Source organism: Saccharothrix sp. NRRL B-16348 (assembly GCF_001280085.1).
Classification (GTDB): domain Bacteria; phylum Actinomycetota; class Actinomycetes; order Mycobacteriales; family Pseudonocardiaceae; genus Actinosynnema.
Map to the genome: position 1 here is coordinate 54,164 of NZ_LGED01000219.1, position 57,671 is coordinate 111,834.

The 57,671-nt window shown below is 71.3% G+C and carries 52 protein-coding genes, 1 tRNA gene and 1 riboswitch (1 of these 54 cut by a window edge); of the genes, 27 read left to right on the top strand and 26 right to left on the bottom strand.

The annotated features are described in order from the left end of the window. Positions 1–126: 126 nt before the first annotated feature. From aceE to ADK67_RS30625, 3 genes are all read left to right on the top strand, one after another. Complete coding sequence (gene aceE, locus ADK67_RS30615; protein ID WP_053720014.1) at positions 127–2,877, top strand: pyruvate dehydrogenase (acetyl-transferring), homodimeric type; 2,751 nt, start codon at positions 127–129, stop codon at positions 2,875–2,877. 161 nt (positions 2,878–3,038) lie between these two features. Continuing rightward, positions 3,039–5,048: a substrate-binding domain-containing protein gene (locus ADK67_RS30620; protein WP_053720015.1), complete on the top strand. Its 2,010-nt coding sequence runs from the start codon at positions 3,039–3,041 to the stop codon at positions 5,046–5,048. A gap of 1 nt (position 5,049) precedes the next feature. Beyond that, entirely contained in the window at positions 5,050–6,276 is a 1,227-nt protein-coding gene (locus ADK67_RS30625; protein WP_053720016.1) for an extracellular solute-binding protein, read from the top strand. Between the two features lie 149 nt (positions 6,277–6,425). Here the strand turns inward: ADK67_RS30625 and pnuC are convergent, their stop codons facing one another. Beyond that, positions 6,426–7,058, bottom strand: coding sequence for a nicotinamide riboside transporter PnuC (gene pnuC, locus ADK67_RS30630; RefSeq protein ID WP_157620944.1), 633 nt, complete (start codon positions 7,056–7,058; stop codon positions 6,426–6,428). Between the two features lie 49 nt (positions 7,059–7,107). Beyond that, positions 7,108–7,231: riboswitch (FMN riboswitch) on the bottom strand. A gap of 143 nt (positions 7,232–7,374) precedes the next feature. Here pnuC and ADK67_RS30635 point away from each other — a divergent pair. Further along, positions 7,375–8,622, top strand: a complete 1,248-nt coding sequence (locus tag ADK67_RS30635; protein WP_082404056.1) for a phytase — start codon at positions 7,375–7,377, stop codon at positions 8,620–8,622. 114 nt (positions 8,623–8,736) lie between these two features. Here the strand turns inward: ADK67_RS30635 and ADK67_RS30640 are convergent, their stop codons facing one another. Next, positions 8,737–9,555, bottom strand: a complete 819-nt coding sequence (locus tag ADK67_RS30640) for a mechanosensitive ion channel family protein (protein WP_053720019.1) — start codon at positions 9,553–9,555, stop codon at positions 8,737–8,739. A 212-nt stretch (positions 9,556–9,767) separates the two neighbouring features. Next, on the bottom strand, positions 9,768–11,279 hold the full coding sequence (locus tag ADK67_RS30645) for an alpha/beta fold hydrolase (protein WP_082404058.1): 1,512 nt from the start codon (positions 11,277–11,279) through the stop codon (positions 9,768–9,770). Between the two features lie 116 nt (positions 11,280–11,395). On the opposite strand from ADK67_RS30645, the gene ADK67_RS30650 reads away from it, so the two are divergent. The 6 genes from ADK67_RS30650 to ADK67_RS30675 all read left to right on the top strand — a co-directional run bounded on the left by ADK67_RS30650 (position 11,396) and on the right by ADK67_RS30675 (position 17,669). Next, entirely contained in the window at positions 11,396–12,571 is a 1,176-nt protein-coding gene (locus ADK67_RS30650; RefSeq protein WP_053720021.1) for a PucR family transcriptional regulator, read from the top strand. 172 nt (positions 12,572–12,743) lie between these two features. Next, positions 12,744–13,694 carry an ACP S-malonyltransferase gene (locus ADK67_RS30655; RefSeq protein ID WP_053720022.1) on the top strand — a complete coding sequence of 317 codons (951 nt, stop codon included), beginning with the start codon at positions 12,744–12,746 and terminating at the stop codon, positions 13,692–13,694. Positions 13,695–13,705: 11 nt separating this feature from the next. Beyond that, the gene (locus ADK67_RS30660) at positions 13,706–14,668 is read left to right on the top strand and encodes a beta-ketoacyl-ACP synthase III (protein ID WP_053720063.1); all 963 of its coding nucleotides are present in this window, start codon (positions 13,706–13,708) and stop codon (positions 14,666–14,668) included. A gap of 64 nt (positions 14,669–14,732) precedes the next feature. Then, positions 14,733–14,972 carry an acyl carrier protein gene (locus ADK67_RS30665; protein ID WP_053720023.1) on the top strand — a complete coding sequence of 80 codons (240 nt, stop codon included), beginning with the start codon at positions 14,733–14,735 and terminating at the stop codon, positions 14,970–14,972. After that, positions 14,969–16,204 (top strand): beta-ketoacyl-[acyl-carrier-protein] synthase family protein, encoded by a 1,236-nt coding sequence (locus ADK67_RS30670; protein ID WP_053720024.1) that lies wholly within the window; start codon positions 14,969–14,971, stop codon positions 16,202–16,204. The genes ADK67_RS30665 and ADK67_RS30670 overlap by 4 nt, the downstream gene beginning before the upstream one ends. 37 nt (positions 16,205–16,241) lie before the next feature. Then, positions 16,242–17,669, top strand: coding sequence for an acyl-CoA carboxylase subunit beta (locus ADK67_RS30675; protein ID WP_053720025.1), 1,428 nt, complete (start codon positions 16,242–16,244; stop codon positions 17,667–17,669). A 164-nt stretch (positions 17,670–17,833) separates the two neighbouring features. On the opposite strand, the gene ADK67_RS30680 is transcribed toward ADK67_RS30675, so the two are convergent. Beyond that, the gene (locus tag ADK67_RS30680) at positions 17,834–18,412 is read right to left on the bottom strand and encodes a hypothetical protein (RefSeq protein ID WP_053720026.1); all 579 of its coding nucleotides are present in this window, start codon (positions 18,410–18,412) and stop codon (positions 17,834–17,836) included. A gap of 499 nt (positions 18,413–18,911) precedes the next feature. On the opposite strand from ADK67_RS30680, the gene lanKC reads away from it, so the two are divergent. From lanKC to ADK67_RS30695, 4 genes are all read left to right on the top strand, one after another. Continuing rightward, positions 18,912–21,446 (top strand): class III lanthionine synthetase LanKC, encoded by a 2,535-nt coding sequence (lanKC, locus tag ADK67_RS30685; protein ID WP_053720027.1) that lies wholly within the window; start codon positions 18,912–18,914, stop codon positions 21,444–21,446. Between the two features lie 41 nt (positions 21,447–21,487). Then, positions 21,488–21,652 (top strand): SapB/AmfS family lanthipeptide, encoded by a 165-nt coding sequence (locus ADK67_RS51375; RefSeq protein WP_123743503.1) that lies wholly within the window; start codon positions 21,488–21,490, stop codon positions 21,650–21,652. 146 nt (positions 21,653–21,798) lie between these two features. Further along, positions 21,799–23,391, top strand: a complete 1,593-nt coding sequence (locus tag ADK67_RS30690) for an ABC transporter ATP-binding protein (protein WP_053720028.1) — start codon at positions 21,799–21,801, stop codon at positions 23,389–23,391. Then, entirely contained in the window at positions 23,391–25,118 is a 1,728-nt protein-coding gene (locus ADK67_RS30695) for an ABC transporter ATP-binding protein (RefSeq protein ID WP_053720029.1), read from the top strand. Before ADK67_RS30690 ends, ADK67_RS30695 begins: the two co-directional genes overlap by 1 nt. Before the next feature lie 215 nt (positions 25,119–25,333). On the opposite strand, the gene ADK67_RS30700 is transcribed toward ADK67_RS30695, so the two are convergent. Further along, the gene (locus tag ADK67_RS30700; protein ID WP_123743506.1) at positions 25,334–25,837 is read right to left on the bottom strand and encodes a DUF3145 domain-containing protein; all 504 of its coding nucleotides are present in this window, start codon (positions 25,835–25,837) and stop codon (positions 25,334–25,336) included. Positions 25,838–26,093: 256 nt separating this feature from the next. After that, complete coding sequence (locus tag ADK67_RS30705) at positions 26,094–27,551, bottom strand: S8 family peptidase (RefSeq protein ID WP_053720064.1); 1,458 nt, start codon at positions 27,549–27,551, stop codon at positions 26,094–26,096. 233 nt (positions 27,552–27,784) lie between these two features. Between ADK67_RS30705 and ADK67_RS30710 the strand changes: the two genes are divergently transcribed. Further along, the gene (locus ADK67_RS30710) at positions 27,785–29,032 is read left to right on the top strand and encodes a hypothetical protein (RefSeq protein WP_053720031.1); all 1,248 of its coding nucleotides are present in this window, start codon (positions 27,785–27,787) and stop codon (positions 29,030–29,032) included. A 53-nt stretch (positions 29,033–29,085) separates the two neighbouring features. On the opposite strand, the gene ADK67_RS30715 is transcribed toward ADK67_RS30710, so the two are convergent. The 4 genes from ADK67_RS30715 to ADK67_RS30730 all read right to left on the bottom strand — a co-directional run bounded on the left by ADK67_RS30715 (position 29,086) and on the right by ADK67_RS30730 (position 32,501). Further along, positions 29,086–29,457, bottom strand: coding sequence for a hypothetical protein (locus ADK67_RS30715; RefSeq protein ID WP_053720032.1), 372 nt, complete (start codon positions 29,455–29,457; stop codon positions 29,086–29,088). Positions 29,458–29,575: 118 nt separating this feature from the next. Then, the gene (locus ADK67_RS30720; RefSeq protein WP_082404060.1) at positions 29,576–30,988 is read right to left on the bottom strand and encodes a dihydrolipoyl dehydrogenase family protein; all 1,413 of its coding nucleotides are present in this window, start codon (positions 30,986–30,988) and stop codon (positions 29,576–29,578) included. Positions 30,989–31,024: 36 nt separating this feature from the next. Then, a complete protein-coding gene (locus tag ADK67_RS30725) occupies positions 31,025–31,705 on the bottom strand; it encodes a TetR/AcrR family transcriptional regulator (protein WP_231648423.1) in 681 nt (226 codons plus the stop codon). Positions 31,706–31,814: 109 nt separating this feature from the next. Continuing rightward, positions 31,815–32,501, bottom strand: coding sequence for a hypothetical protein (locus tag ADK67_RS30730; protein WP_157620945.1), 687 nt, complete (start codon positions 32,499–32,501; stop codon positions 31,815–31,817). Positions 32,502–32,781: 280 nt separating this feature from the next. Between ADK67_RS30730 and ADK67_RS30735 the strand changes: the two genes are divergently transcribed. From ADK67_RS30735 to ADK67_RS30745, 3 genes are all read left to right on the top strand, one after another. Further along, entirely contained in the window at positions 32,782–33,636 is an 855-nt protein-coding gene (locus tag ADK67_RS30735; RefSeq protein ID WP_231648424.1) for an SGNH/GDSL hydrolase family protein, read from the top strand. Between the two features lie 252 nt (positions 33,637–33,888). Continuing rightward, positions 33,889–36,141 (top strand): HelD family protein, encoded by a 2,253-nt coding sequence (locus ADK67_RS30740; protein WP_053720035.1) that lies wholly within the window; start codon positions 33,889–33,891, stop codon positions 36,139–36,141. Between the two features lie 62 nt (positions 36,142–36,203). Further along, positions 36,204–36,461 (top strand): hypothetical protein, encoded by a 258-nt coding sequence (locus ADK67_RS30745; protein ID WP_053720036.1) that lies wholly within the window; start codon positions 36,204–36,206, stop codon positions 36,459–36,461. Between the two features lie 15 nt (positions 36,462–36,476). Here ADK67_RS30745 and crcB read toward each other — a convergent pair whose 3' ends face one another. The 3 genes from crcB to ADK67_RS30760 are packed head-to-tail and all read right to left on the bottom strand — an operon-like array spanning position 36,477 to position 37,586. After that, positions 36,477–36,809, bottom strand: a complete 333-nt coding sequence (crcB, locus tag ADK67_RS30750) for a fluoride efflux transporter CrcB (protein ID WP_053720037.1) — start codon at positions 36,807–36,809, stop codon at positions 36,477–36,479. Continuing rightward, positions 36,806–37,159 carry a fluoride efflux transporter FluC gene (locus ADK67_RS30755; RefSeq protein ID WP_053720038.1) on the bottom strand — a complete coding sequence of 118 codons (354 nt, stop codon included), beginning with the start codon at positions 37,157–37,159 and terminating at the stop codon, positions 36,806–36,808. Before ADK67_RS30755 ends, crcB begins: the two co-directional genes overlap by 4 nt. Beyond that, positions 37,149–37,586, bottom strand: coding sequence for a MarR family winged helix-turn-helix transcriptional regulator (locus tag ADK67_RS30760; protein ID WP_053720039.1), 438 nt, complete (start codon positions 37,584–37,586; stop codon positions 37,149–37,151). Before ADK67_RS30760 ends, ADK67_RS30755 begins: the two co-directional genes overlap by 11 nt. 53 nt (positions 37,587–37,639) lie before the next feature. Between ADK67_RS30760 and ADK67_RS30765 the strand changes: the two genes are divergently transcribed. From ADK67_RS30765 to ADK67_RS30775, 3 genes are read left to right on the top strand one after another with little or no spacing between them, the layout of a single operon-like run. Continuing rightward, the gene (locus tag ADK67_RS30765; protein WP_063797770.1) at positions 37,640–38,920 is read left to right on the top strand and encodes an MFS transporter; all 1,281 of its coding nucleotides are present in this window, start codon (positions 37,640–37,642) and stop codon (positions 38,918–38,920) included. A gap of 54 nt (positions 38,921–38,974) precedes the next feature. Continuing rightward, complete coding sequence (locus tag ADK67_RS30770) at positions 38,975–39,781, top strand: SAM-dependent methyltransferase (protein ID WP_053720040.1); 807 nt, start codon at positions 38,975–38,977, stop codon at positions 39,779–39,781. Positions 39,782–39,787: 6 nt separating this feature from the next. Next, positions 39,788–41,830, top strand: coding sequence for an EAL domain-containing protein (locus ADK67_RS30775; protein WP_053720041.1), 2,043 nt, complete (start codon positions 39,788–39,790; stop codon positions 41,828–41,830). Here ADK67_RS30775 and ADK67_RS30780 read toward each other — a convergent pair. The 5 genes from ADK67_RS30780 to ADK67_RS30800 form a co-directional block, all read right to left on the bottom strand. Continuing rightward, positions 41,827–43,194 carry an NAD(P)(+) transhydrogenase (Re/Si-specific) subunit beta gene (locus tag ADK67_RS30780; protein ID WP_053720042.1) on the bottom strand — a complete coding sequence of 456 codons (1,368 nt, stop codon included), beginning with the start codon at positions 43,192–43,194 and terminating at the stop codon, positions 41,827–41,829. The two genes, ADK67_RS30775 and ADK67_RS30780, sit on opposite strands and share 4 nt — an antisense overlap. Further along, positions 43,191–43,514 (bottom strand): NAD(P) transhydrogenase subunit alpha, encoded by a 324-nt coding sequence (locus ADK67_RS30785; protein ID WP_442974208.1) that lies wholly within the window; start codon positions 43,512–43,514, stop codon positions 43,191–43,193. The genes ADK67_RS30780 and ADK67_RS30785 overlap by 4 nt, the downstream gene beginning before the upstream one ends. Next, positions 43,511–44,608, bottom strand: a complete 1,098-nt coding sequence (locus ADK67_RS30790; RefSeq protein ID WP_053720043.1) for a Re/Si-specific NAD(P)(+) transhydrogenase subunit alpha — start codon at positions 44,606–44,608, stop codon at positions 43,511–43,513. Before ADK67_RS30790 ends, ADK67_RS30785 begins: the two co-directional genes overlap by 4 nt. A gap of 95 nt (positions 44,609–44,703) precedes the next feature. After that, positions 44,704–45,873, bottom strand: a complete 1,170-nt coding sequence (locus tag ADK67_RS30795) for a nitric oxide synthase oxygenase (protein WP_053720044.1) — start codon at positions 45,871–45,873, stop codon at positions 44,704–44,706. Between the two features lie 201 nt (positions 45,874–46,074). Then, positions 46,075–47,178, bottom strand: a complete 1,104-nt coding sequence (locus ADK67_RS30800) for an FAD-dependent monooxygenase (protein ID WP_053720045.1) — start codon at positions 47,176–47,178, stop codon at positions 46,075–46,077. Positions 47,179–47,238: 60 nt separating this feature from the next. Here ADK67_RS30800 and ADK67_RS30805 point away from each other — a divergent pair, with 60 nt between their 5' ends. Together ADK67_RS30805 and ADK67_RS30810 are read left to right on the top strand one after the other, a co-directional pair. Continuing rightward, positions 47,239–47,823, top strand: a complete 585-nt coding sequence (locus tag ADK67_RS30805) for a TetR/AcrR family transcriptional regulator (protein ID WP_063797771.1) — start codon at positions 47,239–47,241, stop codon at positions 47,821–47,823. 122 nt (positions 47,824–47,945) lie between these two features. Next, complete coding sequence (locus ADK67_RS30810; protein WP_442974210.1) at positions 47,946–49,118, top strand: macrolide family glycosyltransferase; 1,173 nt, start codon at positions 47,946–47,948, stop codon at positions 49,116–49,118. A gap of 39 nt (positions 49,119–49,157) precedes the next feature. Here ADK67_RS30810 and ADK67_RS30815 read toward each other — a convergent pair whose 3' ends face one another. From ADK67_RS30815 to ADK67_RS30825, 3 genes are read right to left on the bottom strand one after another with little or no spacing between them, the layout of a single operon-like run. Further along, positions 49,158–49,397 carry a helix-turn-helix transcriptional regulator gene (locus ADK67_RS30815; protein WP_053720047.1) on the bottom strand — a complete coding sequence of 80 codons (240 nt, stop codon included), beginning with the start codon at positions 49,395–49,397 and terminating at the stop codon, positions 49,158–49,160. Beyond that, the gene (locus ADK67_RS30820; RefSeq protein WP_053720048.1) at positions 49,394–50,245 is read right to left on the bottom strand and encodes an ABC transporter permease; all 852 of its coding nucleotides are present in this window, start codon (positions 50,243–50,245) and stop codon (positions 49,394–49,396) included. The genes ADK67_RS30815 and ADK67_RS30820 overlap by 4 nt, the downstream gene beginning before the upstream one ends. Next, on the bottom strand, positions 50,242–51,114 hold the full coding sequence (locus ADK67_RS30825; protein ID WP_082404072.1) for an ABC transporter ATP-binding protein: 873 nt from the start codon (positions 51,112–51,114) through the stop codon (positions 50,242–50,244). Before ADK67_RS30825 ends, ADK67_RS30820 begins: the two co-directional genes overlap by 4 nt. Positions 51,115–51,301: 187 nt before the next feature. Between ADK67_RS30825 and ADK67_RS30830 the strand changes: the two genes are divergently transcribed. After that, complete coding sequence (locus ADK67_RS30830) at positions 51,302–52,501, top strand: cytochrome P450 (protein ID WP_053720049.1); 1,200 nt, start codon at positions 51,302–51,304, stop codon at positions 52,499–52,501. Continuing rightward, positions 52,498–52,692, top strand: a complete 195-nt coding sequence (locus tag ADK67_RS30835; RefSeq protein WP_053720050.1) for a ferredoxin — start codon at positions 52,498–52,500, stop codon at positions 52,690–52,692. The genes ADK67_RS30830 and ADK67_RS30835 overlap by 4 nt, the downstream gene beginning before the upstream one ends. A gap of 77 nt (positions 52,693–52,769) precedes the next feature. Here the strand turns inward: ADK67_RS30835 and ADK67_RS30840 are convergent, their stop codons facing one another. From ADK67_RS30840 to ADK67_RS51380, 5 genes are all read right to left on the bottom strand, one after another. After that, positions 52,770–53,117, bottom strand: coding sequence for a type II toxin-antitoxin system PemK/MazF family toxin (locus ADK67_RS30840; protein ID WP_053720051.1), 348 nt, complete (start codon positions 53,115–53,117; stop codon positions 52,770–52,772). After that, positions 53,104–53,334 carry a ribbon-helix-helix domain-containing protein gene (locus ADK67_RS30845; RefSeq protein WP_053720052.1) on the bottom strand — a complete coding sequence of 77 codons (231 nt, stop codon included), beginning with the start codon at positions 53,332–53,334 and terminating at the stop codon, positions 53,104–53,106. The genes ADK67_RS30840 and ADK67_RS30845 overlap by 14 nt, the downstream gene beginning before the upstream one ends. 10 nt (positions 53,335–53,344) lie before the next feature. Continuing rightward, on the bottom strand, positions 53,345–54,781 hold the full coding sequence (locus ADK67_RS30850) for an MFS transporter (RefSeq protein WP_063797772.1): 1,437 nt from the start codon (positions 54,779–54,781) through the stop codon (positions 53,345–53,347). A gap of 73 nt (positions 54,782–54,854) precedes the next feature. After that, the gene (locus ADK67_RS30855) at positions 54,855–55,937 is read right to left on the bottom strand and encodes a sigma-70 family RNA polymerase sigma factor (RefSeq protein ID WP_082404066.1); all 1,083 of its coding nucleotides are present in this window, start codon (positions 55,935–55,937) and stop codon (positions 54,855–54,857) included. Between the two features lie 211 nt (positions 55,938–56,148). After that, positions 56,149–56,234, bottom strand: a tRNA-Val gene (locus ADK67_RS51380). A 277-nt stretch (positions 56,235–56,511) separates the two neighbouring features. Between ADK67_RS51380 and ADK67_RS30860 the strand changes: the two genes are divergently transcribed. Further along, positions 56,512–56,976: a hypothetical protein gene (locus ADK67_RS30860; RefSeq protein ID WP_157620946.1), complete on the top strand. Its 465-nt coding sequence runs from the start codon at positions 56,512–56,514 to the stop codon at positions 56,974–56,976. Beyond that, on the top strand, positions 56,973–57,671 hold the 5' portion of the coding sequence (locus tag ADK67_RS30865; protein WP_053720056.1) for a DNA sulfur modification protein DndB. It continues 633 nt past the right edge of the window; 699 of the gene's 1,332 nt are visible here — the first part of the coding sequence; it begins with the start codon at positions 56,973–56,975; its stop codon lies off the right edge, out of view. The genes ADK67_RS30860 and ADK67_RS30865 overlap by 4 nt, the downstream gene beginning before the upstream one ends.

Consider the following 57,671-nt stretch of genomic DNA (forward strand, 5'->3'; position numbering starts at 1 on the left):
ACGCTCTACACACCTCCTATTCGCGCGCGCGAGGAAACGATCCAGAGTTACTCACCGGTAGAGGTGACGGGACCGTGCCTGGCGGGTGACGATGGAGCTGAGAAGACCCCGGAACGAGGAGATCCCTTGGCCCCGCAGAACACCCCCGAGCGGGTACGCGTCATCCGTGACGGTCTGGCCGCCCACCTCCCCGACATCGACCCGGAGGAGACCGCGGAGTGGCTGGAGTCGTTCGACGCCGCGCTCAAGGGCGGCGGGCAGCAGCGCGCCCGCTACCTGATGCTGCGGCTGCTCGAGCGGGCCAGGGAGAGCCACGTCGGCGTCCCGTCGCTGACCAGCACGGATTACGTGAACACCATTCCCACCGAGCGTGAGCCGTGGTTCCCCGGCGACGAGGAGGTGGAGCGCCGCTACCGGGCCTGGATCCGGTGGAACGCGGCGATGACCGTGCACCGCGCGCAGCGCCCCGGCGTCGGCGTCGGCGGCCACATCTCGACCTACGCGTCGTCGGCGAGCCTCTACGAGGTCGGCTTCAACCACTTCTTCCGGGGCAAGGACCACCCCGGCGGGGGCGACCACGTCTTCATGCAGGGCCACGCATCTCCCGGCGTGTACGCCCGCGCGTTCCTCGAAGGCCGGCTGTCCGCCGAGCAGCTCGACGGCTTCCGCCAGGAGTTCTCGCACGCGGGACCGGGCGGCGGCCTGCCGTCGTACCCGCACCCGCGGCTGATGCCGGACTTCTGGGAGTTCCCCACCGTGTCCATGGGCCTCGGCCCGATGAACGCGATCTACCAGGCGCGGTTCAACCGCTACCTGCGCGACCGCGGCATCAAGGACACGTCCGACCAGCACGTCTGGGCGTTCCTCGGCGACGGCGAGATGGACGAGCCCGAGTCGCGCGGCCTGCTCCAGGTCGCGGCGAACGAGCAGCTGGACAACCTGACCTTCGTGGTGAACTGCAACCTGCAGCGCCTCGACGGCCCGGTCCGCGGCAACGGCAAGATCATCCAGGAGCTGGAGGCGTTCTTCCGCGGCGCGGGCTGGAACGTCATCAAGGTCATCTGGGGCCGCGAGTGGGACTCGCTGCTGCACGCCGACCGCGACGGCGCGCTGGTCAACCTGATGAACACGACGCCGGACGGCGACTACCAGACGTACAAGGCCAACGACGGCGCCTATGTCAAGGAGCACTTCTTCGGACGCGACCCGCGCACGAAGGAGCTGGTCGCGCCGATGTCCGACGACGAGGTGTGGAACCTCAAGCGCGGCGGCCACGACTACCGCAAGGTCTACGCGGCGTACAAGGCGGCGGTGGAGCACCACGGCCAGCCGACGGTCATCCTCGCCAAGACCATCAAGGGCTACGGCCTGGGCCCGCACTTCGCGGCGCGCAACGCCACGCACCAGATGAAGAAGATGACCCACGAGGACCTGAAGCTCTTCCGGGACAGCCTGCGCATCCCGATCGAGGACAAGGACCTGGACCCGTACCTGCCGCCGTACTACCACCCCGGCAAGGACTCCCCGGAGATCCAGTACCTGCTGGAGCGGCGCAAGCAGCTCGGCGGGTTCGTGCCGGAGCGGCGGACCAAGTCCAAGGCGCTGGTGCTGCCGGGCGACAAGGTCTACGACGTGATCAAGCGGGGCTCGGGCAAGCAGGAGGTCGCCACCACGATGGCGTTCGTCCGGCTGGTCCGCGACCTGGCCAAGGACCCGGAGATCGGCGGCCGGATCGTGCCGATCATCCCGGACGAGGCGCGCACGTTCGGCATGGACTCGATGTTCCCGGCGCAGAAGATCTACAACCCGAACGGGCAGATGTACACCTCCGTGGACGCCCAGCTGATGCTGGCGTACAAGGAGAGCGAGCAGGGCCAGATCCTGCACGAGGGCATCAACGAGGCCGGTTCGACCGCGTCGTTCACCGCGGCGGGCACGTCCTACGCCACGCACGGCGAGCCGATGATCCCGATCTACATCTTCTACTCGATGTTCGGGTTCCAGCGCACCGGCGACGGCCTGTGGGCGGCGGCGGACCAGATGGCGCGCGGTTTCGTGCTCGGCGCGACGGCCGGCCGCACCACGCTGACCGGTGAGGGCCTCCAGCACGCCGACGGGCACTCGTTGCTGCTGGCGCACACCAACCCGGCCGTGGTGGCGTACGACCCGGCGTGGTCGTTCGAGGTGGCGCACATCGTCAAGGACGGTCTGCGGCGGATGTACGGCGAGAACGCCGAGAACATCTTCTACTACATGACCGTCTACAACGAGCCGTACCAGCAGCCGGCCGAGCCCGAGGGCTTGGACGTGGACGGCCTGCTCAAGGGCCTGTACCGGTACAAGGTGGCGCCGGCGCAGAGCGGTCCGCGGGCGCAGCTGCTGGCGTCGGGCGTGGCGATGCCGTGGGCGGTCAAGGCGCAGCGGATGCTGGCCGAGGAGTGGGGCGTGCAGGCCGACGTGTGGTCGGCGACGTCGTACTCGGAGCTGCGGCGCGAGGCGGTCGAGGTCGACCGGCACAACCTGCTGCACCCCGACCAGGAGCCGCGCGTGCCGTACGTCACGCAGGCGCTGGCGGACGCGGCCGGCCCGGTGGTCGCGGTGTCCGACTGGATGCGCGCAGTGCCGGACCTGATCCGGCCGTACGTGCCGACGGACATGACGACGCTGGGCACCGACGGATTCGGGTTCTCCGACACCCGGCCCGCGGCGCGGCGGCACTTCCTGGTCGACGCCGAGTCGGTCGTGGTGGCCACGCTGGCGGCGTTGGCCAAGCGCGGCGAGATCCAGCAGTCGCTGGTCGTGCAGGCGGCCCGGAAGTACAAGATCGACGACGTGAGCGCGGCGGGCCCGTCCACCTCGGACGCCGGCCTGGCGTGATCGGCTGAACGGTGAGGGGGCGGTCGCGTTCGTCGCGGCCGCCCCTTCGTCGTCTCCGCACTTGTGCGGCCGACCAGCGGAAATCTCCGGCTTCCCGCTGCGAGATGTGATCCACCCCATAGACTTGGCGCACACACCGGCGTGCCGACGAGGGGTCTGGGGTGGGGACGCAGCCGCAGCACGCGTTGCACCGCACGGTCGTCGTCGTGGACGTGTCCGCGTTCGGCGGGCGGTTGCGCGTTCCCCAGGAGGAGATCCGGCGCGGGCTGTACGCGGCGCTGGAGGCGGCGTTCGACGACAGCGGGCTGGACTGGGCGGCCAGCCGCCACGAGGACCGCGGCGACGGCGTGCTGGTGCTCGTGCCGCCCGACGTGCCCAAGAGCCGGGTGGTCGACGGCCTGCCGCACGCGCTGCTCGGCGAGTTGCGCCGCTACAACGCGACCCGCAACGAGGACGCCCGCATCCGGCTGCGGATGGCGATCACGGCGGGCGAGGTGCAGCACGACGAGCACGGCGTGGTCGGCGACGAGGTGACGCTGGCGTTCCGGCTGCTCGACTCCAGGCCGCTGCGGGACGCGCTGGCCCGGTCGACCGCGTTGTTCGCGCTGATCGTCTCCGACCGGTTCTACGCCGACGTGGTCCGGCCGGACCCGGCCCTGGCGCCGGACTCGTTCCGCCCGGTCGACGTGGAGGTCAAGGAGGTGCACGGCCGGGCCTGGCTGCACGTGCCGAACGGCGTGCCGGCGATCAACCCGCGGCCGCCCCGGCACCGCCGCAAGCGCGGCAAGCCCCGCCTGGCGCCGGTCCTGCTGGTGGCGCCGCTGCTGTTCGTCGGCGCCACGAACGCCGCCGGGTCCGCGCCGCCCGCCGTGCCGCCGTGCCCTCCCCCGGTGCAGCTCAACGTCCTGGTGTCGGCCGAGAAGGAGGAGATCGTCCGCTCGCTCGCGCTGGAGCTGGAGAACGACTCCGGCCGGCACAACGAGCTGGGCTGCAAGGAGTTCAACGCGCTGGTGTTCGGGGGCAAGTCCGGCAAGGCGGCGGCCGAGGCGCTGGGCCGGGGCTGGCAGCCGGGCGACCTGACCGAGGTGGGCGCCGAGCCGCACGTGTGGCTGCCGGACACCACCGCGGAGGTCCGGGCCGTCGAGGCGGCGTTGCTCGAACGCGCCGACGTGCGGCTGCACCGCCGCCAGGGCGTGGCGATCTCGCCGGTGGTGCTGGGCGCGTCGGAGGAGTTGGCGAGGCAGATCGCGACGCCGGACGGCGACTTCCGGTGGCGGGACGTGACGCGGCCGGCGGCGGTGGACACGTCGTCGGGCGCCGGGCTGGCCGCGGCCACCGCCTTGGCGCACGGCGAGCTGGGCGGGCTGTACCTGGAGTCGCTGGACGTGCCGCGCAAGCTGCACGAGCTCACCAGCCGCACGACCACCGACGAGCCGTGCGTCGGCGACGTGGCCCTGATCGGGTCGGAGCAGGCGGTCGCCGACACCGACGGCTGCCGGGTGCTCTACCCCGAGGGCGGCGCGCTGGTGTTGGACCACCCGTTCGTGGAGGTGGAGCGGCCGGCCCGGCCGAACCAGCGGCGGCTGCTGATCGTGAACCGGTTCCTGGAGTTCCTGCTCTCGCCCTACGCCCAGGAGGAGTTCAAGCGGGCGGGTTTCCGCGACGTGGCCTGGAACGTCGGTCCGCAGCGCGGCTCGGGCGTGCGGCCGGACCGGCCCCGGACGCTGGCGGTCGCGCCGGACGCGAGGGCGGTGCGGGAGGCGTGGGAGGCCGCGAGCCGACCGCGCGTGATCGCCGTGGCCGGTGACGGCTCGTCCGACGCGAACCTGTTCGGGAGCCGGGTGGCGGGGCTGGCCGGGCCGCGTGACCGGGTGATCGTGCTGCCCCTGACCGGGGGCGTGGTCCAGGCGGGCGTCGAAGCGGGCGCCAACGTCGTGGTGCTGGTGTCGGCGGCGCAGGCGCCTGCGGTCGCCAAGGCCGTCAGCGGTCCCGTGCAGGTGGTGGCCGTCGGGTTCACGGAGGGGGCGTGCGCGGCCTCAACGCCCCTCTACGAGGCCGCGCACGACCACGGGGGGCAATGCGTCGAAATCGTCACCGCTAACGGTTCCGGGGCCACTCAGCGCCAGCAGGACGCTCTGGACGCCGTGGCGCGCGCCGCGTGGGGAGGATGACGTGATCCGCGTTCTCGTGCCGCTGGTGGTGCTCCTGGCGGCCTGCACGACCCCGGTCCGGGACGACTCCCGGGACGGCACCGGGCCGATCACCTTCGTGGACGGCCGCGACACCACCGCGGGCAGCCAGGTGCGCAAGCTGGTCCAGCTGTGGAACGAGCGGGCCAGCAGGCGCGAGCAGGTGGCGTTCGTGGAGATGCCGACGTCCACCGACGCCCACCGCGCCCAGCTGACCGCCCGCGCCCAGGACCTGGAGGGCGTGGCCGACAGCCCGGAGTGCTACGACGTGATGGCCGTGGACATGGTGTGGACGGAGCCGTTCGCCGCGGCCGGGCACCTGGAGCCGCTCGACTCGGCCGAGTTCGGCGTGGACCGGATGCTGGAGGAGGCGGTGGAGGCGGCCAAGTCCCGCGACGGCAGCAGGCTGTGGGCGGTCCCGTGGCGCAGCGACGCCGGGTTGCTCTACTACCGCAAGGACGTGCTCGAAGCGGAAGGTCTGGCCCCGCCGACCTCGTGGCAGGAGCTGAGGGAGCAGGCGAGCACCGTCGCGCCGCGCTACAACCTGCACGGCTACGTCGGCCAGTTCCGGCGCTACGAGGGCCTGGTGGTGAACACGGCCGAGGCGGTCTGGGCGCACGGCGGCGACCTGGAGCGCCTGGACGCGCCCGAGACGAAGGCGGGCGTGCGGGCGCTCGCGGACGGCTTCGCGGAGGGCTGGATCCCCCGCGAAGCCCGCGACTACGACGAGAACGCCTCGCTGACGGCGTTCCAGTCCGGCCAGGCGTTGTTCATGCGCAACTGGCCGTACGCCGGGCCGGTGCTGGACACGCCCGGCTCGCCGGTGAAGGGCAAGTGGGGCAGGGTCGCGCTGCCGTGGCCGAGCGCGTTGGGCGGCTGGAACCTGGCCGTGTCGCGGTGCTCGGCGAACCAGCGGACCGCGCGCGAGTTCATCAAGTTCGTCACCTCCGACGCCAACCAGCGGCGGATGGGCGAACTCGCCGGGTTCGGGCCCACCTCCCAGGCGCTGTACGAGGAGCCGGACCTGGTGCCGCCCGAGCTGCGGGACAGCCTGCTGAACGCCCGGATCCGGCGCCCGTCGCCGCACTACGACGAGCTGACCAGCGTGATGCAGGAGAGCCTGCACCACGTGCTGGAGAAACCGGATTCGGTCGACCAGTCGCTGGACCAGCTGGCGGACGACCTGGCCGAGGCCGCCGAGGGGCGCTAGGGCGTGTATCGAAGTCCGCGATCGCGACAGCCGGGGCCGGTGCGGCCCCTGACGCCACCGCCGGAACACCCGAGGACAACCAGTCCGAGGGCGCCCCGGCGGCGGCGCCAGGAACCACACCAACCCTACCGCGGACTTCGACACACGCCCTAGGCGGTGGCCGCCTTGACGCGCGTGGTGGTCTGCTTCGCGGCGCGGTTCCAGTCGATCCAGCCGCGGATCACCAGGACGGCGAAGACGGTGTAGACCGCGGCGCTGAACCACAGCCCGGACTGGAGCTGCAGCGGCACGCCGATCGCGTCCACCACCAGCCACACCAGCCAGAACTCGACCAGGCCCAACCCCTGGAGGGTGAAGGCGAGCACGGTGCCGACGAAGATCGCGGCGTCCGGCCACGGCGCCCACGAGGCGTCCAGCGCGTCCAGCAGCAGCGCGAACCCGACCGTGCCGAGCACGAAGGCGACCGCCACGGCGAGGCGTTCCTTCGCGGTGCCCTTGCGGACGACCACGCCGAACACCGGGTCACGCCGGCGCGTCCACGCCCACCAGCCGTAGAGCGTGATCAGCGCGATCACCACCTGGCGCGCGGCCGTGCCGCCGAGCTGCGCGGACATGTACACCACGAACAGCAGCGTGACCGAGACCAACTGCACGGGCCACGTCCAGAGCGAGCGTTTCTGCGCCAGGTACACCACCACCAGCGCGAAGACCTGGCCGATGAACTCCGCCCAGGAGACCTTCTGCCCGAACACCGTGAAGCCCTGCTCCATCAAGACGTGCACCGCGTCCTCCATCCCCGACAGGCGTCTCCGGGGCAGGGCAGGTCAACGGCACGCGCGCCTCCCATCCGGACTTTCACCGTCGGCCTCGGAATTCCACCGAGTCAACCGCCCTGGTGGGCGGGTCGCGGGCTGTGACCGCCGGTTCGGATTTCCACCGAGCCCCGGAGCGCATGTCTCTCATCGCGTCGGAACATCATCGCGCGCGAAACTGTTCCTGGGGTGATCGACGGCACAGTGCGCAAGATCCGAGAACGCACCCACTCGTGGCCACCTCGACTTCAGCCCCGGTACACCGGCGGCCAGTAGCTTCCGCCGAATGCGAATCCTGCTCATGGCCGCGGTGGTGCCGCTGCTCATCGCCTCCTCACCCGGGCCGGACGTGGTCGTGCCGGTCACCCAGACCCGCGCGTTCGTCGACGACGCGTCCGGGCAGCCGGCCGACGCCGACGCCGACGACCCGGCGATCTGGGTGCACCCCCGCTCGGCGGGGCGCAGCGTCGTGCTCGGCACGCTGAAGGAGGGCGGGCTGGCCGCGTTCGACCTGGCCGGCCGGACCCTGGGCACCTACCCGGCGCCGCTGCCGCCGACGCCGGACGCCAAGCCGGGCCGGTACAACAACGTCGACGTGCTCAGCGGGGTGCCGGTCGACGGGCGGGCGCGGAACCTCGCGTTCGTCAGCGACCGCGGCCGGGACCGGATCCGGGTCTACGAGATCGACGGTCGCGGCGCGGCGGCGGGTGCGGCGGTCGTGCGGGACGTGACCGATCCGGGCGCGCGGCCGGTGTTCTCCTCGTCGGAGGAGGAAGTGGACGACCAGCACACCGCCTACGGCCTGGCGACCGGGTTCGTCGGCCGCACGCCGGTGGTCGTGACGAACCGGCGCAACGAGACCAGGGTCGCCCTGCTGCGCGTGACGGCGGGCCCGGTCGGCTCGGTCGGCACCGCGGTGGTGTCCACGCTGGACCTGCCGTCGTCGTTCCCGCTGCCCGACGGCACGACCTGGAGGCCGTGCGGCGAGCCCGGTGAAGGGCCCCAGCTGGAGGGCATGGTGGTCGACTCCGAGCACGGCGTGCTGTACGCGGCGCAGGAGGACGTCGGCATCTGGCGCGTGCCGCTGCGGGCGACCGGGTTCGGCACGCCCGTGCTGATCGACAAGGTTCGCTCGTTCGGGGTACCGCAGACCTACGACCCGGAGACCGAGGAGTGCTCGGTGTCGGGCGCGGACCCCGGTTTCGGTGGCAGGCACCTGGCCGCCGACGCCGAGGGGCTGACCGTCGGCGACGACTACCTGATCGCGTCCAGCCAGGGCGACTCGCGGTTCGTGGCCTACGAGCGGGACGGCCGCAACTCCTACGTCGGCGACTTCGTGGTCGGCGCGGGTCGGGGCAACGACTCGGTCGAGCACTCCGACGGAGCGCACCTGGTGACCGCCGACCTCGGCCCGGACTACCCGGAGGGCCTGCTCGTCGTGCACGACGGCGAGCGCACCCCGGCCGCGGGCGACCTGGCGACCACCGGCTTCGCGTACGTGAGCTGGGAGGACGTGCTGGACGAGCTGGACTGACCCCGGACGCCGACAGGCCCCCGCCCGCGTTGCCGGGTGGGGGCCTGTCGGCGTGGTGCGATGTGTGTCGTCGTGGGGTCAACGCTTGGACGTGCGCGCGTGCCAGGGCGGGGGTCAACGCCCTTCGGGGCGTGGCGGCAGCTGCATGCCCGCGGGCGGGGTCGGCGGGTCGGTCTGCGCCGGCCTGGCCGGGCGGGCGGCGGCCGTCACGGGCTCCTGCGCGCGGCCCGTCACGGCGTCGTCCGAGCGGCGCGGCGCGGGCGCGATGTTCGCCGACTCCTCCTGGATGCGGTTGAGCCAGCCCTCCCAGCGCTGCTGCATCGGGCGGATCAGGCCGCCGCCGACGCCGATCACGATCACGCCGGCGACCGTGGCCAGCACCGTGATCAGGACCGGCATGGTGACCGCGACGGCGATGCCGAGCTGGTTGAGCGCGGCGATGACGCCGAGCGCGACGATGAAGCCGTACGTGATGTTGCCCAGGATCCTCGTGTACGGGCGGTTGCCCAGCGCGCCGGTCACCAGGCCCTTCAGCGCCTTGCCGATCGCGGCGGCGACGAGCACCAGGACGATGGCCACGATGATGCGCGGCAGGTACGCGATGACGTCGTTGAGCAGGGCGCTCACCGCGTTGCCGGTGCCGAACACGCCGAACGCGAGCTGGAGGGCGATCAGCAGCACGAAGTAGTAGACCAGCTTCACGATCAGGCCGGAGGCGTCGATCGGGGACCTCGACATCGCGCCGCCCAGGCCGGAGCGCTCGACCAGCCGGTCGAAGCCGACCCGCTTGAGCAGGAACCCGACGGCCTTGGCCAGCGCCTTGGCGATCAGCCAACCGATGAACAGCACGACTAGGAAGCCGAGGAGTTTCGGCACGAACGTGGCCACCATCGTCCACGCCTGCCCGAGTCCTTCGGTGATCTGGGTACCCACGACGACCCTCCTTCGCATTTCGCTTGTGGTGGAGATCGTTTCTCAGTGCGCATCACCCGGCAACCTGAAGTGGTGGCACGAAAGGGTGACTGACGTGGCGGTTCTCGCGTCGGCAGTCCAGAGTGGAATCACCGGTGGGGACCGGGGAGAGGGAAACGCCCGGCGCGGAGGTTTTCGCGCCGGGCGTTTTCGCGTGGGTGGCCGATCGCGGTTCAGAACAGGGCGGACAGGCCCCGGCCGGCCAGGTAGGCCCGCACGTGCTGCGCCGAGGTCGCCTGGTTCACGTCCGGCCTCGGGTCGCCGGGGCAGTTCGAGCTGCTGGGTGGCAGCACGCCGTCGATAAAATACCGGTTGACGAGCCGGTCCACGCACGGGTTTCCGCTGCCGTAGAGGCCGTGCTTGCCCTCGTCCTGCACGGTGACCAGGTTGTGCCCGAGCCGTTCCGCCAGGGCCGGTCCGCTTTCGTACTGGGTCTGGGTGTCGCCCTCCGCCTGCACGATCACGCCCACGGGGTAGCCGTCCCGCTTGAGCGCCACGGCCGGTTCCGGCGGCGTGAAGCTGCGGAACGCGCACGTCGTCGGCGCCGCGCGCAGGACGCCGAAGCCGTACGGGTAGCGGTCGCGGAAGATCCTCATGTCCTCGTAGTACGTCTCGAGTTCGGTCGGCCAGTCGACCTCGCACGTGACCGTGTGGAACACGCCGGAGACCAGCTCTTCACGCGCCTCGCCGGCCATCAGCACGCCCGACTCGGACGGCGAGCCCGCCTTCAGCTCGGCCACCAGCACCGCGAGTTCAGACCACAGTGGACGGTAGCGCGCGCCGACGCCGACGGCGGCGTCGAAGCGGGTCCGGTCCTGCTCGCCGACCGGCTGCTGCGCGAGGGCGGTCGCGACCACCTCGACGGTGGCCACCACCTCTTCGGGCGTCGCGCCGAGGGCGAACCGGTCGTGGTGCTCGGCGACCCAGGCCGCCCACGCGTCGACGTTGCGCCGGTACGCCACCGCCTGCGCCCGGAACTGCTCGCGCCAGATCCACTCCGGGTGCACGGCCGAGTCGAGCACGCTGCGGTCCAGGCGGGTCGGGAACAGGCTGCCGTACACCGCGCCCAGGTAGGTGCCGTAGGAGTAGCCCAGGTAGTTGATCTTCTCCTCGTGCAGCACGGCCCGCACCACGTCGAGGTCCCGCGCGGTGTTGGCGGTGTTGACGAACGGCCGGATGCCGCCGGCGGAGCGGTGGCACGCGTCCTCGGCCGCCTGCGCCTCGGCCGCCCACTTCGGGAACTCCGAATCAGCCGGTCGGGTGTCGATCGTGGCCAGTTCCGGGACCGTGCGGCAGTTCAGCGCGGTCGACCCGCCGACGCCGCGCGGGTCGAACCCGATCAGGTCGTACACCTTCGCCAGCTCGCTGCCGGACAGGAACGACGGCATGCCGAGCCCCGAGCCGCCCGGACCGCCCGGGTTGAGCACCAGGACGCCGCGCCTGCGGTCGGGGTCCGTGGCCTTCCGGCGGCTGATGACCAGCGATATCCGGTCGGCGTCCGGCCGGGTGTAGTCCAGCGGCAGCACCAGTTCGGCGCACTCCAGCAGCTGCTTGCACGGCGACCAGGCGAGCTGCTGCGTGTGGAACTCGGCGAGCGGATCGCTGCGCGCCGCTCCGAACGACGGCACGACCGCCGTCGCGAGCACGGCGGCGACCACCAGGCCGACTGACATGTACCTGCGCACGAAACCCTCCCAGGCGAGCCGGTCAGAATGCCACCGACGGTAAGGGGATCGGCGCGGAGCGTCAGGGCGAGTCACTCGTTGGTGGAGCGCCTGCACCCCCGTGCGATCGTGGGGGTGTGACCAGCTCAACCGCGTTGTCGCGGGCCACCTTGCGAACCCTGCGCCGGGCGTCGGGCGACCTCGCCGCGGCGAGCGTGGCCGAGATGGAGGAGCGCCTGCCGTGGTTCCGGCGGATGCCCGCCGACCAGCGCGCCGGGGTGCTGCTGCTGATCCAGAACGGGGTCGCCGGGTTCGTGTCCTGGCTGCACGACCCGCAGCAGGCGATCCGGCTGACCGCCGAGGCGTTCCGCTCCGCGCCCAAGGACATCTCGCGGTGGGTGAGCCTGCGGCAGACCGTCGAGCTGGTGCGGATCGCGTTGGAGCTGTTCGAGGAACTGCTGCCCAAGCTGGCCGAGAACGAGGCCGAGCGCGCGCTGCTGACCGAAGGCGTGCTGCGGTACGGGCGGGAGATCGCGTTCTCCGCGGCCACGTCGTACGCGGCGGCGGCCGAGGCGCGCGGCGCGTGGGACGCCCGGCTGGAGGCGCTGGTCGTGGACGGCATCGTGCGTGGCGACGCGGAGGAGTCGTTGCTGTCGCGGGCCACCGCGCTCGGCTGGGACCCGGCCGCCGAGGCGACCGTGCTGGTGGGCAACCCGCCGTCGGACGACCCGCCGGCGGTGGTGTTCGAGGTGCGCAGCCGCGCGGCCAGGGTCGGCCGGCCGGTGCTGCTGAGCGTGCAGGGCTCGCGGCTGGTCGTGGTGCTCGGCGGCGAGACGGAGCGTAGCGAGTCGCTGGTCCGGATGTCGGAGGCGTTCGGGCCCGGCCCGGTGGTGGCGGGTCCGACGGTGACGAGCCTGGCCGACGCCCACCGCAGCGCCAGTGACGCGCTGTCCGGGCTGCGGGCCGTGGTGGGGTGGCCCGCCGCGCCGCGGCCGGTGCGGTCGCTCGACCTGCTGCCGGAGCGGGCGCTGGCGGGCGACCCGGAGGCCGAGTGGCAGCTGGTCGACCGGGTGGCCCGGCCGCTGGAGGAGGCGAGCGGCTCGCTGCTGAAGACCGTGGACGCCTTCCTGGAGGTCGGCGGCGTGCTGGAGGCGTGCGCGCGGAAGCTGTTCGTGCACCCGAACACGGTCCGCTACCGGCTCAAGCGGGCCACCGAGTTGACGGGGCGCAACGCCAACGATCCCCGTGACGCTCTGGTGCTGCGCGTGGCACTCTCCGTGGGGCGACTGGCCCGCGCCCGCGGCTTGTGGTGACCCGACCGGACGACCACCGTCCGAGTGTGACGGACGACGCATGCCCGATTGGGCCGGGATCGACAACACGCGACGTCGTTCTACGTTCATCTCCGAGTCACATTTGTAGAGACCCTACAAGCCAGCGTCCCGGGTTTCGTCCGTGGCGGCATCACCGGAAACGACCCCGAGCGTGTTCAGTGAGCGGGTGATCGCGCTCCTCGCCCCCGGACAGGGGTCCCAGACACCCGGCATGCTCACCCCCTGGCTCGAGGTCGAGGGGGCGGCCGAGCGCGTCGCCGCGTGGTCCGAGGCGACCGGTCTCGACCTGGCCAGGCTGGGCACCACGGCGGACGCGGACGAGATCAAGGACACCGCCGTCACCCAGCCGCTGGTGGTCGCGCTCGCCCTGCTGGCCTACGAGGAGCTGCGCCGCCGGGTCGAACTGCCCGCCGACACGGTCGTCGGGGGCCACTCGGTCGGCGAGCTGGCCGCCGCCGCCATCGCGGGCGTGCTGAGCACCGACGACGCCGTGGCGCTCGCCGCCGTGCGCGGCGCCGAGATGGCCGCCGCCTGCGCGTTGGAGCCGACCGGCATGGCCGCGGTGCTCGGCGGCGAGGAGGACGAGGTGCTGGCCCGGCTGGAGGAACTCGGCCTGGTCGGCGCGAACCGCAACGGCGCGGGCCAGATCGTGGCCGCGGGCCCGGTGGACGCGCTGGCCGCGCTCGTCGAGCAGCCGCCCGGCCGGGCGAAGATCCGCACGCTGAAGGTCGCGGGCGCGTTCCACACCCGGTTCATGGCGCCCGCCGAGGAGGCGTTGCGCGCCCGTGCCGCCGGGATCGTGGTCAAGGACGCCACGCTGCCGCTGCTGTCCAACGCCGACGGCGCGGTGGTGTCCGACGGCGACGAGGTCCTGAGCCGACTGATCTCCCAGGTGACCCGCCCCGTGCGGTGGGACGCCTGCCAGGCAACCCTGGCCGGGCACGGCGTGACCGCGGTGGTCGAACTGCCGCCCGCGGGCGCGCTGACCGGCTTGGCCAAGCGCGAACTGAAGGGCACACCCACCTTGGGCCTCAAGACCCCCGACCAGCTCGACCAGGTCGTCGAGATGATCACGGCGACGCCGTCGGAGGTGGCCGAGTGACCACCTTCTCGATGCCGACCTCCCAGGTCGGCACCCGCATCCTCGGCCTGGGCAGCTACCAGCCGGAGACGATCGTCAGCAACCACGACCTGAGCCTGCGCATGGACACCTCGGACGAGTGGATCCGCGACCGGGTGGGCATCGCCAACCGCCGCGTGGCCAAGCCGGACGAGCTGCTCGTGGACATGGCGATCGGGGCGGGCGTCAAGGCCGTGGCCGACGCCGGGCTGACGCCGTCCGACATCGGCGCGGTCATCGTGGCCACCTGCACCATGCCGTCCCAGATCCCCAACGCGGCGGCGCAGGTCGCCGACCGGATCGGGATCAAGGGCGCGCCAGCGTTCGACATGAACGCCGCGTGCGCCGGCTTCTGCTACGCCCTGGGCACCGCCTCGGACCTCGTCCGGGCGGGCACGGCGAAGCACGTGCTGGTCATCGGCGCGGAGAAGCTGACCGACTGGGTCGACCCCGGCGACCGGTCCACCGCGATCATCTTCGCCGACGGCGCGGGCGCGGTGGTCGTGGGACCGTCCGACGAGCCGGCCATCGGCCCGGTGTCGTGGGGCAGCGCGGGCGACCTGGTCGACATGATCAGCATCAAGGACCGGGCGTCGTTCATCTTCCAGGAGGGCCAGTCGGTCTTCCGCTGGGCGACCACGCAGATCGCGCCGATCGCGCTCAAGGCGGTCGAGCTGGCCGGCCTCGAGGTGTCCGATGTGGACGTCTTCGTGCCGCACCAGGCGAACCTGCGCATCGTCGAGGCCATCGCGAAGCGCTTGCGCGCCAAGGGTGCGCGTGAAGACCTCGTGATCGCTCGTGACATCGTGGACTCCGGCAACACCTCGTCCGCTTCGATCCCCCTCGCGCTGGACCACATGCGCGCGGCGGGAGAGGTGCGCAGCGGTGACGTGGCGCTGCTCGTCGGCTTCGGAGCCGGCCTGTCCTACGCGGGACAGGTCGTCCGGCTGCCGTGACCGCAATCAGAGACTCCGGTGGGACCAACCAGCCGGCGAAGCAAGAAGAAGGAAGGGATTTTCAGTGAGCAACGAGGACATCCAGAAGGGGCTCGCCGAGATCGTCGAGGAGGTCGCCGGTGTCGAGGCGGCCGACGTGACGGCTGACAAGTCCTTTGTGGACGACCTGGACATCGACTCGCTGTCCATGGTGGAGATCGCCGTGCAGGCCGAGGACAAGTTCGGCGTGAAGATCCCGGACGACGAGCTGGCCAACCTCAAGACCGTGGGCGATGCGGTCAACTACATCGCCAGCAACGCATGACCAGTAGCAACGACGTCGTCGTCACCGGGCTGGGTGCCACCACCCCGCTCGGTGGCGATGTCGCCTCCACCTGGGATGCGCTCCTGGCCGGCCGCAGCGGTGTGAAGCCGCTGGTCGGCGGCTTCGCGGAGCGGTTCGAGCTGCCCGTGCGGATCGCCGCGCAGCTCGCGGTCGAGCCGACCGAGGTGCTGCCGCGCGTCGAGGCGCGCCGGCTTGACCGCTGCGAGCAGGTCGCGGTGGTCGCCGCCCGCCAGGCGTGGGCGGACTCGGGGCTCGGCGAGGACGACGTCGACCTGGAGCGGCTCGGTGTCGTGATCGGCACCGGCATCGGCGGCGCGATGACGCTGCTGGACCAGGACGACCTGATCGAGGCGTCCGGCCTGCGGAAGGTCTCGCCGCTGACCGTGCCGATGCTCATGCCCAACGGCCCGGCCGCGCACGTCGGCCTCGACCTGAAGGCACGCGCGGGCGTGCACGCGCCGGTGTCGGCCTGCGCGTCCGGCGCCGAGGCGCTGGCCTGGGCGTGGCGGATGCTGAAGACCGGCGAGGCGGACGTGGTCGTGGCCGGTGGCGCGGAAGCGTGCATCACCACCATCACCATGGCGGGCTTCATCCAGGCCCGGACCATGAGCACCCGCAACGACGACCCGGAACGCGCGTCGCGCCCGTTCGACGTCAACCGGGACGGGTTCGTGCTCGGCGAGGGCGCCGGGATCATGGTGCTGGAGCGCGAGGACTTCGCCCGCGCCCGCGGCGCCCGGATCTACGGCAAGCTCGCGGGCATCGGCACCACGTCCGACGGCTACCACATCACCGCGGCCGACCCGGAGGGCATCGGCCAGTCCCGGGCCATCACGAAGGCGCTGCGCACCGCGGGCGTCGACCCGGCCGACGTGGGCCACGTCAACTGCCACGCGACGTCCACCCCGGTGGGCGACGTGATCGAGCCGCAGGCCGTGCGCCGCGCGATCGGCGACCACCCGGTGCTGACCGCGCCCAAGGGCAACCACGGCCACCTGCTCGGCGCGTCGGGCGCGGTGGAGGCGATCACCACGCTGCTGTCGGTCCGCGACGGCATCGTGCCGCCGACGTTGAACCTGGACGACCAGGACCCGAGGGTGCAGCTGGAGGTCGTCACGGGTGAGCCGCGCAAGATCGAGCTGACCGCCGCCGTGAACAACTCGTTCGGGTTCGGCGGGCACAACGTCTCGCTCGTCTTCACCCAGGCCTGACCGTTCCGGGCCAGACCGTTCCACGAGGAGCTCCGCGATGACTGCCCTTGCGTCCCGGCCGGTGAACCCGGCCGCGGACGGCGAAACCGACCCGCGAGACCCGGAGGTCCGGCTCGCGCAACTGCTCGACCCGGGGTCCGTCGCGCCGCTGCGGCCCCGTGACGGCAGCGGCATGTTCGCCGTGCGCGGCCGGATCAACGGCGCGAAGGTCGTCGCGTACTGCAGCGACGCCACGCGGATGGGTGGCGCGCTCGGTGCCGAGGGGTGCAGGCACATCGTGGAGGCGATCGACGTCGCGGTGCGCGAGCGCACACCGGTCATCGGCGTCTGGCACTCCGGCGGCGCGCGGCTGCCGGAGGGCGTCGAGTCGTTGGACGGCATGGGCCAGATGTTCGCCGCGATGATCCGGGCGTCCGGCCGGGTGCCGCAGATCTCCGTGGTGGTCGGGCCGGCGGCGGGCGGCGGCGCGTACGGCCCGGCGCTGACCGACGTGGTGATCATGGCTCCGGCCGGCAAGGTCTTCGTGACCGGGCCGGACGTGGTCCGGTCGGTGACCGGCGAGCAGATCGACATGGACGGTCTCGGCGGCGCGGAGGCGCACGGGCGCAAGTCCGGTGTCGTGCACGTGATCGCGGACGGCGAGCCGGACGCGTACGAGCGGGCGCGGCGGATCACCGGGCTGTTCGCCCAGCCCGGCGTGTTCGACCTGCACTCGGTGCCGGACGGCGACGACCTGCGGGCGTTGCTGCCGGAGCAGCCGCAGCGGGCCTACGACGTCAAGCCGCTCGTGCGGGCGATCCTGGACGACGGGTCGTTCGAGGAGCTGCAGGCCAAGTGGGCGCCGAACGTCGTGGTCGGCCTCGGTCGGCTCGGCGGGCGCACGGTCGGCGTGATCGCGAACAACCCGATCCGCAAGGGCGGGTGCCTGGACTCGTTGTCGGCGGAGAAGGCGGCGCGGTTCGTGCGGATGTGCGACGCGTTCGGCGTGCCGCTGCTGGTGCTGGTCGACGTGCCGGGGTACCTGCCCGGTGTCGGCCAGGAGTGGGACGGCGTGGTGCGGCGCGGCGCGAAGCTGCTGCACGCGTTCGGTGAGGCCGTCGTGCCGCGGGTGACGTTGGTGACGCGCAAGTCGTACGGCGGCGCGTACATCGCGATGAACTCGCGGTCGCTGGGTGCGACGGCGGTGTTCGCGTGGCCGATCGCCGAGGTGGCCGTGATGGGCGCCAAGGCCGCGGTCGGCATCCTGCACCGCAAGAAGCTGGCCGCCGTGCCGGACGAGGAGCGGGAGGCGTTGCACGCCCAGCTCGTCGAGGAGCACGAGCGGATCGCGGGCGGCGTGGAGCGGGCGATCGCGATCGGCGTGGTGGACGAGGTCGTCGAGCCGACCAAGACGCGGCGGAAGCTGGCGCAGGCCCTCGCGGCGGCGCCGGCGGGCCGGGGCGCGCACGGCAACATCCCGTTGTAGGGGGGCCGGCGTTCGGTGGGGTCGCCGCAGTCGGGGGGCGACCCCACTGCCGTGTGCTGAGCGTTGAACTCAGGGGTCCTGAACGTAGGACTCACGGACGCGAACGTAGGACACGCGCGTTCTGAAGGTAGGACACGCGTGGGCTGAGTGTTCGACACGCGGGGTCAGCAGGCGGTGAACTGGGAGGTCGAGCCCTCGGTGCCCAGGTCGACGCGGAGCGTGCCCCGTTCCGCCTGCAACGGGTAGACCACGCGCCAGTGGATGCAGTCGGCCTGGAGCTCGGCCGGCGCCTTGACGACGTCCTGGGTGCTGGTGAACGTCATCAGCACCCGCAGCCTCGTCTGCGAGACCGACTCGATCCGGTGCACCAGGATCGACCCGTCCCGCGAGCTCTCGTAGTCCGACTGCCACCGCGACTTCGGCGTCTGGCCGACCCGGTGCGCGGTCACCGTCTTGGCCCACTGCTCGTAGTCGTGGGCGTTGATCGCGTCGAAGAGCTGCTGGAGCACCTCGCGCACGCGCTGGCCGTCCGGGTGCTGCGCCGCGTCGACGCTCAGCTGGACCGCACCGCTGCCCGGCTGCGCGCTGCGGGGCACCGAACTCGACGGCCCCGAACCGGGCGCCGCCACCTGGCCGCCCTGGGACACCGCGGGCCGCTGGTAGGCCTCGCGCGCCAGCACGCCGACGCCCGCCGTCGTGGCGGCGATCACGAGCACGGCGGGCAGCAGCAGGCGTGCGGACACCCCTGGAGCGTGCCACAGCGCCCGTACGTGGGGGTAACCACCCGGACGGCCCAGCAGTTGACCCGCACAATGCGGTTTGAACGTCCCGATATCAGTACCCACAATGACCCTCGCAGGGCTGGACCGCACTTTCCCGCAATATAGGGTCGCCACCGTCCCGAATATTGGGCGCAGCACACCCGACCGGCTCTTGCGGCACGGTCCGTAACCGATCCCGCAATTCAGCGGAAAAGTCTCGTACCAGCAGGTGAGCGCCCGTCAACGCGAAGAACGATCGCGTTTCGTTTAGCCTCCTCCGGTAGCCGCTGTCCGCACGGCGGTGAAGCTAAACATGGCGTTCGAGTGACTTTGAAGTGCCTATACCCACTTGCAGTGCGGATCCGAGGAACGCTCACCCGCCCGAATGGACGTCAACACCCCCCGAAATGGTGGATTGGCTTCTACACCGTTGACGTGCGGGAATAACTCGGTCGCACACATCGCAAGGAGGCGAAAACCCGTGGATCTCCGCTATGAGGCCTACTGCTTCGCGGACCGTCTGTTCTACGACGTGCAAAACCACGCGGAAACCTCCGAAGACGATTTCTCGAAGGTGCTCCCCACGTTGCCGGAAGGCTGGTCGCAGGGCGATCGCAACATCTGGCGGCACACCTACCCGCAGGGCGTGCCCCTGCCGAAGCAGGGCTGGAAGATCCACGTTTCGGCGACCGTGCTGAACGCGGGCGAGGTGCTGCTGAAGTCCTACGAGTACCTGGTCGCCCGCCGGATCCCGTTCAAGTACCTGCGCACCCGGTCCATCGTGCTGGCCCGCAACTCGAAGTACGCGCCCCGTGAGGGCAGCGGCAAGCTCATCACCATCTACCCGGCCGACGAATCCGAGCTGGAGTCGACGCTCCTCGAGTTGTCCGAAATCCTCAAGGGTCAGTCGGGCGCCTACATCCTGAGCGACCTCCGCTACGGCGCCGGCCCGTTGTTCGTCCGCTACGGCGGATTCGTCGAGCAGTGGCTGGAGAAGGACGGCAAGCGCGTGCTGGCCATCGAGGGCCCGGACGGCGCGCTCGTGCCCGACCAGCGCAAGCCGACTTTCTGGACGCCGGAGTGGGTGAAGATCCCGGCGTGCCTGGAGGAGCACCTGGCCGTGCGCCGGGCGGGCAGCGCGGACGAGTTCCCCTACCGGGTGCTCCGCTCGCTGCACTTCTCCAACGGCGGCGGCGTGTACGAGGCGGTCCGCAAGTCCGACGACCGGCAGGTGGTGCTCAAGGAGGCCAGACCGCACTCGGGCCTGGACCGGCTGAACGTCGACGCGGTCACCCGGTTGCACCGCGAGCACGAGATGCTGGAGGTGGTCGCGGGCGTCCCGGGCGTGCCAGAGGTGTTCGAGCGCTTCAGCGCGTGGGAGCACGAGTTCATGGCCATGTCCCGAGTGCCCGGCCGCCCGCTCGGCCAGTGGCTCGGCCAGCACTACCCGCTCACCCACCACGAGATCTCCGACGAGGCGGTCGCCGCCTACACCGAGCGCGCGCTGAAGCTCATCGCCGACGTCGAGCGGATCATCGGCGACGTGCACGCCCGCGGCCTGGTGTTCTGCGACCTCCACCCGCTCAACATCCTGGTGGACGACGACGACTCGATCTCGCTGATCGACTTCGAGTTGGCGTTCCGCGTCGAGGAGGACAACAAGCCCACGCTCGGCTCGCCGGGCTTCCAGGCGCCGCCGGACCGCAGCGGCTTCGAGATCGACGAGCACGCCCTCGCCGCACTGCGCCTGTACCTGTTCCTGCCGCTCATCACCATTCTCGAACTCGCGCCGGTGAAGCTGCGGTCCCACGTCGACTTCATCCAGCGCCGGTTCGGCCTGTCCGACGAGTACTGCGCGAAGATCCTCGCCGGCTTGGAGCGCCGCGTCGACCCACCGACCGAGTCGCCCACGACCGTGCTGGACGCGCCGGAGCCGGAGCTGCCGGTGGTGCTCAAGATGGTCGCGACGGCAATCCTGGCCAGCGCCACCCCGCAGCGCGACGACCGGCTGTTCCCCGGTGACGTGGAGCAGTTCGAGACCGGCGGCGCGACCTTCGGTTACGGTGCGGCGGGCGTGCTGCACGCGCTGGACGTCGCGGGTCAGGGCCGGTTCCCCGACCACGAGCGGTGGCTGCTGGAGGCCGTGCGCCGCGACCCGCCGAAGGAGCCCGGCTTCTTCAGCGGCGCCCACGGCATCGCGTACGTGCTGGAGAACTTCGGCCACCACGACCTCGCGGGCGAACTGGTCCGCTCCTACGCCACGATGGTGCCCGACACCGAGGACCACGGCCTCGGCTCCGGCCTCGCGGGCATCGCGCTCAACCTGCTGCACTTCGCCGGCACGCGCGACGACGAGACCTACGCCGAGCAGGCGGTGGTGCTGGGCGAGCGCCTGGACACCGAACTGGCGAACGTCGAGCCGCCCGGCGACAAGGCCCGCGCGGGCCTGGAGCACGGATGGTCCGGTCCCGCGCTGCTGTTCCTGCGCCTGTTCGAGCGCACCGGCGACCGGCGCTGGCTGGACGCGGGCGTCAGGGCGCTGGAGCGCGACCTGGCCGAGACGATGATCGCGCTGGACGGCTCGACGCAGGTCCGGGACGGCACCGCCCGCACCCTGCCCTACGTCGGCACCGGCAGCGCGGGCATCGCACTGGTGCTCAACGAGTTCCGCCTGGTCGAACCGGACCTGCCGGTGCTGGACAAGCTGCCGGAGCTGCTCGGCGCCACGACCGGCGAGTTCGTCATCCAGCCCGCGCTGATGCTGGGCCGGGCCGGTCTGCTGGCCACCCTCGTGCACACCGGTGGACCTCGGCACGCGATCGACCGGCACCTGACCTCGCTCGCCTGGCACGCCATCCCCTACCAGAGCGGACTGGCGTTCCCCGGCATCCAGCTGCGCCGGTTGTCGATGGACCTGAACACCGGTGGGGCGGGCGTCCTCATGGCGCTCGGCGCCCTCGCGAACGGCACCCCGGTGCTGCCGTTCCTCACAGCCCCGACCCTCGCGGGTCGGTAGCAGTACCCCGATTCATTCCCCCCGAATAAGGAGTTACCACCATGGACTTCATCCTCGACCTGCAGGACATGGAGACCCCCGAGGCCGCTTCCAACGCGATGGCGTCGGGCGGCAGCAGCAGCGGTGGCGGCGGCAGCACGTCCGCCTCGGGCCTGTCCCTGCTGGGCTGTGGCGCCCACTCCACCGTGAGCCTCGTGATCTGCTAGTTCGACTCGCAGCTCAGCTGCATCCCGGATGAGCGGCGCAGTCGAAGTGCGCCGCTCACCCGGTCATCGGGGGTTCGACGGCATGCCGTCGAACCCCCGACACATGATGCGCCCGACCGCGGCAATCGTCATAGGAGTCCCAAAGCATGGTGCTCTCTTCTGTCGTGCGGCGAGATCCCCGTTGGCTGCTGCTGGCGCTGAACGCGCTGCCGGCCACGACCGCCGGACTCCTCCTGCCCACCGCGCTGGCCTCGGCGGTGGACATGGCGCTGGCCGGGCGGCTGGACCGCGGCACGGTGTTGTGGCTGGTGGGGCTCGCGGGCGTGGAGATCCTCGGTGACGCGATCGGCGTGGTGCTGGCGGCGGCGATCACCGCGAGCGGCGCGGCGTGGCTGCGGCGCCGGCTGACCGCCCACCTGGTGGCCTTGGGTCACCCGGCGCGGTTCGAGCCGGGTGACGCGGTGAGCAGGCTGACCGGTGACAGCGCGATCGCGGGCGGCGTCTCGGTGCTGGCGGTGAACCTGGGCATCTCGGTCGTCACCGCGGCCGGCGCGATCACCGCGTTGGCGCTGCTGGACTGGCGGCTCGCCCTGGTGTTCCTGCTGAGCGTGCCGCTGGCCGCGTTGCTGGTGCGCTCGCACCTGCGGCTCACCGCCGCCGACGTGGCCACGTACCAAGAGGTGTCCGGCGAGCTGTCCGCACGACTGGTGGACGCCGTCGGCGGCCTGCGCACGATCGCCGCCTCCGGCCGCGCCGACCAAGAGGCCGAACGCGTCCTGCGCCCCCTCCCCCGCCTGACGGCCGCCGGCGTCGGCATGTGGAGCACGCAGGCGCGGATGATCTGGCGGGCCGGCCTCCTCCTGCCCGCCGTGGAACTGGCCGTGCTGACCGCCGCCGGGTTCGGCGTGGTCGCGGGCCGGTTGAGCGTCGGTGACGTGCTGGCCACCCTCGGGTACGTGGCGCTCGGGATGACAGTGGTCGGCCAGGCCACCCTGTTGACGGCCTTCCAGCGCGCACGGGCGTCCGCGCAACGGCTGGACGAAGTGCTGTCGACACCCGTGCCCGCCGAGAACCCGCCGGGCGGCGCGGCGGCCGGCGAACTGGTGCTGACCGGTGTGAACGTGTCCGGCGCCCTGCACGACGTCGACCTGACCGTGCCCCCCGGGACGTTCGTGGCCGTGGTCGGCCGGTCCGGGTCGGGCAAGTCGGCGCTCGCGTCGGTGATCGGCGGGCTGACCCAGCCGTCCACCGGACAGGTGCGGCGCGGCGGGTCCGTCGGCTACGCGTTCGAGCGCCCCTCCCTCATCGGCACGACGGTCGGCGACACGGTCCGCTACGGCACGTCCCGCGATCAGGACGAGGTGGAAGCCGCCTGCCGTGCCGCGCAGGTGCACGACGTGGTGGTGCGGCTGCCCGAGGGCTACGACACCCCGATGTCGGCGGCACCGATGTCCGGTGGTGAGGCGCAGCGGCTCGGCTTGGCGCGCGCGTTCGTGCGCGACCCGGCGGTGCTGGTGTTGGACGACGCCACGGCGAGCCTCGACATGGTGACGGAGTCCACTGTGGACCGTGCGGTCGAGTCGGCGTTGCCCGGCCGGACGCGGGTCGTGGTGACGCACCGCGCGGCCACCGCGCGGAGGGCGGACGTCGTGGTGTGGCTGGACGAGGGCCGGGTGCGCGCGGTGGGGCCGCACGCCGAGCTGTGGGACGACGACGAGTACCGGGCGGTGTTCGGCTGATGACGTACCTGCGGGCCTTGCGCGACCAGCGGCGCGGCATCGTCGTGCTGCTCGGCTGGTCGGTGTTGGAAGGAGTGCCCGCGCTGCTGTCCGGCCGGTTGGTCGGGTTGGCGGTGGACCGGGGCTTCGCGGCCGGCCGGCCCTGGGTCGGCGTCGGGTGGCTGCTGCTGTTCGCCGCGGTCGCCGTGCTCGGCGGGTTCGGGCTGCGGCAGGTGTTCATGCGGCTCGGTGCGGTCGTCGAGCCGTTGCGGGACGCGCTGGTGCGCCAGGTCGTGCGCGGTGTGCTGCACGGTGGTTCGCAGACCCGTCAGCCGGACGCGAGCGCGGTCGCCCGGATCACCCGGCACGTCGAGGTGGTGCGCGACGCCACCGCCGGTGTGCTGGTGCAGGCGCGGGCGCTGCTCGTGACCACGGCGGCGGCGCTGGTCGGGTTGGCGGTGACGGTGTCGTCGTTGGCGTGGCTGGTGATCCTGCCGGTGGTGGCGGCGCTCGTGCTGTTCGGTCTGCTGCTGCCGTCGTTGGCACGTGGCCAGCGGCGGCTGGTGCTGGCCGACGAGCAGTCGGCGGCGGTGGCCGGCACGGTGTTCCTCGGCATGCGGGACGTGGTGGCCGTCGGTGGTTCGGAACAGGCCCTGCACGACGTGATGGAGCAGGTGGACCGGCAAGCCTCGGCGACCGTGCGGATGGCGTACGCCACCGCGTTGCGCGGTGTGGTGATCGCGCTGGGCGGCTTCGCGCCACTCGTGCTGCTGCTGCTCGTGGCGCCGGGGATGGTGCGGGCCGGCACGTTGACGGTCGGCGAGATCCTCGGTGCCGTGGTGTACCTGAGCACCAGCGTCCAGCCCGCGCTGCGTCGCTTGGCGGACACGACGAGCACCATCGTGCTCCGACTGGTCGTGGCGTTGCGCCGACTGGCAGAGGCCGCACCCCCGATCACAGAGCCGGCCGGCAACGCCAAACCCACCGGCCACGAAGTAGAGCTGCGCGGCGTGACGTTCGGCTGGAGCCCCACCGCCGAACCAGTCGTGCGCTCCCTCGACCTCGTCCTGCCGGAGGGCTCCCACCTGGCCGTCATCGGCCCGAGCGGCATCGGCAAGTCCACCTTGGCCGGCCTGGTCACGGGCCTCGTCGAACCCCAAGAAGGCACGGTCCTCTTCGGCGGCACCCCAGTCCGCTCCGTCACCCCGGAACTGCGCCACGAACGCATCGCCCTGGTCCCCCAGGAGACCTACCTCTTCACCGGCACCGTCCGCGAGAACCTGGCCTTGCTCACACCGTCGGCGTCCGACGCGGAGCTGCTGCGCGCGGTGGAGGCCGTCGGCGCGTCACAACTGGTGACGCGCTTGGGCGGCCTGTCGGGCACGGTGGGCCACGCGGGCGGAGGCCTGTCGGGCGGCGAAGCACAACTCCTGGCCGCCGCGAGGGTCTACGCGTCACCGGCGGACGTGGTGATCCTCGACGAGGCGGCATCAGCCCTGGACCCGTCAGCAGAAGCCCTGGTGGAACAGGCATTCGCAGCCCGAGGCGGCACCCTGATCGTGATCGCCCACCGACTCTCGTCGGCACTACGCGCAGACCTGGTCCTCCTGATGGACGGCGGCCCACCCCTCTTGGGCAGCCACCACGACCTACTGGCCACCTCCCCCCTCTACCGGGACCTGATGGCCGCCTGGCAACCAACCCCAACACCAAACATCCGCACAACGGACCCGGAACCAGCCCACTAGGCCTGACTGACCCAACAGCACCACAACGGACCCGCAACCGCCCCGCCGAGGCCCGATTTGACATGGGTTCGGGTGCTTTAGGCTGGTCGAAGCCGGGCAGGCTTGGCGGACGCTCTTCCCGCCAGGCCTGCCCGGCTTTGGCCTTCCCGCCAGGCCTGCCCGGCTTTGGCCTGCCTGGAGTGCCCGTAAGGGCCCCATGTCAAATCGAGCCGGACTCAACCAACCCGGTGCAACCACGTCACCGGCGCACCATCGCCCGCCCGCCGGAACGGTTCCAGGGCGTCATCCCAAGCCGCGCCCAAGATCTCATCCACCCCGTGCGCGAACGACTCACCGCCTCTACTACGCGCAGCCAGTGCTCGAAGTTGGTCCTCTGAAACAACTATGTCGCCGTTCGCGCTCGTACGCGCGTGCCACAACCCCAACACGGGCGCGAAGCAGTACCTCACGCCATCCACACCTGGACTCGGGTCTTCCGTCACCTCGAACCTGAGCATCGGCCACGCCCTGAGCGCGGACACGAGTCGGGCACCGGTGCCGGCGTCGCCGGTCCAGTTGCATTCGGCGCGCAACTGACCAGGCGCCGCGGGTTGCGCCGCCCACTTGAGGTCCGCTCGCTCACCGAGGGTGCCCGAGATCGCCCACTCGACGTGCGGACAGACCGCAGACGGCGACGAGTGGACGTAGACCACGCCACTGCTGCTGCCACGGGTGCTCACAGCTGACCTCCGCTACTCGACGAGGGACGTCTTCCCCTACGACCTCTCGAGGATGCGGACGATCTTGCGAATTCCCGACTTGGTCATTCTGCCCGCTGCGGCAGCAGTCCGCCATAAGAACCATCGCGTTCCTCACCCAGGCGGGTCAGATACAGGACTTTCGACCCCAAAATCGGCGACCTCGCGGCCCGGACCGGGCCGCGAGGTCACTTTCCGGGATCACCCGGGCACGTTCACGTGATCTGGAGGAGGCCGATCACAGGGCCCCGACCGCCGCCACCACGTCGACCAACCCCGTCCCCTTGTCATGGCTGGTCGTGTACGGCCCGACAACCTGATACCCGGCCCCCGCCCCGTACTTGTACGCCGTCGCCTTCAACGCCGCCTCGATCTGCCCGGCCGTGGCGTCCGGCCTGGCCTGGAACAACTGCGCCACGATGCCGGTGATGTGCGGCGCGGCCATGGACGTGCCGCTGATCGTGTTGAACGTCCCGAGGTCGAGCAGCCCCGGCCCGTTCTGCGGCTGCAACCCGGTCGCGCAGATCACCAGGTACGGACGGCACGCCGACGTGATGTCCTCACCGGGCGCGGAGATGTCCGGCCACGTCGACGGGTCCGTCACCAGCCCGCGCGACGAGTACTCCGACACCGCTCCGTCACGCGTCCCGGTGCCCAGGTCGTGGTACGACGCCACCGACAGCACGCCGGGCGTCGGGTCCTGGCCGGGCGGGTTGGACAGGTTCGCGCTCCCATCCCCGCCGTCGTTGCCGTTCGCCCACACCGTCACGACGCCCTCGGCCGCCAACGCCCGCTGCAGCTTGACCGTCGTGGAGTTCGGGTCGAACGCGCCACCGCCGGACGGCCCGTACGAGTTGTTGACCGCCTTGATCGGCGGGCACACCGACGCCGGGACGCCCGCGCCGCACGGCGCGCGGTGGTTCTCCAGCACCCAGTTCAGCGCCGCGTCGGCGCCGATGATGAACAGCACCGCGCCGGTGGAGATCACCACCGCCTTCGCGCCCGGCGCCGCGCCGCGGACCACCGTGCCGTCGCTCAACGTCGTGTCACCGCCGACGGCGATGCCCGTGACGTGGGTGCCGTGCCCGCCGACCGACAGCAGGTCGGTGTCGACCGACGTCGGCACGTCCAGGATGCAGCCGGTCCCCGCGCTCGCCTCGTCCAGGCAGACGCTCTTCAGGCTGCGCACGACCTTGGTCTGGCCGTTCGCCTGCCGGAACGCCGGGTGCGTCGGGTCGACGCCCGAGTCGATCACCGCGACCGTGACGCCGCTGCCGTCCAACGCCAGCCCGTTCGCGCCGGTCAGGGTCTGCCGCGCCGCCAACCCGCGGGTCGCCGTGTGCGACGTCGACCCGGTGAACTCGATCGGCCGGTTCGCCTCGACGTAGGTCACCCCCGCCGCCGACCGCGCCGCCGTGATCTGCGCGGCCGTGCCGCGTGCCGCGACCACGCCGATCCGGTCGAAGCTGGTGATCCGGCTGAGCCCGGCGTCCCGCACCGCCCGTTCGGCGGCACCGACGTCGGCGCCGTGGACGAACACCGTCCCGGCCTGACCACCAGACAGTTGACCACCGGACCCGGACAGTTGACTGGCGAGCAACGCGGACACGGGGGCGAGCAGACCGGCCGAGGCGGACGGAACGACCACCGTCGACAGTGCCAGCGTGCCCGCCGCGAGCAGGGCGGCTTTGCGCATCACGGACAAACCTCCAATGCAGGGTTGAGCAACCCACTAACGAGGCAGACACGTTCAGGTGATGGTTGTCACGCAACGTCATCTCCAGCGATGCGCGCGGCCGGCCGTCACCCGACGGCGCTACCGTGTCCGACCGTGTGGAACGCCGAACGTCAGACCGGGTGGCACGCCGACGTGACCGCGGGGCACGCCGACGTGCGGACCGCCGAACGGCGCGATCTCGTGGTGATCCCGTGCGGCTGATCCGACTCGGGACCGAGCCCTCCGCGGTGGGCGCCGACGTGCGCGCCGCGTTGAGCACGTGGGGCAACGGCGACGCCGTGCTCGGCGGTGTCGCGCTGCTCGGGGTGCGACCGCCGGACAGCCCGCGCGACCTGGACGCGGTGATCGTGCTGCCGCGCGGCGTGCTCGTGGTCGTCGGCGTCGACCTGCCGGACCCGGCCATGCGGCTGGAGGCGCCGCTCAACGGGCAGTGGAAGATCGACGGCTGGCCGCTGACCCGGACGGACGGCGCGACGAGCCCGGCCGCCGAGGCGCTGGCGGCCACCACCGCCGTCGCCCGCCGCATCCAGGACATGCGCGGCGAGCCGCTGCCGGTCACCACCGTCGTCGCCGTCGGCCCGTACGTCGGCCAGGTCGTGCAGTCGACCGTCGACCTGAACCGCGGCGTGCGCGTCCTGCACCCGAAGCCGACCACGCTGCTCGCCGCCGCGCGCGAGCTGGCCACCAGCGACCGGCCGTGCTCGGCCGAGCACGCGGCCAAGCTGGTCGCCGTGCTCGCGCCGACCGGCGCGCCGCCGAGCCGTCAGCACCTGATCGCCGAGGGCTTCTCCGACGCGGCCGCCGACCTGGCGTCGGCCAGCACGATGCTGCTGCCGAAGGTCGCGCCCGCACCGGCCGGCCGCAAGCTGCTGCCCTACGCGGCCGGCGCGGTCGTCGCCGTGCTGCTGGTCATCGCCTTGATCATCTCGCTGTCGTCGAGCGACGCGGCGGACAGCTCGACGACCACCACGCCGACGCCGCAGCCGACCACGGTCGTGGTGGACGGCCGGAACTTCTCGCCGCGCGGCGCGGACCGGACCGACGACTGCGCCTCGCACGCGTTCGGCGACGTCCGGGCGTGGCTGACCTCGCACCTGTGCATGCAGCTGCGGCGCGCCCAGTACGAGACCACAGTGGACGGACGGAAGGTCGGCGTCGCGATCGCCGAGCTGAGCCTGCCCGACGCCACCCGGGCGACGGAGCTGCACGCGATCGCGTCGGCGGCGGGCTCGGGCGGCGTCACCGCCCTCGTCAAGGAGGGCAAGGGCTGGCCGGGCGGTCCGGCGTCGTTCGACCGGTCGGCGATCCGCGTGTCGGCGAAGGGCGCTCAGCTGCGCATCACGCAGGTGGTGTGGACCGAGGGCGAGCAGGACCCGGCCGACCCGGAGCTGACCAAGATCGCCGAGCAGGCGTTGCGGCTGCCCGCCGCGCAGGGCTGAGCACCGGGGACGGACCCAGCGGCGAAACCCCCAACGGCCCTGAACAGCCCAGGTCAGCGCCCGGTGCGCACCATGCCGACGCCGATCAACCCGAACGCCACGTGCAGCACGATCACCAGGCCGGCCACCGCGCACAACGTCTCGGTGCCGGGTTTCCCGGCGATCGCGCCGAACGAGAACAACCAGCCGCCGACCGCGATCGCGAATCCGGTGAAGAGCACCGATTTCGGCACGTGGGCCAGGCACAGCAACGCGTTGGACCGCGCGCGGAACAACGTGTGCAGCACGACCGGCACGATCAGGAAGCCCGGCAGGTGCACCGCGACCGGCGACCACGAAGGGCCGCCGGGCAGGAACGTGGACGCGATGACGAAGGCGCACCACAGCACCGCGCCTATCGCGAGAGCCACAGTTCCCCTGGTCACATCCGCAGTGTAATGAGCTGAAGCCGCATTTTGAGGTTAAGAGTCTCTATGGCCGCACGGTCGATACGGCAGTCGGCGGAGGGTGTACACGATGTGCTGACACACCGTGCACACAGCGTCAGAGACCGTAGGCCTCAAGGAGCCTCAACCACACCTCACTGATGGTGGGGTACGCCGGAACGGCGTGCCACAACCGGTCCACGGTGACCTCGCCGACGATCGCGATGGTGGCCGCGTGGATCAGCTCCGCCACGTCCGGACCCGCGAACGTGACGCCGACGAGCGTGCGCTTGCGCTCGTCCACGATCATCCGCGCCTTGCCCCGGTACCCGTCCGCGTGCAGGGACGACCCGGCCACCGCGATGTCCAGGTCGATGACCCGGATCTCCAGGCCGGCCTCGCGCGCCTGCGCCTCGGACCAGCCGACCGCCGCCACTTCGGGATCGGTGAACACCACCTGGGGCACGGCCGTGTGGTCGGCCGTGGCGACCGGCGCGGTCCACGGCTCCGGGTCGGTGGCGCCGGCGACGATCGCCGTGCCGACCGCCCGTGCCGCGTACTTGCCCTGGTGGGTCAGCAACGCGCGGCCCGTGACGTCGCCCGCCGCGTACAGCCAGTCCACTCCGGACACCCGGCCGGTGTCGTCGACCTCCAGCGCCTTGCCCGCCGTGAAGCCGAGCTGCTCCACGCCGAGGTCGAAGGTCGCCGGCTGACGACCGGTCGCGATCAGCAGGTGCGCGCCGGTCACCGCCGTGCCGTCGGACAACTTCAGCGAAACTTCAGCCGAGCCGGCCGAGCCATCAGCGCCGGCCGAACCGTCCGAAGTGGACACACCGACCGCCTTGACCCCGGTGAGGAGGCGGACGCCGTCCTCCCGCAGCCCTTCGGCGACCAGGTCGCCCGCGAACGCCTCGAACTTCGGCAGCGGCCGTTCGCCGGACACGACCAGCGTGACGTCGGACCCGAGCCGGGCCCAGGCCTGCGCCATCTCCACGCCGACCACGCCGCCGCCGAGCACCACCAACGACTTGGGCACCTCCTGCGCGGAGGTCGCCTCGCGGGACGTCCAGTACGGCACGTCCGACAGTCCGGGCAGCGACGGGACGCGCGGCACGCTGCCCGTGCACACCACGACCGCCTTCGTCGCGGTCAGCACGCGGCCGTCCACGTCGACCCGGCGCTCGCCCGCCAGCCTGCCGCGGCCGCGCACCACGGTCAGCCCGGCGCCCTCGGCCCACTCGACCTGGCCCGAGTCGTCCCAGTCGGAGGTGAAGCTGTTGCGCCGCTTCAGCACCTCGGTCGCGTCCAGCCGCGCCCCGACCGGCACGCCCGGCACCCGACGGGCGGCGGCGAGCGCGTGGCCGGGACGCAGCAACGCCTTGCTCGGCATGCACGCCCAGTACGAGCACTCACCGCCGACGCGTTCGGCTTCCACCAATGCGGTCCGCAGTCCACCGGCGGCGGTCCGGGCGGCGGCGTTCTCGCCCACCGGGCCACCGCCGATCACGATCACGTCGAAGTCGTCGCTCACCGGTCCACCCCACACCACCCGGACCGGCGCGGCAAGTCACGAGGGGTCGAACACTCCGGACAACATCTTCAAGATCACTCCGTCCGCGGTGCGCAGCACCACCGGACGCTCGTCGGGATCGACCCGTTCGGCCAGCTTGAACATCGCGTCCGCGGTCTGGGCGGCCATCCGGAACGTCAGCATGACCGGCGCGTCGCCCCGCACCGCGAAGCGGGTCAGGAACAGGTCGCGCAACCGTTCGGCCATCAGCTCGTACTGGTCGACGGAGGCGTCGAGGCGGTGACCGTCGAGCAGGTCGCTGAACCGGACCCTCCCGAAGCCCGGGATCTCGACCAGCATCCGCAGGTAGACGGCGACGACCTGCTGCACCGCTTCCCGCCAGTCCTCGGCGAGCCGACCCTCCGTGAACAGCGATTCCACCCGGCCCAGGTACTCCTCCATGCCGCGCAGGGCCAGCGCGTGCACAACAGAACGCTTGTCCGGGAAGTATTGGTAGAACGATCCAATTGGCACGCCTGCTAGCTCGACGATCCGGGCGGTGGTGATGTCGTCGTAGTCGTAGTCGTTGAGCAGCGTCGCGCAGGCATCGACAATCGCGGACACCGTGGCGGCGCCGCGCTGCTGAACGGGCTGACGACGCATCACCTTGGCTAAGCGGTTTTCGGCGGGATTTTCTGGCACGCGCACATCTTGATGGATACGGACCGGTAAGCCCAAACAGGCGATTCCGGAATGTGATGTGAGGTTCGCTCGGCTTTCGCGGATAGATTTGTTGGGGCGCAAAACTATTTGCATGCCCTGACCGGATCGCGAAATCGGGCCGCCGTCATCGCGATCCGCGCTGCGCCGGGACGGGTTCGGGCAGTTCACCGGGTGTGCCGCCGGGTGTCCCGCCGACCGGCGGCCGTTCGGCGGAAAGCGGTCGGACGATCGGCGTCCCCGGCCGTCGACGCGGTGGCCGAGTCACGTAGGGGCCGACCAGCCGGGCCAGCACCAGCCCCGGCGCGACCAGCGGCACCACCGCCGACAGCGCCACCGCCGTCGCGCCCGCCCTGGCCACGTCCCGCGGGATGACCGCCACCCGGTCGACCACGAACGCCCGCCGCCCGGTGATCGACACCAACCCCATCGCCGCGAGGAACACCGCGAACGACAGCAGCGCCCACTTCACCGCGACGTAGCCGACGTCCTCGGCCGCCGCCATCACCGCGAGCCAGCCGACCAACGCCGACGCCTGCCTGCTCGCACTCGTCATCGCCCACAGCAGACCGCCCGCCACGGCGAGGAACCCGGTGCGCCCGTCGAACCACCCGCGCGTCGCGTCCAGCCACCCCGTCGGCAGGCCGGCCCACCGCACCGGCAGCACCTCCAGCGGGCTCGGCGCGCCGAACGCCTGACCCACCACCCACGCCAAGGACCACGCCGACACGACCACCGCGAGCCCGAGCTGCCACTTCGGCCGGTCCACCGCGACGCGGCACAACCTCGCCAACTCCCGGCGCTTCTCCTTCACCGCCCCAGCGTGCCGGAGCGATCATGCCTCGCGATCCGGTTTCACCCGCGTGCCTTCGCAGAGCCGCTCATCGGGTGGTGGGGCCATGGGGAGGCCATCACCCGACGTGATGCGCGATCCCGCAACGCGGTCGCGATCCCCGGCACCGCGGTCCCACAGCAACGCCGCAACGCCGTCGCGTACCCGCTCGGGTGATCTACCCCTGCTCGCCGGCCCATCACCGTGGCCAAGGCCACATCATGTCCAGCGGACACCACCCGATCACGAAGAGGAGGCGACCGTGCGCAGGCTGCTACCGGCGTTGCTGGCGGCGTTGTCGATCACCTGGACCACCGGTGCGGCGGTCGCCGAACCGGACGGCGCGGAGCCGGACTACGAGTACGTCGCGCTCGGCGACTCGTCCGCCGCGGGACCGCTCATCCCGCAGCAGGACCCGGCCGCGCCGGGCTGCCTGCGCTCGATGCGCAACTGGCCATCCGTGCTGGCCGACCGGATCGGGGCCCGGCTCACGGACGTGACGTGCTCCGGCGCGGTGACCGACGACCTGGCCGGGTCGCAGTCCACCTTCGACGGCACGCAGCCGCCGCAGGCGGACGCGCTGAGCCCGTCGACCGACCTGGTGACGCTGAGCATCGGCGGCAACGACGTCGAGCTGGTCGACGTGGCGGCGGCCTGCGTCAACCTGCTGCCCCAACCGGTCGGCACGTCGTGCCGCGACGAGCTCACCGCCGGCGGCCGGGACCGATTGGCCGAGCGGATCGACGCCTACGCGGCCGAGTTCGCCGCCGCGCTCGACCTGATCTCCGAGCGGGCGCCCGGGGCACGGGTGGTGGTGGTCGGCTACGGCACCTACATCCGGCCCGGCGGCTGCTACCCGGACCAGCCGATCTGGGCCAGGGACGCGGACTACCTGCAGGGGAGCATCCACCGGCTGAACGTGCTGTTCGCCCGGGAAGCGGCCGAGCACGGCGCGTCGTTCGTGGACGTCGAGACGCCGAGCGTGGGCCACGACGCGTGCGCGTCGTCGCGGGCGAGGTGGTTCGAGGGCGTGGCGGCGACCGGCCCGGCCGCGCCGATGCACCCCAACGCGCGAGGCATGGCCGCGATCGGGGGGATCGTCGCCGACCAGCTCTGACGCCCCGCTCCAGCCACCGGGCCGCAGCCCCGACAAGATCGCCAGGCCGTCGTCGAGCACCCGCTCGGCGGCGGCCTTCGCGCGTTCACGGTGGCGGGTCGCGGGCGCGGACTTGTTCACGCACCGGCGGGAAGAACGTGTAGTAGATTAGACGTTCTGCGCATCACGGGCGCAGGACTGTAAGCCCGCAGGAAACCGTCAGCCGCAATGCGACACAGGCTGATAAAACACGCTATCCAGAAATGAGGCACGTTGTCAAGCCCCTCCGATGACCTCCGGCTCGCGGAAACCGAGTCGGAGCAGGAATACGTGTCGATGCTGTACGGCAGGCTGGACGACCTCCGCGATCAGAGCTCGAAGCGCCTGGCCGGGGCGCTGCGGCAAACCGGTGGGACGCACCAGATGCGCTCCGAGCGGGACACCTCGGTGGCCATGTACTCCGACCAGTTGGCGCAGTACAGCGCGGTGGAGAACGGGCTGTGCTTCGGCCGGCTCGACTTCCACACCGACGAACGGTTCTACATCGGCCGGATCGGCTTGTTCGACGAGGACAAGGAGTACGAGCCGCTGCTGATGGACTGGCGCGCGCCCGCCGCCCGCCCGTTCTACCTGGCCACCGCCGCCGCGCCGGAGGGCGTGCGCCGGCGCAGGCACCTGCGGACCAAGCAGCGCAAGGTCGTCGGGTTCGACGACGAGGTGCTGGACATCAACTCGGTCGACCTCGACCGCCGGTCCGAGGGCCTGACCGGCGAGGCCACCCTGCTGGCCGCGGTGAACGCGAGCCGCACCGGCCAGATGGGCGACATCGTCGCGACCATCCAGGCCGAGCAGGACAAGATCATCCGCACCGAGCTGAACGGCGTGGTCGTCGTGCAGGGCGGTCCGGGCACCGGCAAGACGGCGGTCGCGCTGCACCGCGCGGCGTACCTGCTCTACACGCACCGGCGGCAGCTGGCGAAGCGCGGCGTGCTGGTGGTCGGGCCGAACACGACGTTCCTGCGCTACATCGGGCAGGTGCTGCCGTCGCTGGGCGAGACGGGCGTGCTGCTGTCGACCGTCGGCGAGCTGTTCCCCGGCCTCACCGCGGTCGGCCGGGAGCCCGCCGAGGTGGCCGCGTTGAAGGGCCGCATCGAGATGGCGGACGTGGTGGCGCACGCGATCCGGGACCGGCAGGAGGCGCCGAGCCTGGTCGAGGTGCCGTTCGACGGTGACGTGCTGCGGCTGGACCGGCGGGCGATCAGCGACGCCCGCGGTCGGGCGCGACGCACCCGCCGCCCGCACAACGAGGCGCGGCGCACGTTCCAGCGCGAGATCATCTCCACGCTGGCGTCGCAGGCCGTGTCCCGGCTGGGCAGGCACCTGCTGGACCAGGCCGACATCGACGACATCCGGCGCGAGCTGCGCGAGGACCCCGCCGTGCAGGCCGCGATCGAGAAGCTGTGGCCGACCCTGTCGCCGCAGCGGCTGCTCGAAGACCTGTACGCGTCGCCGAAGCTGATCGCCAAGGCCACGCCGAAGCTCTCCCCCGCCGAGCGCGAGCTGCTGGCCCGTCCGCGCGGCGCCGAGTGGACGCCCGCCGACGTGCCGCTGCTGGACGAGGCGGCGGAACTGCTCGGCGAGGACGACACCGAGGCCAAGGCGCGGGCCGAGCGGCAGCGGCGGCAGGCGATCGACTACGCCCAGGGCGTGCTCGACATCCTCGACCTGGAGGACGACGCCGACCCGGAGATCCTGATGGCGACCGACTTGATGGACGCCTACAAGCTGGCCGAGCGGCACGGCGCGGAGCGCTACGAGACGGCGGCCGAGCGCGCGGCGGCGGACCGGACGTGGACGTTCGGGCACATCATCGTGGACGAGGCGCAGGAGCTGTCCCCGATGGCGTGGCGGACGCTGATGCGCCGGTGCCCGTCCAAGTCCATGACCGTGGTCGGCGACATCGCGCAGACCGGCGACATCGCGGGGGCGTCGTCGTGGCACGAGGTGCTGTCGCCGTACGTGATGGACCGCTGGAAGCTCACCGAGCTGACGGTCAACTACCGGACGCCGTCGGAGATCATGGCCGTGGCGGCGGACGTGCTGGCGTCGGTCGACCCGGACCTCGTGCCGCCGACTTCGGTGCGGGACAGCGGTTTCGCGCCGTGGAGCCTGCGAGCGCCGTCCCTGGACGAGGCGCTGCCCTCGGTGGTGGACAAGGAGGTCGCCGCGATCGGGGACGGCAAGCTGGCGGTGATCGTGCCGTCGGCGTCGGTGGCGTCGCTGCGCGCCGCCGTGCCGGGCGCGTCGGACGACCTCGACGCCCAGGTGGTGGTGCTGGGCGTGACCGACGCGAAGGGCCTGGAGTTCGACTCGGTGCTGGTCGTCGACCCGGCGGGCATCCTCGCCGAGTCGCCGCGCGGTGCGAGCGACCTGTACGTGGCACTGACCCGTGCCACGCAACGACTCGGCGTCGTGCACCCCGGCGAGTTGCCGGAGGTGCTGGGCCGGCTGGAGGCTAGCGTGTAGGCGGTGTCCGGTTTAGAGGCGGCGGCAGGCCGCACCGCAGCCAAGGTCGGCGGCCGGAGCAGTTGACCACTGGCGCGGTCCTGGTGGCGGGGTCGCTGCTCGTCGCGGTGCAGGAGGAGTCCAACGGGCTCCGGGGCCGTGACGTCGACAAGGCCGAGATCCACCGGTTCTCGGAACTGCTGCGCAGCCAGGTGGCGCAGGAGCACGCGGTGATCCGCATGCCGAACCCGGGCCTGCGGCCGGTCCGTGCCCTGCCGCTCGGTGATCCTTGGCGATCCGCGCATCTGAAGAGGTCCGGGGCTTCCTCGACCGGTGGATGAGGCAGGTGTTCAACGTCATCGGGTAAGGGCGTAGCCGAGGGCGGCGGCGGCAAGGCCGGTGGACAGGCTCGCGGTGACGTTGGCCAGGGCTTGGAGGTAGCGGCCGTCCTCGGTCAGCCGGACGGTTTCGTAGCTGAACGTGCTGTAGGTGGTCAGGCCGCCGCACAGGCCGATCCCGACCAGGGCGAACAGGTCCGGTGACGTGCCGGCCACGCAGCCGAGCACGAACGAGCCGACGACGTTGACCGCGAGGGTCGCCCAGGGGAACGTCCGCTGCACCAACCTGCCGGCCAAGTACCGCAGCGACGCGCCCACCGCCGCCCCGACGAACACCATCACCACCGTCATGGCCACACCCGGCGGGTCGCGGCCATGGCGGCGAAGGTCGCGCACAGCGCCAGGAACAGGGTGCCGACCAGGTAGGCCACCGCGGTCAGCCCACCCAGCCGCACCGCGTCCAGCGCGTAGCCCGAGAACGTGGTGAAGCCGCCGAGCACCCCGATGCCGAGGAACGGCCGGGCGAGCGGGTGCAGGCGGGGCACCAGGACCATCAGGACACCGATCAGCGCGCAGCCGACGACGTTGATCAGCAGCGTGCCCCACGGTCCGGGCACCACCGCGGCCAGGCCGTACCGCGCCAGGCCGCCGAGGCCGCCGCCCAGCGCGACGGCCGTCACGGTCCGGGCCTCAGTGCGCACGCAGGTGGTCCACCAGGTGGTCGAGGGCGGCCAGGGCGCGGACCACGTCGGCGCGCTCGCCCGGGTCGAGCTTGTCCAGCGCCGACCCGATGCGCTTCTCGTGCGCGGCCTGCCAGACGGCCAGCTGCTCGTGCCCCTGCGGTGTCACGGAAAGTCGGGCGACGCGGCGGTCGCTGGGGTCGCCGCCCCGTTCGACCAGACCGTTCTCGATCAGCTGGCCGACGAGCCCGCTTACCGTGTTCGGCGCAAGCCTCAACTCGGCCGCGAGGTCGCCCACGCGCATCGGAGGACGCTCGGCGAGCGTCTGGAGCAACTCCACCTGCGCCATCGGCAGGGAGTCCCACGGCCATTCCGACCGGATGCTCGTGCGCAGTGCCCGGCGGAGCCTCGTGACCACGTCGGTGAGCGAGCGTGCCTCGTCTGACATGCGCGAATGGTACTGGGTCGCGATATGTCGGAGACCGAGATAGTCTGGAGGCGATGAATCGCTCCCTGCGCTGGTTCGTCGCGGAATCACCCCGGCCGCGGCGGGTCGCGACCTGGGCCGGTGCGCCCTGGCTGGCTGTGGCGACGGTGTGCCTCGGCGCGTTCCTCGGCCAGTTCGACGCGAGCGTCGTCACACTCGCCCTGCCCGCATTGCGGGACGACTTCGGCGCTTCACCCGAGTGGGTGTCGTTGGCGTACCTGCTGACGCTGGCCGCGTTCGTCGCGCCGATCGGGAAGTGGTCGGACCGGCGGGGTCGCAAGCTCGTGTACCTGTACGGGTTCGTGGTGTTCACCGGCGCTTCGGTGGCGTGCGCCTTGTCCCGGGACCTGGACGTGCTGATCGCGTTCCGGGTGGTGCAGGCGTTGGGCGCGGCGATGTTGCAGGCCAACAGCGTGGCGCTGGTGGTGGCGGCGGTGCCGCGGGACCGGATGCGCAAGGCGTTGGGCGTGCAGGCCACCGCGCAGGCGTTGGGGCTGGCGCTCGGCCCGACGGTCGGCGGCCTGCTGGTCGAGGCGTTCGGGTGGCAGTGGGTGTTCCTGATCAACGTGCCGGTCGGCGTCGCCGCCCTGGTCGCGGGCCACTTCCTGCTGCCCCGCACGCACGAGCGCGGCAGCGGGCCGGTCGACGGGCTCGCCGTCGTGCTGCTCGCCACGGCCACCACCGCGTTGCTGCTGGTGCTGTCCGGCGCGAGCCCGTTCCTGCTGCTGCTCGCGCTGCCCGCGGGTGTCGGCTACGTGTGGCGCGAACCGCTGGTCCGCCGGGTCAAGGGCGGCCTGGTCGGCGCGGTGTGCGGCTACCTGGTGCTGTTCGGACCGCTGGTCCTGGTGCCGTTCACGTCCGACCGCGGCCCGTTCGAGACCGGGTTGCTGCTCACCGCGCTGCCGGTCGGGTTCGCGCTCGGCGCGGCGTCGCCGTGGCGCGTGCCCCGAGCGGGCGCGGCACTGTCCACAGTGGCCTGCGGGGTGCTCGCCTGGCACGTGCACCCGGTCGCCCTGGTCGCGCTGGGGCTCGGGCTGGGCCTCTTCACCCCGGCCAACAACGCGGCCGTGCTCGGCGCCCTCCCCCGCGGTGACGCCGGATCGGGTGGCGGACTGGTGAACCTCGCCCGCGCGCTCGGCACCGCGTTCGGCGTGGCGGTCCCGCTCTTCGTGCACGCGCAGTGGGGAGCGAGGGTGGCGTTCGGGGCACTTGCCGTGATCGCACTGGTGACCGTGTGTACGCCGATCGGGGACAAGCGGCCCTGTCTTCGCCCGCGAGTTCCCCCGGATCAGTAATCTCGCCCCGGCGGGGCGAAGGCTCGGGCTGGCACACACACGGGTGAGGACGAGGTGGCGGATCGGCTGAGCTGGGTCCCCGACGACGTGAACACGGGGCTGCCCAGCGCCGCACGGCTCTACGACTACCTGCTCGGCGGCGGGCACAACTTCGCGGCCGACCGCGAGCTCGCGGAGGAGTTCCTGCGCGCCCAACCCAACGGCCGCACCATCGCCCGCCTCAACCGCGCGTTCCTGCGCCGGGCCGTGCTGCACCTGGTCGACGCGGGCGTGCGGCAGTTCCTCGACCTGGGCTCCGGCATCCCGACCGTCGGCAACGTGCACGAGATCGCGCGGAAGGCGGCGCCCGAGTCACGCGTGGTGTACGTGGACTTCGAGGACGTCGCCGTCGCGCACAGCCGGATGATCCTGGCCGACGACGACCAGTCCGACGTCCTGCAGGAGGACCTCACCGAGCCGGACGCGGTGCTGGCGGGCGTCCGCGACACCGGCCTGATCGACTTCGCCGAGCCGGTCGGCGTGCTCGCCGTGGGGGTGTTCCACTTCGTGCCGCCCGAGCGCGACCCGGCGGGCGTGGTCGCCGCGTACCGCGACGCCGTGCCGGCGGGCAGCCACCTCGCCCTCTCCCAGTTCACGTCCGACCTGCAACCCGAGGAGATGGCCGGCGTCGTGGCGGTGATGCGCCAGAGCCCGGACCCGATGTTCCCGCGCGGCCACGCCGAGATCACCGCCCTGTTCGACGGCTTCGAGCTGGTCGAGCCCGGCGTGGTGCCGCTGCCGGACTGGCGGCCGGAGGAGGGTTCCGTCGAGGAGGACGCCGACCGGGCGGGCATCTTCGCCGGCGTGGGGCGCAAGAAGTGAGCCGACATGTCGCCACGCGCTAGGACCCGGCGGCAGGACATCGCGCGGGAGTGGATGCGGGCGGTCTACCCGACCGCGTACGTGCCGATGTCGCCGGTCGAGATCGAGCTGTACCTGCTGGAGTTCGTGGACGTGATCGTCGACGCGGTCCAGGCCGAGCCGTTCGCCGTCGAACCGGTCGGCGTGGTGGGCCAACGGCTGGTCGAGGCGCACTTCACCGGGCCGGAGACGTTGCAGCGCACGGTGGACGTGCTCGGGCACGCCCTGCTGTTCAGCCCGGAGCTGCAGGGCGTGCCGCGGCTGGCGGAGAAGGTCGTCGCCATCCTCGGCAGCGTGAGCACCGGTTTCGCCACCGCGATGCGGTTGGACGCGCTGGACCAGCAGGAGGAGGTCAAGCACGCGCTCATGGCGGCCAAGCTGCGGGCCGAACGCGTGCTGGCGGCCAGCGAGGCCAGGTTCCGCGAGGTGTTCGACTCCGCCGCGTTCGGCATCGTGATCACCGACCTGCGCGGCCGGTGCGTCGAGGTGAACGAGGCGCTGGCCGAGATGATCGGCCGCGACCGCGGCGAGCTGACCGGGCGGCGGCTGGTCGAGCTGTTCGACCCGGCCGACGCCGACGCGCTCGCGAACAAGTACCGGGCGGTCGGCGAGGGCCGGGTCGAGCGGATGCGCGAGCAGCGGCGGCTGCTGCGCGAGGACGGCGAGCCGGTGTGGGTGCACCTGGGGATGTCGTCGCTGCGTGACGCGGACGGCGAGCCCGCGTACCACGTGACCATGGTCGAGGACGTCAGCGAGCTGCACCTGCTGCAGAAGAACCTGGACTTCCAGCTGCTGCACGACTCGCTGACCGGCCTGTCCAACCGGCAGCGCCTCGCCACCCGGCTGGAGAGGCTGCACGGCACGTCACCGGGCGGGGTCACGCTCTACCACCTCGGCCTCGACGCGTTCTCGCTGGTGAACAACGGTCTCGGCCACGCGGTCGGCGACCGGCTGCTCACCGAGGTCGGCCACCGGCTCGAAGCCCTGGTGGACGGCGATGCCGCACTGGTCGCCCGGATGGGCGGCGACGAGTTCGGCATCGTGGTGGACCACTCGCCGGCCACGCCGAGCGTGCCCGACATGGTCGACCGGATCAACGACGCGCTGCGGCGGCCGATGGACCACGGCGTCGCCCTGTCCGCGTCCATCGGCGTGGTCGACCGGCCGCCCGCCGGGTGGGGCGTCGCGGAGATCCTGCGCGCGGGCGACGCGACGTTGCGCCGGGCCAAGTCTCGCGGGAAGCGGCAGTGGCTGCCCTACGACAAGCACGCCGACCAGCTACTGAGGGAACGGCAGGCGCGGGCCACTCGGATGGCCGGCGCGTTGGACGAGCAGGAGCTGGAGGTCGAGTACCAGCCGGTGGTCGACCTGGTCGACGGACGGGTGCTCGGCCACGTGGCCCGGCTGCGCTGGGACGAGGTCGGGCACGACGAGTGCGTGGAGCTGGCCGAGGAGACCGGCCTGTCGCTGGCGCTCGGCCAGTGGGCGCTGCACGAGGCCGCGGCCGCCGCGAACGGAGCGGAGTCCTCCGGCACCCTGTACTTCGAGCTGTCGCCCATGCAGTCCCGCGACGAGGACCTGGTGCGCACGGTGAAGCGGACGTTGGACGAGACCGGCCTGCCCGCGTCCCGGCTGCGGATCTTCCTGGACACCCGGTCGATGCTCGAAGGCAGGGGCGACGACAACGCGCAGGTGTTGCGGGACAACGGGATCGCCACCGGGCTGTCCCGGTTCAACGGCGGCCAGGCCGAGCTGTCGCTGTTCAGCGAGCTGCCGGTGGACTCGCTGGTCCTCGACCCGTCCATCGTGGACAGGTTCGCCGGGCCGCCGCGCGAGTCGCTCCTGCACACCGCGGTGGAGCGGATGATCCCGCTGATCCGGGAGCACGGGGTGGCGGTGCTGGTGCCGGACCTGTCCACGGAGGAGCGGACGGCGTGGTGGCGGCGGGTCGAGGTGGACGCCGCGTACGGCGACCACCTCGCGCCCGCCGTGCCGGGGTACGAGCTCTAGACGTGCTTCACCGCGGCCAGCAGCTTGGTCAGCGACTCCTTGGCGTCGCCGAACAGCATGGTGGTCTTCGGGTTGTAGAGCAGGCTGTTGTCCACGCCCGCGAAGCCCGGCCGCATCGAGCGCTTCATGAACACCACGGCCTTCGCCCGGTCCACGTCGAAGATCGGCATGCCGTAGATCGGGCTGCTCGGCTCGTCCCGCGCGCCCGGGTTGACCACGTCGTTCGCGCCGACCACGAGGACCACGTCGACGCTGCCGATGCCGGGGTTGACGTCGTCGAGCTCCTTGAGGTGCTCGTACGGCACGTCCGCCTCGGCGAGCAGCACGTTCATGTGGCCCGGCATCCGACCCGCGACCGGGTGGATGCCGTAGTGCACCGTGACGCCGCGCTGCTCCAGCACCTGCGCCAGCTCCCGCGCCGCGTGCTGGCCCTGCGCCACGGCCAGGCCGTAACCGGGGACCACCAGCACGGAGTGGGCGTAGCCGAGCATGATGGCCACGTCGTCCACCGTGCCGGCGCGCACGGTGCGCTGTTCGTCGGTCGCCGCGGTCGCCGTGGTGGCCTTGAAGGCGCCGAACAGGATGTTGGTCAGCGGCCGACCCATGGCCTGGGCCATCAGCCGGGTCAGGATCGTGCCGGACGCGCCGACGAGAGTGCCCGCGACGATCAGCAGGGTGTTGGCCAGCACGTAGCCGGACGCCGCGACGGCCAGGCCGGTGAACGCGTTGAGCAGCGAGATCGCGATCGGCACGTCCGCGCCGCCCACCGGCAGCACGAACAGCACGCCCAGCGCGAGACCCGCCAGCGCCAGCAGCACCAGCAGCACGCCGCTGCCGGTCAGCACGACCGACAGCGCGAGCAGCGCGCTCACCGCCGCCGCGCCCACGCCGAGCAGCTGACCGGCGGGCAGCAGCACCGGCCGGGTGGTCATGATCTCCTGGAGCTTGAGGAACGTGACCACGCTGCCGGAGAAGCTGACCGACCCGATCAGCACGGTGAGCACCGTGAAGAGCTGGAACAGCACCGAGCCGTGCGGCACGGCCAGGAACTCGGTCAACGCCACCAGCGCCGCCGCCGCGCCGCCGACGCCGTTGAACAGCGCCACCATCTGCGGGATGGCGGTCATCTTCACCGACCGCGCCGCCGGGATGCCCACCACCACGCCCGCGGCCACCGCGAGCACGATCAGCAGACCGTTGCGGACCGCGCCGTGGACGTACGCCGTGACCACGGCCAGCGCCATGCCCGCCGCGCCGAGCAGGTTGCCCGCGCGGGCGTACCTCGGCGTGCTCAGGCCCTTGAGCGCCAGCACGAAGCACAGCGCGGCGACCAGGTACGCGAGCTGGACCCAGGTGGGGCTCACCCGCCCACCTCCTTGTGCCCGTTGGCCCCGCTCCTGACGGGTTTGCCCGCCTTGTGGCCCTTGAACATCTCCAGCATCCGGTCGGTCACCACGAAGCCGCCGACCACGTTGACCGTGGCCAGGAAGACCGCGGCCAGGCCGAGCGTGACCTCCAGCGCGCCCTCGGCCCGGCCGGTGATCAGGATCGCGCCGACCAGGATCACGCCGTGGATCGCGTTCGCGCCCGACATCAGCGGCGTGTGCAGGATCGTGGACACCTTCGACACGACCTCGAAGCCGACGAACACGGCCAGCACGAAGATCGTCAACAGGTCGATCACGGCAGCTCCCTCCTCAGCTCGCCCGCGTGCGTGAGGCAGCAGCCGGCCAGCACCTCGTCGGTGAGGTCCGGCACGACCTGGCCGTCCTTCGTCATCATCATCAGGAGGTTGGCCACGTTGCGCGCGTAGAGCCTGCTGGCGTGCACGGGCATGCCGCTCGGCATGTTCTTGGCGCCGTAGACCAGCACCTCGCCGACCCAGGTCTCCTCGCCCGGGCTGCTGGCGGTGACGTTGCCGCCGGACTCGGCGGCCAGGTCGACCACCACCGAGCCGGGCGCCATCGCCTTGAGCATGTCGTTGGTGACCAGCACGGGCGCCTTGCGGCCCGGGATGGCGGCGGTGGAGATCACCACGTCGGACGCGGCGACCCGTTCCGCGATCAGCTCGCGCTGGCGTTCCAGGAACGTCTCCGACTGCGCCTCGGCGTACACGCCCTGCTGCGTTTCGAGGTCCAGTTCGAGGAACCTCGCGCCGAGGCTCTTGACCTCGTCCTTGGCCGCCGCACGCACGTCGTAGGCCTCGACCACGGCGCCGAGGCGTCGTGCCGTGGCGATGGCCTGCAACCCCGCCACGCCAGCGCCGAGGACGAGCACCTTGGCGGGCGGGATGGTGCCCGCCGCCGTGGTGAACATGGGCAGGAACTTGGGCAGCCGGTTGGCCGCCTCCATCACCGCGCGGTAGCCCGCGACCAGCGCCTGCGACGACAGGGCGTCCGCGGACTGCGCCCTGGTCACCCTCGGCAGCAGGTCGAGGCTGAACGCGGTGACCTTGTTGGCCTTGAGCACCTCGACCAGCTCGGGCTCGCTGTTGGGTTGCAGGAAGCTGATCGTGATGTCGCCCTCGCGGAGGGCGGCGGCCTGCTCGGGTGTCGGTGGTTGGACGGAGACGATCACGTCGGACTGCCCGGCCGGGTGGTCGGCGATGACGTTCGCACCGGCTGCGCGGTAGGCGGCGTCCGAGGCGTGGGCGTGTCTGCCCGCTCCGGCTTGCACGTCCACCGTGAGTCCGGCACCGATCAGCGTGGTCACCGTTTCCGGTAGACCGGCTACGCGGCGCTCGGCGGGCCGCGCCTCGACGGGTATGCCCACTCTCACGGAGAGTCACCCTAGACCGCTGAAGGTGATCTACGCCACAGGTGCGCCTTAACTTTGACCGTACGTACGTCTTGCTGAGACTTTGCGGCGGGTCCTCAGTGGATCACCGGGCAGACGCCCGTGGTGTCGCCGGGGAAGAAGTTCGGCACCAGCTCGCGCTTGTCGTAGTACCGGTGGAAGACGCTGGTGATCCCGCTCGACATCGGCGGCACGATCCACGTCCAGTCCGCCGGGCACGAGCGGCCCGCCTCCTCCTCCTTCTTGATGTGCGTGAGGAACCGGTCCGACTCGGTGTGGTGGTCGGTGATCGTCACGCCCGCCACCGCGAACGAGTGCAGCACCGCGCGGTTCAGCTCGACCAGCACCCGGTCCTGCCACAGCGTCCGCACCGACGACGTGTCCAGGCCCATCCGCCTGCCCAGGTAGGGCAGCAGGTCGTAGCGGTCGGCGTCGGCGAAGTTGCGGGCGCCGATCTCGGTGCCCATGTACCAGCCGTTGAACGGCGCGGCCGGGTAGTCGATCCCGCCGATGCGCAGCCGCATGTTGCTGATCGCGGGCACGGCGTGCCAGCGCAGCCCCAGGTCGGCCAGCCACGGCAGCTCGGGGTGGCCGATCGGCACTTCGAGCACCGCGTCGGGCGGCAGTTCGACCAGGGCCGGTTCGGCGTCCTCCCGCTCCACGATCAGCGGCAGCACGTCGAACGGGCCTCTTCGGGCGGGCGGGCGCCAGCCCATGTCGATGGCCTTCTCGGTCAGCTCGGCGTTGCGCCGGTCGCCGAGCACGCCGCCGTCCGCGCCGACGTAGCCCGCGTACCGGACCAGCTGCTCGTTGCGGATGCGGGGCGCGGGCCTGCCGGGGTCGTCCGGGGCGAACACGGTGATCACGGGGCGGACCTTGCCGCCGTTGGCGGCGAGCTTGAGGTGCTCGACGCACTCGTCCGCGATCTCCTTGGGGTCGCGCAGGTCGCGCAGGTCGCGGACCTTGAGGCTGCGCCAGTACAGCCGGCCGATGCAGCGCGCGCTGTTGCGCCACGCCACCCGTGCGCCGAACGTCAGCTCGTCGGGCGTGTGGCGGTACGTGCCGGTGGCGGCGACCTCGGCGTGCACCTCGGCGAGGCGGTCTTCGACCGGGCCGAGCTCGGGGTGCTCGGCGTGGTGCAGTCGGATGAACTCGTCGGCCTCGGCGAGGTCGACGGCGAAAGCGGCGGGGGCGGTGGCGTCGTGCAGGGGGATGGCTTCAGCCGGACACGAGGGGACGGGGGCCATGGCGGGACACCGTAGTTGCCCTTTCGTGGTTGTCGCACCGCCGTGCCGGGCACCGAGGTGGTGCCGCACCGGGCCGATAGTGTCGCAGCGTGAGTGCTTGATCGCGCAGACGAGTGACGCACCCTGGGAAAACGAGTGATATTCGATCGTTATCCGCTCGAATCACGGCGGTTACCCGTGATTTACCTCACAGCGACTTTTTCACCCAACGGGTGACAACGACGGCGGCGTCCACGCCAGGAACTTCGCCGCCCTCGCCGACCCCACCGACGCCGGGACGGCGCGCATCGCGGCGTCGCGCATCGTCACGGCCACCGGGTTGCGCAGCTGGTGCCCCACCCGCCCGAGCACCCGCGACGCCTTCGCCATCCGCTGCGTGCGCGGTCGGCGTTGCCGGTCGTACTCGGCGAGCGCGGTCGGCACGTCGGCGGCGCGGGCGCACGCGGCGGCCAGCACCACGGCGTCCTCGATCGCCATGCACGCGCCTTGGCCCAGGTAGGGGGTCATCGCGTGGGCTGCGTCGCCGAGCAGCGCCACCCGGCCGCGCACGTAGGTCGGCAGCGGCGCGGCGAGCTCGTGGATGTCGTGCCGCAGCACGGTCTCCGGCGGCGTGGCGTCCAGCAGGGCCGGGATCGGGTCGTGCCAGTCGCCGACCAGGCGGCGCACCTCGCCCCACTCGTCGGCCGAACGGCCACCGGCGGACGCGACCGTCGCCGCGTACCAGCAGACCCGGCCGTCACCCAGTGGGAGGACGCCGAACTCCGTGCCGGGACCGAGGGTCTGGCTGAGGCCGAGGTCCAGCGGGAACCGAGCAGTCGTCACGCTGCGCCACGCCGTGGCGCCCGCGTACACCGACTGGGGCAATGTGGGGAACAACGCCTGCCGGGCGCGGCTGCGGATGCCGTCCGCCGCGACCACCAGGTCCGCGTCCAGGTCGTCCAGCGAGCGCACCTCGGCGTCCGTGACCAGGCATTCCGGCGGCAACGCCGACCGCAGCACCCGGTGCAGGTCCGCCCGGTGCACGGCGACCACGCGGTCCTGCCGCGACGCGTCCACGCGCGTCAGCGTCCGCCCCCTCGGGTCCCGGATGGCACCGGCCACGCGGGGCGTGCCGATCCGCCGCACGTCGTCGGCCAGCCCCAGCGCCGCCAACGCCCGCATGGCGTTCGGCATCACGCCGACACCCGCGCCGACCTCGCCGAACTCCGGCGCGCGTTCGAGCACCTCGACCTCCCACCCGACGTGCCTCAGGGCCACCGCCGCCGTGACACCGCCGAGCCCACCGCCCACCACGACTGCCTTCATCCCCGCTCCTTCTACACCTGTAGAGGGCAGTACTCTACAGGTGTAGAAGGAGGATGCAACGTGACCGAGCGCATGGCCGCCCTCGCCGACGCGGCGATCCACGTGGTGGCCACCAAGGGCATGCGCGGCCTGACCCACCGCGCGGTGGACGCCGAGGCGGGCGTGCCCCCCGGCTCGACCTCGGCCTACTTCCGCACCCGCAAGGCGCTCGTCGAAGGCGTCGTGCAGCGGCTCGCCGACCTCGACAACGCCGAGGTGGTCGACGCGGGCAGGAACCTCCCGCTGGACCTCGACCTGCTCGCCGAAGGCGCCGCGAACGTGTTCGACCGGTGGATGAGCACCGCCCGCGAGCGCACCCTGGCCCGGTACGCGTGCCTGCTGGAGGCCACCCACCACCCCGAGCTGCGCGGCATCCTGGCCCACGGTGAACGGCCGCGCGCGCAGATGCGGGAGTTGCTGGCCGAGTTGGGCGCGGAGGACCCGGAAACCCAGAGCCGGGACCTGGTGGCGTTCCTCGACGGCCTCGTGTTCGACCGGCTGGTCGGCGCGGGCGCGCTCGGGGCGCCCACCCCCGGCACCCCGGAGAGCCGCGCCGAACTGACCGCGGCGATCCGCGCGGCGCTGCGCGGCGTGCTCGGGAAATGAGTGGCGCCCGGCACTACCGTTGATCGCATGTGGGCCTTCGGGATCTTCTACCTCTGAGTGCAGGGCAGCCGTCCACCCCCACGCGCCACGCGTGACGGGGTCTTCGAGCCAACCCTCATCTCATGCGGAGAGTCCTCATGTCGCACATCGCTTTCCTCAACATCCCCGGCCACGGCCACGTCAACCCCACGCTGCCCGTCGTCACCGAACTGGTGAACCGGGGCCACCGGGTCAGCTACGCGGTCGACCCCGGGTTCGCGGACATCGTCGAGCGGGCCGGCGCGACGCCGGTCGTCCACGCCACGACCCTGCCCACCGACGACCAGGAGTGGCCGACCGAGCTGGCGCCGGCCATGCACCTGTTCCTGGCCGAGGCCAAGTCGGTGCTGCCGGTGCTGGAGGCCGCCTTCGCGGACGACCGGCCGGACGTCGTCGTGTACGACATCGGCGCGTGGACGGCGCGCCTGCTGGCGGGCCGCTGGGGCGTGCCCGCGATCCAGTTCTCCCCCACCTTCGTCACGTACGAGGGCTGGGAGGAGGAGATGGGCGACATGGTCGACCAGCCCGAGGTGACCGCGTTCTACGCCGAGCTGGAGGAGTGGCTGGCCGCCGAGGGCGTGGCGATCCCCGGCCCGGCGTACGTCGCCGACCCGGACCGGGCGGTGGTGAGCATCGCGCGGTCGTTCCAGCCGCACAGCGAGTCCGTGCACCCGAAGTACACGTTCGTGGGGCCGTGCCTCGGCGACCGGTCGACGTTCCAGGGCACGTGGGAGCGGCCCGCGGACGACCGGCCGGTGCTGCTGATCTCGTTCGGGTCCGCCTACACCAACGAGCCGGGGATCTACCGGCGGTGCTTCGAGGCGTTCGGCGACCTCGACTGGCACGTGGTGATCGCCATCGGCAAGCACGTCGACCCGGCGTCGCTCGGCGAGCCGCCGTCGAACGTCGAGCTGCACCGGTGGGTGCCGCAGCTGGAGATCCTGTCGCACGCCAAGGTGTTCATCACGCACTGCGGCATGGGCGGCACGATGGAAGGGCTGTACCACGGCGTGCCGATGGTCGGGCTGCCCATGATCGGCGAGCAGGCCATGAACGCCGTCCGCCTGGTCGAGCTGGGCGTCGGCAGGCACATCCCGCGTGACGAGGTCACCGCCGACGGGCTGCGGTCCGCCGTGCTGGAACTGGCGGACGACCCGGACGTGGCGCGGCGGCTGGCCGGGATCAAGGCCGAGATCCGGGCGGCGGGCGGCACGGCCGCGGCGGCCGACGTGATCGAGGCCGAGCTGAAGAAGTGATGGCGAGGGGGCGGCACACGCGTGCCGCCCCCTCTTCGTCTACGCGGACTGCTCGGTGCTGCCCAGCCGGGGGAACGGGTCGGTCGAGAACACGACCTCCACCGGCACCTCGAAGTACTGCGCGATGCGCAGCGCCAGGTACAGGCTGGGGCTGTACTCGCCCCGTTCCAGGTAGCCCACGGTCTGGTAGTGGATGCCCAACGCCTCGGAGAGCTGCCGGCGTGACACTCCCCGTTCCGCGCGCAGCATCGCGATCCGGTTGTAGACGCTTTCGCTCATCGCACCCTCTGCAACGCCGCCTGACGGCGTTGCTCCATGTCCGCTCCGGACTCCCGCCGAGCCATCCGACGCAGGATCGTAGGCGCAAGCGCGAAACCGACCACCGCCCACACCCCGAGGACGCCCACCATCTCCGGGATCCGCCAGGAGCCGCCAAGCTCCACGGCCGCCGCCGCGTCCGGCAGCAGGGCCGCCCTGGCGCCGTGACCCGCCCAGTACACCGGGAACACCTGCGCCACGCCCTGCAGCCAGCCGGGCATCGCCGTGATCGGGTAGAAGATGCCCGAGATCGCCACGATGCCCATCATCGGCAGCATGGTGATGCCCATCGCGCCGCCCGGGCTCTTGGTGATCGACCCGGCGACCGCGCCCCACGGCAGCATCGACGCCATGCCGAGCGCCAGCACGGCGAGCAGGCCGAGCACGCCGCCCACGCCCGCGTCCGCCAGCACGTTCACCAGGAACAGGCCCGGCACCAGCACGATCAGCAGCCCGGACAGGGAGTCCAGCGACGTCTGCACGGCCCGGCCGACCAGGTAGCCGAGCATCCCGTGCGGCACGGCCTTGGCGCGCAGCAGCGTGCCGTCCTCCCGGTTGACCGAGAGCTGGCCCGCGGGGCCGACCAGGCTGCCGAACACGATCCCCATGCCGAGCAGGCCCGGCAGGGTGAGCGCGGCGAGCGAGATGCCGGAGGCGTCGGGGGACGAGTCGCGCTGGAACCACAGGACGGTCAGCGCGGCCAGGCCGGTGAACAGGTTGTACCACTGGTCGGAGCTGCCCATGGAGTGGCGGAACTCGCGCACGCCGCGGTCCACGCCGAGCCGGATGGCCTGCCTCTTGGCGTTCACCGGATCGCCACCTCCTCGTCGGTTGCCTGGCCGCTCTCGTGCCGCTGCACGAGGGCCATGTACGTGTCCTCCAACGTGCTGCGGCGCACCTCCAGCTCGGAGATGCCGGTCGCGTGCTGGCGGAACAGGTCGCGCACGAACGCCGTCGCGTCGTCGGTCGTGTGCACGTGCCGCAGCCCGTCGTGCGTCCAGCGGACCTCGGACTTGCCCGCGACCGTGCGGCTGAGCTGGTCCGGGCTGCCGTCGGCGATGATCCGGCCGCCCGCGAGCACCAGGATCCGGTCGGCCAGCTTCTCCGCCTCGGCCAGGTCGTGCGTGGTCAGCAGGATCGTCATGCCCTCCAGGTCCGACAGCCGGTGCACCAGGTCGTGGAAGTCCCGGCGCGCGTGCGGGTCGAACCCGGCCGTCGGCTCGTCCAGGAACAGCAGGTCCGGCTTGCCGACGATGCCGATGGCCACGTCCAGCCGCCGACGCTGGCCGCCCGAGAGGCTGCTGATCTTCTGGTGCGCGTGCTCGGCCAGGCCGACGGTCTCGATCAGCTCGTCGGTGTCGAACGGCCGCGACTGGTGCGGCGTGCCGTAGGGCGCGTAGTAGCGGCCGAGGTGGTGCAGCAGCTCGCGCACCTTCCAGCGGCCGTGGTCGCGCCACGACTGCAGCACCACGCCCAGCCGCGCGCGCCAAGCCTCGTCGCCGGTGGCCGGGTCGACGCCCAGCACCCGGACGTGGCCGTCGGAGGGCAGCCGGAAGCCCTCCAGGATCTCGATCGTGGTCGTCTTGCCCGCGCCGTTGGGCCCGAGCAGGGCCACCACCTCACCCGGGCCCGCGGTGAAGTCGACCCCGTGCAGCACGTCCGTCGTGCCGTAGCGCATCCGCAGATCGCGCACCTCGATGACCAAGGACCCTCACCTCCCCCTTGTCAGAGTTCTCGGGCATTTTGTAGCACACCTGCTATCAACCGTACTACTGCTATTCCCTTACGGCTTATTTACTTCACGGCTTCGTGAATCTTCTGTATGTTGCGAAGTAGGTCCCTTTACGCACTGGGAGGTGTGCGAGATGACCGAAACGCTGTACTCCGAGCTGCCGAGCCAACGCAGCACGGCGTTCGACCCGCCCGCGGAGTTGGGGTTGCTCCGCGAACGGGCCCCGATCAGCCGGATGAAGTTCCCCGACGGGCACCTGGGGTGGCTCGTGACCAGCTACGAGCTGGCTCGCGAGGTGCACGCGGACCGCCGGTTCAGCAGCCGGGCCGAGCTGCAGCACTCACCGCGGCCGGTGGCCGGCAAGCCGGTGCCGCAACGGCCGCCGGCGAAGCCGGGCATGTTCATCGGAATGGACGCGCCCGACCACACCCGCTACCGCAAGCTGTTGACCGGTCAGTTCACCGTACGGCGGATGAACCAGCTCATGCCGCGGATCGAGGAGATCGTGGCCGAGCACCTGGCCGCGATGCGCGCGTCCGGGACGTCGGCGGACCTGGTGGCGGACTTCGCGCTGCCGGTGCCGTCGATGGTCATCTGCGAGCTGCTGGGGGTGCCCTACGAGGACCGGCAGGCGTTCCAGGAGGACACCGCCAAGGCGCTGCGGCTCGACTCCACGTTCGAGGAGATCATGGAGGCGTTCGAGCGGCTGGAGGACTTCGTGCTCCAGCTGGCGAAGCGCAAGCACGTCGAGCCGGGCGACGACATGCTGTCCGGGTTGATCGCCACCGGCGAGCTGACCGACGAGGAAGTCGCCAACATGGGGCTGCTCCTCCTCGTCGCCGGCCACGAGACCACGGCGAACATGCTGGGCATCGGCACGTTGTTGCTGTTGCAGCACCCCGAGCAGGTGGCGGCGCTGCAGGCCGACCCGTCGTTGGTGGACAACGCGGTCGAGGAGCTGATGCGGTACCTGTCGATCATCCAGTTCGGCACGCTGCGCACGGCGTTGGAGGACGTGGAGATCGGCGGCGTGGTGGTCAAGGCCGGCGAGTCGGTCTCGATCTCCGTGGCCGCGGCCAACCGGGACCCGGCGCGGTTCGAGCGGCCGGACGAGTTCGACGTCCGCCGGTCCGCGGCCGGGCACCTCGCGTTCGGCCACGGCGTGCACCAGTGCCTGGGGCAGCAGTTGGCGCGGATCGAGATGCGCGTCGGGTTCGCCGCGCTGTTCCGGGAGTTCCCGGACCTGCGGCTCGGCGTGCCCGCCGAGGATGTCAAGCTGCGCACCGACATGGCGATCTACGGGGTGCACGAGCTGCCGGTGGAGTTCTCGTGAAGGTGGAAGTCGATCCGGACGTGTGCGCGGGGTCGGGGATGTGCGCGTTGACCGACCCGGCGGTGTTCGACCAGGACGAGGTGGACGGGACGGTCGTGCTGCTGCAGCCGTCCCCGACGGGTGAGCACGAGAAGGCGGCGCGTGAAGCGGCGCACCTGTGCCCGGCCGGCGCCATCCGCGTGCTGGACTGAGGTGAGCTGCCGGGGCCGTCTTCACGGGCGGTCCCGGCGGTGAAAACCCGGGTGGTCCCGGTGGTTCGCGCGATGCCTCAGAGCGACAGGTGCACGCGCAGGGCGTCGTCGAGCTGCTTGAGCACCGCGGGCGGCAAGCCGCCGATCCTGGCGCGGAGCCTGGCCGCGGCGACCGTGCGCACCTGCTCGGCCTGCGCCTTGGAGTCCGCGCCGAGCCCGCAGTCCTTGGCGGGCAGCAGCACCTGGAACGGGTACACCTTCGCGGTGTTGGAGGTGATCGGCACGACCGTCACCACGCCCCGGCCGCCTCGTTCGGCGGCCCGGTTCGCCGCGTCGTTGCTCACGACCACGGCCGGGCGGATCTTGTTGGCCTCGGCGCCCTGCGCCGGCTCCAGGTCCACCCAGTAGATGTCACCTCGCCGCATCGAGGACACCGTCTGACGCGGTCACGTCCCACATGTCGGCGTCCCCTCCGGCTTCCCACTCTTCCCACGCGCTCGCGTAGGCGTTCTCCAGACCCGCCTCGCGCAGCAGCGTGATCGCCTGGTGTATCACCGACGATCGTGAGGCGCTCCGGTGTTGCCGCAGGTAGCGATCAACGAACTCTACGTCCTCCTCGGGGAGGCTCACACTGATTTTCATACCACCGATGCTACCTCCGGTAGTACCCGGTCGGAACCTCGCCCGTGGGCGCCACCACGTCGGCGGCGGGGCGCCTCCCCGGCATCGCGAGACCGATCAGCATCCCGACGAACGCCAGCACGGCCACCGCGGTCAGCGAGCCCGCGAAGCCGTCGCTGAACTCCGCGGCCGTCGCGTAGCCGCCGACGGCGCCGAAGACCGCGACCGACACCGAGGTGCCGAACACGCCGCCGAACATGCGCAGCATCATGAACACGCCGGACGCCTGGCCGATCTGCGGCGGGCGCACCGCGCTCACGACCGCCTTCTGGGCCGCGGGCATCGCCGCGCAGACGCCCACCGAGCCGATGACCAGCGCGGGCAGGATCTCCAGGTAGGACGTGCCGGCGTCGATGGCGCCCGCCAGCCACGCCATGCCGGCCGCCTGCAGGAACAGCCCGCCGACGACGAACCTCCGCTCGCCGACCTTGTCGACCAGCCGACCGGCGATCGGCGCGCACACCATGAGCGTGCCGGTCCACGGCATCAGCATGAGGCCCGCGACCAGCGGACCGTGACCCTTGACGACCTGGAAGTACTGCGCGAGGAAGAACATCGTGCCGTACAGCGAGGCGAACACCAGGAAGTTCGCCGGGTTGGCCGTGGCGAACGCCCGCAGCGTGAAGAAGCCCATCGGGACCATCGGCTGCGGCGTGCGCTTCTCGTAGAGCACGAACGCGACCATCAGCAAGACCCCGCCCACCGCCGAGGCGACGACCTCGACGCTGCCCCACCCCGCCGCGTTGCCGCGCACCAGCGCCCAGATGACGCCGAACGCGCCCGGCGTCACCAGGCCGAGGCCACCCAGGTCCAGCTTGTCGTTCGGGCCGGTGCTCTCGTCCACCTTCCGCGTGGCGAGCAGGATCGCGACGATGCCGATCGGCAGGTTCAGCCAGAAGATCCACTGCCAGGCCAGGCCCTGCGCGATCGCACCGCCGATGAACGGGCCGCTGAACGTCGCCAGACCGGTGAGCCCCAGGTAGAGGCCCATCGCCTTGCCACGCGTGTGCGCCGGGAAGACCGCCGTGATGAGCGTGAGCGAGAGCGGCAGCACCATCGCGGCGCCCGCACCCTGGAACGCCCGGGCAATGATCAGGGAGACGATGTCCGGCGCCAGCGCGCACGCCACCGACGCGACCGTGAACAACGCCAGCCCCGTGTTGAACACCTTGAGGCGGCCGAATCGATCACCCAGCGCGGCGCCGGTGAGCAGCAGTACCGCGAACGTCAGGTTGTAGGCGTTGACGACCCATTCCAGTTGTTCGACCGACGCCGTCAGCTCCGCGCGGATCGTGCTCAGCGTCGTGGTCACGACCAGGCTGTCCAGGGCCATCATGAACGACGCCAGCGACGCCAACCCCAAGGTCCACGCCTGCTTGGACGTCATCCGGCCTGTTTCGGTGCTCACCGTTCTCCTCGGGTGTCGGAATTGCACGCGTCGGGATTGCGCGCCTCGGGATTGCGCGCGTCGGAACTCGCGGTCAGGCGCTGCCGATGGAGGCGCGGAGCGACCGCGGAAATCCGAACGGCGAGAGGGTGACGTTGTCGTGGAACCGGGTCAGGCCGGCGATCCGGTCGCCGGCCAGGGTCAGCACCAGCACGCCGTGCGCGTGCAGGATCGGCGTCCGCGGGTCGCGCAGGTAGGCGGCGAACGCGGGCTGGCCGTTGGCGCGCGTCGGGAACAGCACGTACCGCATCCCGTCGCGCAACGCCACCGTGGCCAGGAAGTGGCGGACGTCGTCCAGTCCCCGGTACTCCAGCGGCAACGGCGGCATGGTCAACCGCGCGTCGTTCGTCAGCAGGTCCACGACCGCGTCGACGTCACCGGCCTGGAACGCGCGGGCGAAGTCGTCCACGATCCGACGTTCCCGCGGCGAGTCCGGCAGCGGCGCGCTCTCCCGGTCGGGCCCCGGCAGTTCCCGCGCGAGCGCGCCGCGGGCACGTTTCAAGGCGCTGGTGACCGCGTTCTCCGAGGTGTCGAGGATGTTCGCGACCTCGACGGCCCGGAAGCCGAGCACGTCCCGCAGCACCAGCACGGCCCGCTGCTTCGGCGGCAGTTCCTGCAACGCGGTCAGGAACGCCAGCGACACCGACTCCCTGACCTCGTACCGCGCCTCCGGCCCCGGCGTGTGGTCGGCGATCTCGTCGAGCAGCGCGTCGGGGTACGGCTCCAACCAACTCGGCTCCGCGCGGCGGTGGGACGGCTCCGGCATCGACACCTCCGGCCGGTAGGCGTAGTCGTTCGGACGACGTCCACCGTCCCTCAGCGCGTTGAGACAGCGGTTGGTGGCGATGCGGTACAGCCAAGTCCGCACCGACGCACGCCCCTCGTACCCACCAATCCCGCGCCACGCCGCCAACAACGTCTCCTGCACCAGGTCTTCCGCGTCCTGGATCGAGCCGAGGATGCGGTAGCAGTGAACCTGCAACTCCCTCCGGTACGGCTCAACGACCTCGCGAAACGCCTCCCCATCCCCACCCCGCGCCAACCCGAGCAACTCGCCCTCCGCCCGCCGCGCGCGCCCCGCTGCGTCCGTTCCCCTGGCCGGCGGGATCCCTCGCATGGTGCTCCTCACTCTCCTGCGGTCACCGCCCCTCCCCGTGGCCTCGCACGGCCGGGCGGAACGTCCTCTCGGAGGTATGGACACCACCGGAACCGCAAACGGGTCGCTCCACGCACCCCAGTTTCCCGACCCACCTACGACATCGGCCTCGACCAGGAAAAACACTGGTCGAGGCCGATGTGACCGGGGTTCACGCGATCGCTGACCCCAGTGGGGCGGGTGGGGTTCGAACCCACGACCTGACGGATTGTTGGCCGTCTCTCCCATCGTCTGCCGACCCCTGCCGGCACCCGCCACCACCAGCGCACTTAGCGTCCGCGAACGACCACTATGGATCGTGCTTCACGGTTGTCTGCCGTCGTTTTATGGGGCAAAGGTGTGGCGCTGATCTTGCCGGGGTCACCAAGTTGAGACACCCGCATCACCCGACTCCCGACCCGCCCTCGTGGAGGCATCGCCCCAATAGCGACCAAGCGGGAAGCTACGCTACCTCAAGTCTAGCGTAGACATCCTCCAGCCTTGAGGGTACGCTGTCTGGCATCTAGCGTAAGACTAGCGTGAAGAGATAGGTAGGATGATGCGCCAGGGGCATCGCCAGGCCCAAAATCTGTTCCTCGAGTTGGGACGGATACTCGGTCATCGGCCAGTCAAGACGTTCAGTCCCCGTTGGCCTACCGATGGGGTCTGGTTTCCCAAGCTCAACGATGGCATCACCACTGAGTCCCCACTGGTGGCCGTTGAGGTGATCGTGTCGGAGGGCGCAAAAGCCATCCGTGGCTCGATCGGCGTATTGGAGGCGGTTTCCCCCGCCCTCGGCCTATTAATCGTGCAGGACGACGACATCGCCCGCCGATTGCGGTCGCAGGGATATACAGAGGAACGCATCCAGCAGACTCTCAAACACACTATCGAACAGATTAATGACCACATCTCCCATACCCGCCAGCGCCTAGATGTGTGGACCTACACCTATCTACACCGTCGATACCATCTAGCTACAACCGCCACGATTGCCTTGCGCAAGGAGAAGTCATTGTGAGTATCGTGTCCGTGTCCGTCGCTCTGCATGATGTTGATCGCATCGAGCGGCGAGGGATTGGCGTCGTCTTTCGTGGCATCATCACTATCGGTGCACTGTACGAGTATCTACGTCGCGGCATTGTCCGTTACTCTCCACGTTATCAACGAGGCTTCCGCACCACTGAGGACCTTCCTGAGTCCGAGTTTGATAAGTTGTTTTTGATCAACGACGAGCGATTGCAGATCGACCCCATGCGGGCCAGGGCGATTGCCGTCAAATATCTCAAGGGTTGGCTATTTACCTCGCACGTGACTTGGAACGTGCGAGTGCCCGACGGGTACGACGGTCATGCCTACGACTCGAAAAAGCGGACTGCGAACCTAGAGGGCGACCTCACCGTGCCGGACACCGGACACCGTCATCTCGCCTACTTCATGCTCGTACTTTGGCATGAACATCCCGAGGAGATACCGGAGAAGGTGAACGTGGACGGCACCATCGTCACGGAGGACGAGATCCTTGAGATGCTTAAGGACTTCGATCCTAAACACGAACAGGTATTCGTCGAGGCTTTCGCCTTGCCAGCACGAGAGGAAGGTCGACTCTACGACGAGTTCAACTCTGATGGCAAAGCGCCCTCGAATGCCGTCGCGATGGACCTCAACCCCGACAAGACACCTTCCCGGCGCTTTGTATCCCGCCTGATGGACAAG

Bases quoted from the DNA above. Each gene is read 5' to 3' on its own strand.
- ADK67_RS30830 (WP_053720049.1), top strand. From the start codon at position 51,302: ATGACCGAAACGCTGTACTCCGAGCTGCCGAGCCAACGCAGCACGGCG.
- crcB (WP_053720037.1), bottom strand. From the start codon at position 36,809: ATGACGGTGGTGATGGTGTTCGTCGGGGCGGCGGTGGGCGCGTCGCTG.
- ADK67_RS30845 (WP_053720052.1), bottom strand. From the start codon at position 53,334: ATGAAAATCAGTGTGAGCCTCCCCGAGGAGGACGTAGAGTTCGTTGAT.
- ADK67_RS51375 (WP_123743503.1), top strand. From the start codon at position 21,488: ATGGACTTCATCCTCGACCTGCAGGACATGGAGACCCCCGAGGCCGCT.
- ADK67_RS30810 (WP_442974210.1), top strand. From the start codon at position 47,946: ATGCGGAGAGTCCTCATGTCGCACATCGCTTTCCTCAACATCCCCGGC.
- ADK67_RS30675 (WP_053720025.1), top strand. From the start codon at position 16,242: ATGACTGCCCTTGCGTCCCGGCCGGTGAACCCGGCCGCGGACGGCGAA.
- ADK67_RS30760 (WP_053720039.1), bottom strand. From the start codon at position 37,586: ATGTCAGACGAGGCACGCTCGCTCACCGACGTGGTCACGAGGCTCCGC.
- ADK67_RS30815 (WP_053720047.1), bottom strand. From the start codon at position 49,397: ATGAGCGAAAGCGTCTACAACCGGATCGCGATGCTGCGCGCGGAACGG.
- ADK67_RS30765 (WP_063797770.1), top strand. From the start codon at position 37,640: ATGAATCGCTCCCTGCGCTGGTTCGTCGCGGAATCACCCCGGCCGCGG.
- ADK67_RS30860 (WP_157620946.1), top strand. From the start codon at position 56,512: ATGATGCGCCAGGGGCATCGCCAGGCCCAAAATCTGTTCCTCGAGTTG.
- ADK67_RS30825 (WP_082404072.1), bottom strand. From the start codon at position 51,114: ATGCGCTACGGCACGACGGACGTGCTGCACGGGGTCGACTTCACCGCG.
- ADK67_RS30800 (WP_053720045.1), bottom strand. From the start codon at position 47,178: ATGAAGGCAGTCGTGGTGGGCGGTGGGCTCGGCGGTGTCACGGCGGCG.
- ADK67_RS30705 (WP_053720064.1), bottom strand. From the start codon at position 27,551: ATGCGCAAAGCCGCCCTGCTCGCGGCGGGCACGCTGGCACTGTCGACG.
- ADK67_RS30855 (WP_082404066.1), bottom strand. From the start codon at position 55,937: ATGCGAGGGATCCCGCCGGCCAGGGGAACGGACGCAGCGGGGCGCGCG.
- ADK67_RS30660 (WP_053720063.1), top strand. From the start codon at position 13,706: ATGCCGACCTCCCAGGTCGGCACCCGCATCCTCGGCCTGGGCAGCTAC.
- ADK67_RS30775 (WP_053720041.1), top strand. From the start codon at position 39,788: ATGTCGCCACGCGCTAGGACCCGGCGGCAGGACATCGCGCGGGAGTGG.
- ADK67_RS30670 (WP_053720024.1), top strand. From the start codon at position 14,969: ATGACCAGTAGCAACGACGTCGTCGTCACCGGGCTGGGTGCCACCACC.
- ADK67_RS30795 (WP_053720044.1), bottom strand. From the start codon at position 45,873: ATGGCCCCCGTCCCCTCGTGTCCGGCTGAAGCCATCCCCCTGCACGAC.
- ADK67_RS30840 (WP_053720051.1), bottom strand. From the start codon at position 53,117: ATGCGGCGAGGTGACATCTACTGGGTGGACCTGGAGCCGGCGCAGGGC.
- ADK67_RS30690 (WP_053720028.1), top strand. From the start codon at position 21,799: ATGGTGCTCTCTTCTGTCGTGCGGCGAGATCCCCGTTGGCTGCTGCTG.
- ADK67_RS30695 (WP_053720029.1), top strand. From the start codon at position 23,391: ATGACGTACCTGCGGGCCTTGCGCGACCAGCGGCGCGGCATCGTCGTG.
- ADK67_RS30635 (WP_082404056.1), top strand. From the start codon at position 7,375: ATGCGAATCCTGCTCATGGCCGCGGTGGTGCCGCTGCTCATCGCCTCC.